The sequence below is a fragment of the Acidipropionibacterium virtanenii genome (genome assembly GCF_003325455.1).
Classification (GTDB): Bacteria; Actinomycetota; Actinomycetes; order Propionibacteriales; family Propionibacteriaceae; genus Acidipropionibacterium; species Acidipropionibacterium virtanenii.
In genome coordinates this window covers 2977317-3034987 of record NZ_CP025198.1, presented here as the reverse complement: position 1 = coordinate 3034987, position 57671 = coordinate 2977317, and the positions used below count along the sequence as shown (strand labels likewise).

General features: G+C 69.0%; 45 protein-coding genes and 1 pseudogene (2 of these 46 cut by a window edge). 20 read left to right on the top strand and 26 right to left on the bottom strand.

The window, feature by feature from the left end:
- A protein-coding gene (dnaB, locus tag JS278_RS14035; RefSeq protein ID WP_114045735.1) for a replicative DNA helicase crosses the window boundary here: on the bottom strand, positions 1-426 show its beginning. Its footprint begins 930 nt before the window's first position; only the first 426 of its 1356 coding nucleotides appear in the window; its start codon is at positions 424-426; the stop codon falls past the left edge of the window.
- 485 nt (positions 427-911) lie between these two features.
- On the opposite strand from dnaB, the gene JS278_RS16835 reads away from it, so the two are divergent.
- The 5 genes and pseudogenes from JS278_RS16835 to JS278_RS14010 all read left to right on the top strand — a co-directional run bounded on the left by JS278_RS16835 (position 912) and on the right by JS278_RS14010 (position 6770).
- Positions 912-1265 carry a metal-sensitive transcriptional regulator gene (locus tag JS278_RS16835; RefSeq protein WP_245935125.1) on the top strand — a complete coding sequence of 118 codons (354 nt, stop codon included), beginning with the start codon at positions 912-914 and terminating at the stop codon, positions 1263-1265.
- 82 nt (positions 1266-1347) lie between these two features.
- A pseudogene (locus JS278_RS14025) lies at positions 1348-1812 on the top strand (heavy-metal-associated domain-containing protein); the annotation flags it as partial.
- Between the two features lie 171 nt (positions 1813-1983).
- Complete coding sequence (locus tag JS278_RS14020) at positions 1984-4278, top strand: heavy metal translocating P-type ATPase (protein ID WP_114045733.1); 2295 nt, start codon at positions 1984-1986, stop codon at positions 4276-4278.
- A 483-nt stretch (positions 4279-4761) separates the two neighbouring features.
- On the top strand, positions 4762-5964 hold the full coding sequence (locus JS278_RS14015) for a septal ring lytic transglycosylase RlpA family protein (RefSeq protein ID WP_114045732.1): 1203 nt from the start codon (positions 4762-4764) through the stop codon (positions 5962-5964).
- Between the two features lie 341 nt (positions 5965-6305).
- Entirely contained in the window at positions 6306-6770 is a 465-nt protein-coding gene (locus tag JS278_RS14010) for a hypothetical protein (RefSeq protein ID WP_114045731.1), read from the top strand.
- Positions 6771-6789: 19 nt separating this feature from the next.
- Here the strand turns inward: JS278_RS14010 and JS278_RS14005 are convergent, their stop codons facing one another.
- The 4 genes from JS278_RS14005 to JS278_RS13990 all read right to left on the bottom strand — a co-directional run bounded on the left by JS278_RS14005 (position 6790) and on the right by JS278_RS13990 (position 14381).
- Positions 6790-7800 carry a dihydroorotate dehydrogenase-like protein gene (locus JS278_RS14005; protein ID WP_114045730.1) on the bottom strand — a complete coding sequence of 337 codons (1011 nt, stop codon included), beginning with the start codon at positions 7798-7800 and terminating at the stop codon, positions 6790-6792.
- A 78-nt stretch (positions 7801-7878) separates the two neighbouring features.
- Positions 7879-11478: a pyruvate:ferredoxin (flavodoxin) oxidoreductase gene (nifJ, locus tag JS278_RS14000; RefSeq protein ID WP_114045729.1), complete on the bottom strand. Its 3600-nt coding sequence runs from the start codon at positions 11476-11478 to the stop codon at positions 7879-7881.
- A gap of 29 nt (positions 11479-11507) precedes the next feature.
- A complete protein-coding gene (locus JS278_RS13995) occupies positions 11508-13316 on the bottom strand; it encodes an NAD(P)-binding protein (RefSeq protein WP_245935124.1) in 1809 nt (602 codons plus the stop codon).
- Between the two features lie 270 nt (positions 13317-13586).
- Positions 13587-14381, bottom strand: a complete 795-nt coding sequence (locus JS278_RS13990; protein ID WP_114045728.1) for a FadR/GntR family transcriptional regulator — start codon at positions 14379-14381, stop codon at positions 13587-13589.
- A 431-nt stretch (positions 14382-14812) separates the two neighbouring features.
- On the opposite strand from JS278_RS13990, the gene JS278_RS13985 reads away from it, so the two are divergent.
- The 5 genes from JS278_RS13985 (at position 14813) to JS278_RS13965 (ending at position 20528) form a co-directional block, all read left to right on the top strand.
- Positions 14813-16504, top strand: coding sequence for an L-lactate permease (locus JS278_RS13985; protein WP_114045727.1), 1692 nt, complete (start codon positions 14813-14815; stop codon positions 16502-16504).
- Positions 16505-16531: 27 nt separating this feature from the next.
- Positions 16532-17329 carry a (Fe-S)-binding protein gene (locus JS278_RS13980; RefSeq protein ID WP_114045726.1) on the top strand — a complete coding sequence of 266 codons (798 nt, stop codon included), beginning with the start codon at positions 16532-16534 and terminating at the stop codon, positions 17327-17329.
- Between the two features lie 4 nt (positions 17330-17333).
- Complete coding sequence (locus tag JS278_RS13975; RefSeq protein WP_114045725.1) at positions 17334-18869, top strand: LutB/LldF family L-lactate oxidation iron-sulfur protein; 1536 nt, start codon at positions 17334-17336, stop codon at positions 18867-18869.
- A complete protein-coding gene (locus JS278_RS13970; RefSeq protein WP_114045724.1) occupies positions 18869-19546 on the top strand; it encodes a LutC/YkgG family protein in 678 nt (225 codons plus the stop codon). Before JS278_RS13975 ends, JS278_RS13970 begins: the two co-directional genes overlap by 1 nt.
- 184 nt (positions 19547-19730) lie before the next feature.
- The gene (locus JS278_RS13965; RefSeq protein ID WP_114045723.1) at positions 19731-20528 is read left to right on the top strand and encodes a type IV toxin-antitoxin system AbiEi family antitoxin domain-containing protein; all 798 of its coding nucleotides are present in this window, start codon (positions 19731-19733) and stop codon (positions 20526-20528) included.
- A 419-nt stretch (positions 20529-20947) separates the two neighbouring features.
- On the opposite strand, the gene cydC is transcribed toward JS278_RS13965, so the two are convergent.
- The 4 genes from cydC to JS278_RS13945 all read right to left on the bottom strand — a co-directional run bounded on the left by cydC (position 20948) and on the right by JS278_RS13945 (position 26932).
- A complete protein-coding gene (gene cydC, locus JS278_RS13960) occupies positions 20948-22645 on the bottom strand; it encodes a thiol reductant ABC exporter subunit CydC (RefSeq protein ID WP_114045722.1) in 1698 nt (565 codons plus the stop codon).
- Positions 22642-24261 carry a thiol reductant ABC exporter subunit CydD gene (cydD, locus tag JS278_RS13955; protein WP_245935327.1) on the bottom strand — a complete coding sequence of 540 codons (1620 nt, stop codon included), beginning with the start codon at positions 24259-24261 and terminating at the stop codon, positions 22642-22644. The genes cydC and cydD overlap by 4 nt, the downstream gene beginning before the upstream one ends.
- Positions 24262-24327: 66 nt before the next feature.
- Positions 24328-25404 carry a cytochrome d ubiquinol oxidase subunit II gene (cydB, locus tag JS278_RS13950; RefSeq protein ID WP_114045720.1) on the bottom strand — a complete coding sequence of 359 codons (1077 nt, stop codon included), beginning with the start codon at positions 25402-25404 and terminating at the stop codon, positions 24328-24330.
- Between the two features lie 13 nt (positions 25405-25417).
- The gene (locus JS278_RS13945; RefSeq protein WP_114045719.1) at positions 25418-26932 is read right to left on the bottom strand and encodes a cytochrome ubiquinol oxidase subunit I; all 1515 of its coding nucleotides are present in this window, start codon (positions 26930-26932) and stop codon (positions 25418-25420) included.
- Between the two features lie 169 nt (positions 26933-27101).
- Between JS278_RS13945 and JS278_RS13940 the strand changes: the two genes are divergently transcribed.
- A complete protein-coding gene (locus JS278_RS13940) occupies positions 27102-27533 on the top strand; it encodes a BlaI/MecI/CopY family transcriptional regulator (RefSeq protein WP_114045718.1) in 432 nt (143 codons plus the stop codon).
- 35 nt (positions 27534-27568) lie between these two features.
- The gene (locus tag JS278_RS13935) at positions 27569-29143 is read left to right on the top strand and encodes a helix-turn-helix transcriptional regulator (RefSeq protein WP_147243230.1); all 1575 of its coding nucleotides are present in this window, start codon (positions 27569-27571) and stop codon (positions 29141-29143) included.
- A 173-nt stretch (positions 29144-29316) separates the two neighbouring features.
- On the opposite strand, the gene JS278_RS13930 is transcribed toward JS278_RS13935, so the two are convergent.
- From JS278_RS13930 to JS278_RS15905, 3 genes are all read right to left on the bottom strand, one after another.
- Positions 29317-29820, bottom strand: coding sequence for a flavin reductase family protein (locus JS278_RS13930; RefSeq protein ID WP_114045716.1), 504 nt, complete (start codon positions 29818-29820; stop codon positions 29317-29319).
- 398 nt (positions 29821-30218) lie between these two features.
- Positions 30219-31832, bottom strand: coding sequence for an APC family permease (locus JS278_RS13925; protein WP_245935123.1), 1614 nt, complete (start codon positions 31830-31832; stop codon positions 30219-30221).
- 83 nt (positions 31833-31915) lie between these two features.
- Entirely contained in the window at positions 31916-32131 is a 216-nt protein-coding gene (locus tag JS278_RS15905) for a hypothetical protein (protein WP_147243228.1), read from the bottom strand.
- A 118-nt stretch (positions 32132-32249) separates the two neighbouring features.
- Between JS278_RS15905 and JS278_RS13920 the strand changes: the two genes are divergently transcribed.
- From JS278_RS13920 to JS278_RS13910, 3 genes are all read left to right on the top strand, one after another.
- Positions 32250-32687, top strand: a complete 438-nt coding sequence (locus JS278_RS13920; protein WP_114045715.1) for a pilus assembly protein CpaE — start codon at positions 32250-32252, stop codon at positions 32685-32687.
- Positions 32688-32937: 250 nt separating this feature from the next.
- The gene (locus JS278_RS13915) at positions 32938-34407 is read left to right on the top strand and encodes a DHA2 family efflux MFS transporter permease subunit (protein WP_181833746.1); all 1470 of its coding nucleotides are present in this window, start codon (positions 32938-32940) and stop codon (positions 34405-34407) included.
- Positions 34408-34575: 168 nt separating this feature from the next.
- Positions 34576-35718 (top strand): iron-containing alcohol dehydrogenase, encoded by a 1143-nt coding sequence (locus JS278_RS13910; protein WP_114045713.1) that lies wholly within the window; start codon positions 34576-34578, stop codon positions 35716-35718.
- Between the two features lie 183 nt (positions 35719-35901).
- Here JS278_RS13910 and JS278_RS13905 read toward each other — a convergent pair whose 3' ends face one another.
- The 4 genes from JS278_RS13905 to JS278_RS13890 all read right to left on the bottom strand — a co-directional run bounded on the left by JS278_RS13905 (position 35902) and on the right by JS278_RS13890 (position 41096).
- The gene (locus JS278_RS13905; protein ID WP_114045712.1) at positions 35902-37734 is read right to left on the bottom strand and encodes a glycoside hydrolase family 35 protein; all 1833 of its coding nucleotides are present in this window, start codon (positions 37732-37734) and stop codon (positions 35902-35904) included.
- 108 nt (positions 37735-37842) lie between these two features.
- Positions 37843-39201: an ABC transporter substrate-binding protein gene (locus JS278_RS13900; protein ID WP_114045711.1), complete on the bottom strand. Its 1359-nt coding sequence runs from the start codon at positions 39199-39201 to the stop codon at positions 37843-37845.
- A gap of 78 nt (positions 39202-39279) precedes the next feature.
- Positions 39280-40164 carry a carbohydrate ABC transporter permease gene (locus tag JS278_RS13895; protein WP_114045710.1) on the bottom strand — a complete coding sequence of 295 codons (885 nt, stop codon included), beginning with the start codon at positions 40162-40164 and terminating at the stop codon, positions 39280-39282.
- Positions 40164-41096, bottom strand: coding sequence for a carbohydrate ABC transporter permease (locus JS278_RS13890; RefSeq protein ID WP_220149985.1), 933 nt, complete (start codon positions 41094-41096; stop codon positions 40164-40166). The genes JS278_RS13895 and JS278_RS13890 overlap by 1 nt, the downstream gene beginning before the upstream one ends.
- A 119-nt stretch (positions 41097-41215) precedes the next feature.
- Between JS278_RS13890 and JS278_RS13885 the strand changes: the two genes are divergently transcribed.
- Positions 41216-42256 (top strand): LacI family DNA-binding transcriptional regulator, encoded by a 1041-nt coding sequence (locus JS278_RS13885; protein ID WP_245935122.1) that lies wholly within the window; start codon positions 41216-41218, stop codon positions 42254-42256.
- A 90-nt stretch (positions 42257-42346) separates the two neighbouring features.
- On the opposite strand, the gene JS278_RS13880 is transcribed toward JS278_RS13885, so the two are convergent.
- The 3 genes from JS278_RS13880 to JS278_RS13870 are packed head-to-tail and all read right to left on the bottom strand — an operon-like array spanning position 42347 to position 46838.
- Positions 42347-44431: an ABC transporter ATP-binding protein gene (locus JS278_RS13880; protein WP_342767025.1), complete on the bottom strand. Its 2085-nt coding sequence runs from the start codon at positions 44429-44431 to the stop codon at positions 42347-42349.
- Entirely contained in the window at positions 44428-46164 is a 1737-nt protein-coding gene (locus JS278_RS13875; RefSeq protein WP_114045707.1) for an ABC transporter ATP-binding protein, read from the bottom strand. Before JS278_RS13875 ends, JS278_RS13880 begins: the two co-directional genes overlap by 4 nt.
- Positions 46155-46838 carry a TetR/AcrR family transcriptional regulator gene (locus tag JS278_RS13870; protein ID WP_147243227.1) on the bottom strand — a complete coding sequence of 228 codons (684 nt, stop codon included), beginning with the start codon at positions 46836-46838 and terminating at the stop codon, positions 46155-46157. Before JS278_RS13870 ends, JS278_RS13875 begins: the two co-directional genes overlap by 10 nt.
- A 116-nt stretch (positions 46839-46954) precedes the next feature.
- Here JS278_RS13870 and JS278_RS13865 point away from each other — a divergent pair, with 116 nt between their 5' ends.
- Entirely contained in the window at positions 46955-47608 is a 654-nt protein-coding gene (locus tag JS278_RS13865; protein WP_114045705.1) for an HAD family hydrolase, read from the top strand.
- 84 nt (positions 47609-47692) lie between these two features.
- Here JS278_RS13865 and JS278_RS13860 read toward each other — a convergent pair whose 3' ends face one another.
- Positions 47693-48610 (bottom strand): TetR/AcrR family transcriptional regulator, encoded by a 918-nt coding sequence (locus JS278_RS13860; RefSeq protein WP_114045704.1) that lies wholly within the window; start codon positions 48608-48610, stop codon positions 47693-47695.
- A 217-nt stretch (positions 48611-48827) separates the two neighbouring features.
- On the opposite strand from JS278_RS13860, the gene JS278_RS13855 reads away from it, so the two are divergent.
- A complete protein-coding gene (locus JS278_RS13855) occupies positions 48828-49322 on the top strand; it encodes a flavodoxin domain-containing protein (protein WP_114045703.1) in 495 nt (164 codons plus the stop codon).
- Positions 49323-49394: 72 nt separating this feature from the next.
- Here JS278_RS13855 and JS278_RS13850 read toward each other — a convergent pair whose 3' ends face one another.
- The 4 genes from JS278_RS13850 to fdrA are packed head-to-tail and all read right to left on the bottom strand — an operon-like array spanning position 49395 to position 54393.
- The gene (locus JS278_RS13850; protein WP_114045702.1) at positions 49395-50372 is read right to left on the bottom strand and encodes an amino acid kinase family protein; all 978 of its coding nucleotides are present in this window, start codon (positions 50370-50372) and stop codon (positions 49395-49397) included.
- The gene (locus JS278_RS13845; protein WP_114045701.1) at positions 50369-51262 is read right to left on the bottom strand and encodes an oxamate carbamoyltransferase subunit AllH family protein; all 894 of its coding nucleotides are present in this window, start codon (positions 51260-51262) and stop codon (positions 50369-50371) included. Before JS278_RS13845 ends, JS278_RS13850 begins: the two co-directional genes overlap by 4 nt.
- The gene (locus JS278_RS13840; RefSeq protein WP_114045700.1) at positions 51259-52593 is read right to left on the bottom strand and encodes a YlbE family protein; all 1335 of its coding nucleotides are present in this window, start codon (positions 52591-52593) and stop codon (positions 51259-51261) included. Before JS278_RS13840 ends, JS278_RS13845 begins: the two co-directional genes overlap by 4 nt.
- Before the next feature lie 39 nt (positions 52594-52632).
- Positions 52633-54393, bottom strand: a complete 1761-nt coding sequence (gene fdrA / locus JS278_RS13835; protein ID WP_114045699.1) for an acyl-CoA synthetase FdrA — start codon at positions 54391-54393, stop codon at positions 52633-52635.
- Between the two features lie 69 nt (positions 54394-54462).
- Here fdrA and JS278_RS13830 point away from each other — a divergent pair, with 69 nt between their 5' ends.
- Together JS278_RS13830 and JS278_RS13825 are read left to right on the top strand one after the other, a co-directional pair.
- Complete coding sequence (locus JS278_RS13830) at positions 54463-55200, top strand: GntR family transcriptional regulator (protein ID WP_114045698.1); 738 nt, start codon at positions 54463-54465, stop codon at positions 55198-55200.
- Positions 55200-55952, top strand: a complete 753-nt coding sequence (locus tag JS278_RS13825; protein WP_114045697.1) for a sulfite exporter TauE/SafE family protein — start codon at positions 55200-55202, stop codon at positions 55950-55952. Before JS278_RS13830 ends, JS278_RS13825 begins: the two co-directional genes overlap by 1 nt.
- A gap of 125 nt (positions 55953-56077) precedes the next feature.
- Here the strand turns inward: JS278_RS13825 and JS278_RS13820 are convergent, their stop codons facing one another.
- On the bottom strand, positions 56078-56953 hold the full coding sequence (locus JS278_RS13820; RefSeq protein WP_114046350.1) for a MurR/RpiR family transcriptional regulator: 876 nt from the start codon (positions 56951-56953) through the stop codon (positions 56078-56080).
- Positions 56954-57089: 136 nt separating this feature from the next.
- A protein-coding gene (locus JS278_RS13815) for an allantoate amidohydrolase (protein ID WP_220149983.1) crosses the window boundary here: on the bottom strand, positions 57090-57671 show its final stretch. It continues 765 nt past the right edge of the window; only the last 582 of its 1347 coding nucleotides appear in the window; the start codon falls outside the window, past its right edge; the stop codon is at positions 57090-57092.

Genomic DNA, 57671 nt, shown 5'->3' with positions numbered 1-57671 from the left:
GCCCTGGCCCTGATAGCCCATCTGGGCGATCCTGATCGACGCCTGCACCAGACGCCGCAGCACGGCCTTGTCGCGGACGATGGCGGCGTAGTAGGCGGCGTTGGCCGCCACCGAGACGCTGGAGAGCAGATCGGCCAGGTAGACGTGGCCGCCGCACTGCTCCAGCTGGCCCTGGCGCGACAGCTCGTCGGCCACGGTCACCGGGTCGGCGGGCTCGCCGCGGCCGTAGAGATCGAGGATCGCGTTGAAGACCATCTCATTGGCGGGACGGTAGAAGTCGCGCGGCTTGAGAATCTCAACGGCGTCGGCGATGGCCTCCTTGCTCATCAGCATGGCGCCCAGGACGCTCTGCTCGGCCTCGAGATCCTGCGGCGGGGTGCGGTCGATCCCGATCGGCCCCTGACCCGGCCCGGCAGGTTGTGACATCGAGCCTCCTTCGCGGGGCAAGTCTAGGGAGTCCTGCAAGATACAAGGAGTAGACGTCGGCGTGTGATTCTTGCACAGTTCGGGCTCGGGCGACAGTCGACGAAAGTCCAGATCCACACGAGTTGTCCACAACCCCTGTGGACAACGGCCGGATCGTTGTGGAGAGCTGGGGACAAGCTGGGTCAGAGCTGGGGAGAACTGCCCCGTCCCTGTTGACGACACGCCCAGAAATGTGCTTTGACAAGGTATTTCGCCGAAAGTCCAGAACCAGGTGGAAAGGATGCCCGGGCGCGGAAGGTCGTGAGGACGGCTCCCCGCCAGGGTGCGGAAAGTGGCTCTGCGGGCCGGTGATCCACACCCTCGCCGGACTTGTCCACAGGAGCGAAAGTCCCTGTGGGACAGCGTGTCGCATCCCTGGATCCTGTTGCCGGCCCGGGCTTGGCCCACCTACCCCCCAGGGGTATAGTCCCGGGTGGAGGTGGACAATGAGCGTGGACGAGACGACCTGCATCGCCTGCAACGCCGAGACCGGGTCTCCGGAGGAGGCCCAGCACGCGCAGCACGGCTATCTGGGCAACAAGGAGGCTCACCTGCGGCGTCTGCGCCGTATCGAGGGCCAGGTCCGCGGACTGGAGCGGATGGTCGATGACGAGAAGTACTGCATCGACATCCTCACCCAGATCTCGGCCGTCAGTTCGGCCCTCAAATCGGTTTCTCTGGAGCTCCTGTCCGAGCACATGAACCACTGCGTGGTCCGTGCCGCCCAGGCCGGTGGCCAGGAGGCCGAGGACAAGATCGCAGAGGCCAATCAGGCGATCGCTCGCCTCGTCCGGTCCTGAATGACCAGTCCGGTCCTGAATGACCAGTCCGCTCCTGAACGGCCGCGGTACTGAATCAACCAACACACCCGGGAGAACCCATATGAACAAGACCTACACGATCAACGGCATGACCTGTGAGCACTGCGTCAACTCGATCACCAAGGAGGTCTCGGCCGTCGACGGCGTCCAGGACGTGACCGTGTCCCTGGCCACCGGCTCGATGGACGTGTCCTCCGACGCCGAGATCGATTTCGCCAAGATCGCCGACGCCGTCGACGAGGCCGGTGACTACACCGTCGCCAGGGCCACCACCCTGGACACCGCCGGCCATCCGGGCGGCGAGTGCGGCTGCGGCGGCCACGGCCATCACCATTCTTCCGACGCCGCGGAGAAGCACGCCGCCCATTCCGAGGGCGAATCCTGCGGCTGCGGCCACCACCAGGAGGCCAAGGCCGAGTCCTGCGGCTGCGGCGGCCACGAGGGTCATCACCACTCTTCCGACGCCGCGGAGAAGCACGTCGCCCATTCCGAGGGCGAATCCTGCGGCTGCGGCCACCACCAGGCCGAGCAGCACTCCCACGTCCACGCCGCCGATGCCACTCAGGAGGCCGGACAGAAGCCGGGCCTGATCGGCAAGCTCCTCAACCACTGATCTCGGCCCTGCACAGCTGAATATCTGAACACCGCCCTCCCGGAGCCCGCCGCGGGCTCCGGGAGCGCTCCGGAAGGACTCCCGATGACTGTCACGAGCACTGACGGGCGGACCGCTGAGGCGCCCTCCTCCCGCCGGTCCATCGATCTGGACATTCAGGGCATGAGCTGCGCCTCCTGCGCCGCCCGCATCACCAAGAAGCTCAACAAGGTCGGCGGAGTCGACGCCACCGTCAACTACGCCACCGGTAAGGCCCACGCCCTGGCGCCGACCGAGATCACTCCCGACGACCTCATCACCGTCGTCGAGAACGCCGGCTACGGCGCCACCATCCCCACACCCGACTCCAGGCCCGTGGACCGGGCTGCCGAACTGCGCACCCGGCTCGTCGTCTCCGCGATTCTCTCGGTGCCGGTGATCGTGGTCTCCATGGTCCCCGCCATCCAGTTCCCCGGCTGGCAGTGGGTCGCCCTGGTGCTGGCCCTCCCGGTGGTGCTGTGGGGCGGCTTCCCCTTCCACCGTGCCGCCTGGACCAACCTCAAGCACGGCGCCACCACCATGGACACCCTCATCTCGATGGGCTCCCTGGCGGCCATGATCTGGTCGTTGTGGGCGATGATCTTCGGCCACGCCGGGATGATCGGCATGCGCCATGCCGCCAGCCTCACCCTCACCCGGGAGGCCGCGGGCTCGGCGATCTACTTCGAGGCGGCCTGCGGGGTCGTCACCTTCATCCTCGCCGGGCGCTACATCGAGGCCCGCAGCCGCCGCGAGGCCGGATCGGCGCTGGCCGCACTGGCCCAGATGGGCGCGAAGACCGTGCGCATCCTTGCTGACGACGGCACTGAGAGGGAGGCTCCCGTCGAAGCCCTGTCCGTCGGCGACCGGTTCGTCGTGCGGCCCGGGGAGAAGGTCGCCGCGGACGGCCTCGTCGTGGAGGGGGCGTCGGCCGTCGACGCCTCCGTGGTCACCGGCGAGTCCGTCCCCGTCGAGGTGACGCCGGGGACCCGCGTCGTCGGTGCTTCCGTCAACACCTCCGGACGGCTGGTGGTGGAGGCCACCGCCGTCGGCTCCGACACCCAGCTGTCCCAGATCGCCCGGCTCGTCGAACAGGCCCAGGTGGGCCGTTCGGCCACCCAGGACCTGGCGGACAGGGTCTCGGCGGTCTTCGTGCCGACCGTCATCGCGCTGGCCGTCGTCACTCTCGCGGTGTGGCTGCTGCTCGGCCAGGGCGCCACGGCCGCCTTCACCGCCGCGGTGGCGGTGCTCATCATCGCCTGCCCCTGCGCCCTGGGCCTGGCCACCCCGACCGCGCTGCTGGCCGGGACCGGACGCGGCGCCCGGATGGGCGTGCTCATCCGCGGCCCCGAGGCCCTGGAGCGCGCCCACGGCATCGACACCGTCGTGATGGACAAGACCGGCACCGTCACCACCGGGAGGATGAGCGTGGCCGGGCTGCTGGACCCCTCGGGGCAGCCGATGGACGACGAGTCGGCGGCACAGCTGCTGGCCGTCGGGGCGGCCCTGGAGACCGGCTCCGAGCACCCGATCGGTCGCGCCGTGGTGGAGGGGGCCCGCGAGACCGGGCTCGACGTCCCGGCCGTCACCGGATTCGAGGCCCTCGCCGGGGCCGGCGTGAGGGCCGAGATGGAGGGCTACGCCTGCATGGCCGGCAACCCCGCCCTGATGCGCGACGCCGGAGTCGACGTCCCGGCGGCCCTCGCCGCGGCCGTGGACGCCGCCTCATCCCAGGGGCGCACGGTCGTCATGGTCGCGGCGTCGGGGCAGCTGCTCGGCGCCCTGCTGGTCGCCGACACCGTCCGCGACACCTCTGCCGAGGCGATCTCCCGGCTGCACGCGGCAGGGGTGCGCACCGTCCTGCTCACCGGCGACAACGAGGGCGCGGCCCGCCACGTCGCCGCCCAGGTGGGCATCGACGAGGTGCATGCCGACGTCAGGCCCGCCGACAAGGTCGCGGTGATCAAGGAGCTGCAGGGGCAGACGGGAACGGGAGGACGGCCCCGCAAGGTCGCGATGATCGGCGACGGCGTCAACGACGCCGCCGCCCTGGCCGGGGCCGATCTGGGCGTCTCGATGGGGACGGGCACCGACGTCGCCATCGCCGCCAGCGACATCACCCTGACCCGGGGCGATCTGGGCCTGGCCGTCGACGCCCTCGGGTTGTCGCGGGCGACCCTGAGAACGATTCACCAGAACCTGTTCTGGGCTTTTGCCTACAACGTCGTCGCCATCCCGGTGGCGGCTCTGGGCTACCTCAACCCGATGGTCGCCGGCGCGGCGATGGCCTTCTCCTCGGTCTTCGTGGTGACCAACAGCCTGAGACTGACCCGTTTCCATCAGGAGATCCGTACCGTCTGATCGTTCCGACACCTGTCCGGACACGGCCCCACCCACCCACCCACGGCGCGTCAGACGCTTCTTCCTGACGCAGCGCCAGAGTCTGCACGCCGCGCCTGAAATACCTGGCGCGGCGTGCAGACTCTGGCGCTGCGTCGGTTCTGGGCGGTGGGAGAATCGGTTGTGGGCGGTGGGCAGTCCGGTCAGTGGGGACGCCGGGAAACCGGGGACCGGGAGGCAGGTCGGGGTTGAGGTGCCGGCCAGTTGCTGAGAGACTGAGGGGCGACCCTTCGAAGGGCCCTGAGATGCCGCTGCAGAGCGCATCGTGGGCCCTCCGTGTGGCCCTGTCAGTATCCCTGGGACAAGCGTTTCTGAACGATTCTCAGGATTTTTTTGGTTTTCTCGCGCAGATGCCGTAATCTGAGGCCGTCGCCGGCCCCCAGGGCCTCCGGCATCAAGTTCCCAGATACGTGGGCCCCGGCCCCCCGACGTCGAAGAAGTTGAATGTCTAAAGTAGTTGCCGCAGCCGTCGCAGGCGCCGTCACGCTCACCAGCGCAGGCGGCCTCACCATGGCCAAGGTCCTGGACCGCAACGATGTCACCATCACCATCGACGGCGTCACCCAGCAGACCAAGGTCAAGCCGGGCACCGTCGCCCAGGCCCTCCAGGCCCAGGGCATCACGGTGAATACCCACGATTCCGTCCAGCCCGCGCTGGGCACCCGGACCGCCGACGGCACGCGCATCGCCGTCAACTACGGTCGCAAGCTGACCGTCGATGTCGACGGCAAGAAGGTCACCCGTTGGACCACCGCCCGTTCGGTGAGCACGGCGCTGAGCCAGCTGAGTCTGGACGATCCGCTGAACGTCGTCTCGGTGAGCCGTTCGGCCGGGATCTCTCGCAAGGGACTGGACTTCGACGTCACCACCGCCAAGGACGTCAGCGTCACCGCCAAGGGCAAGAAGCATGCCGTGAAGCTCGTCGGCACCGTCGGCGACGCCCTGAAGAAGGCCGGCGTCCAGTACGACTCCGACGACCAGGTGAGCCACGGCCTCAACACCCCGCTCACCAAGGGCATGGCGATCACCTGGTCGCAGATCGACAAGAAGCAGACCACCAAGAAGATCTCGTTGGACTTCGACAAGAAGTCCGTCAAGGACGCCTCGATGGCCAAGGGCGACACGGAGATCACCACCAAGGGCGTCAACGGTGAGAACGTCGAGACCTGGCAGTTGATCTACAAGGACGGCAAGCTCGTCTCCCAGAAGAAGACGGCCACCAAGCAGACGAAGGCGCCGGTCACCCAGGTGACCAAGGTCGGCACGAAGGCCCCCTCGTCCAGCTCGTCCAGTTCCGGCTCGTCCTCCTCGTCGGGCTCCTCGTCATCGTCCTCGAGCGGTGACGGCAGCCCCCTGACCAGCGGCAACAGCTGCCAGGCCTCCACCTATGGCGAGGGCGACGGCACCGCCGGCGGCCCCACCGCGTCCGGGGAGACCTTCGACCCGTCGAAGATGACCGCGGCCCACAAGACCCTGCCGCTGGGAAGCGTCGTCAAGGTCACCAATCAGTCCAACGGAAAGACGGTCACGGTCCGGATCAATGACCGCGGTCCCTACATCGCCGGGCGCTGCCTCGACCTGTCGACCGCGGCGATGAGCGCCATCGGCGGGGACGGCGTGGCCACCGTCTACTACGCGGTCCAGTGACCCGCGCCTGATCCCGGCCAGCCGGACTGATCGGTCGATGACCTGATCAGTCGTCAATCATCAGCACGCCGCGGCCGCCCAGTTCCTGGGCGGCCGCGGCTGTTGCGTTCAGGATCGATGCGTTCCCGGGGGTTCCGAAGAGGGGCTCCAGACCTTCTGCCGGCTGTTCCAGACGGATCGGTTCGCCGGCCGGGCGGACGATCTGGGCGGAGGGCGCCCGTCCCCATGACGGGCGTCTGCGGATTGAACTGGCAGATGCACACGCTCGTACCATCCGCTGTGACCGGAGCCAGAGTATCCTGAGAGGTCCCCGGAAGACGCAACGAAGCGAGGTGAGGGGAATGACCATTGGTGAGTATTCAGGCGCACAGGATCTCGAGACACATGCCGATCAGTCGCCGCTCGGCGCGGTACTGGTCGCCAGATCCGGGCAGATCGAGGAGATCCTGGCGTGCGCCGGCGTCTCCAGGCCCCTGGGGTGGCACCAGGAGGCACTGGCCCCGGTCGTCACTGTCTATGTGCGCAAGGACTGGTGCTACTGCATCTCGGGGGCCGACGAGCAGGCCTGGCACGATGCCGAGGAGCGGATCTGCGCAGAGATCGGCTGGCCCGTGCGCCTGGTCGAGGTGACCACTTCGGGCGCCCAGGCGATGATCGGTCTCCAGGCGCTCAACGAGGCCGAACCCTGGCGCGACGGCGACCTGTCCTGGGCCCATGCCCTGGACCGCACGATGCGGGCGGGGCTCATGACCTGGGCGGATCTGGCCGCCCAGATGGAGTACCGGCTGCGCGCGACGGTCGGCTGAGAGGCTGATCGGCGGCCGGTCAGGCCCCGTAGGTGGACTTGGCCTTCTCCAGGGCGGCGACGTAGCCGTTGCGCTCGTACTCCGAGCTGGAGGCGTCGGCCGGCACGGCCAGCAGGCCGCGGGTCTGGTCGAGGGTCAGCTCCTTGCGGGCCAGCCACTCCTCCAGACCGTTGAGCAGGGCCCTGGCGTAGGAGGCGCCGTGGCGCACCAGCGAGGACGTCGTCATCACGACGTCGGCCCCGGCCAGCAGGTACTTGATGACGTCGTCGCTGGTCTCCACCCCCGACGTCGCCGCCAGGGAGGCGTGCAGGCGCCCCGACAGGCTGGCGATCCAGGTGAGCGGGATCCGGGAGTCGGACCGGTGGCTCAGCCACACCCCGGGGACCACCTCGAGCTTCTCGACGTCGATATCGGGCTGCAGGAACCGGTTGAACAGCACCAGGCCGTCGGCGCCAGCGGCGTCCAGCCGCGAGATCATGTTGCCCGGCGCCGAGAAGAACGGCGACAGCTTGACCGCCACCGGGATGCCGACGGCCTCGCGCACCGCCGTCACGATCTCGACGTGGCGCTCCTCCACCTCGGAGCCGGCCGTGCTGAGATCGCCGGGAACCATGTAGATGTTGCACTCCACGGCCGCCGCGCCGGCGTCCTGCATGCGGCGGGCGGTCTCCACCCAGCCGCCGTTGGTGGCCCCGTTGAGGGAGCCGATCACCGGGATGTCGACCGCCTTGGCGGAAGCCTCCAGATGGGCCAGGTACTCATTGGTGATGCCGCCCGCATTGCTGGTGACGGTCGGGAAGAAGGACAGCGATTCCGCGAAGGAGTCGGCGTACTCCAGCTCGATCTCGGCCTGACGGGCCTCCTCGTGGCGCACCTGCTCCTCGAACAGGGAGTACATGACGATCGCGCCGACGCCGGAATCGGCCAGGGCGCGGACGCCGTCGAGGTTCTGCTGGATGGGTCCGGCCGAGGCGACCAGCGGCGAACGCAGGCCAAGGCCGAGGTATGTGGTGCTCAGATCGACGCTCATTGATGTGCCTCTCGATAGATGTGACGAGTCGGGGCCGGGGGCCCGGGAACGGCGTCCCGGGCCCCCGGCGTGGCAGGCTCAGGCGCGCGTCGACGCGGCGGCGAACTCGGAGGTCCGAGCGTCGAAGGAGAACCTCTCGGCGCCGCGGGTGGCCATCTCCTCGTACTCCGCCCAGCGGCGCTCCACCGACCTCTGGTCCAGGTCGAGGAAGCGCTCGGCACCGTCCGGATCGGTCTTGGAGAGCATCTTGTAGCGCAGCTCGAGCTTCGCGTACTCGCGCCAGGTGACGTCGGGGCGGGGGGAGTCCAGCAGGAAGGGGTTGCGCCCCTCCTCAGCCAGCACCGGGTTGTAGCGCATCAGCGGCCAGTGCCCGCAGTGCACCGCCTTGTACTGCTGGTCCAGGCCGTTCTTGAGGTCGTAGCCGTGGGCGATGCAGTGGCTGTAGGCGATGATGAGGCTGGGGCCGGGGTAGGCCTCCGCCTCGCGGAAGGCCCGCAGGGTCTGCTGCGGGTCGGCGCCCAGGGCCACCCGGGCCACGTACACCGATCCGTAGGCGATGGCCTGCATGGCCATGTCCTTCTTCGAGGTGGGCTTGCCGGCGGTGGCGAATTTCGCCACCGCACCCATCGGCGTCGACTTGGAGGCCTGGCCGCCGGTGTTCGAGTACACCTCGGTGTCCAGCACCAGGATGTTGACGTCGCGGCCCGAGGCGAGCACGTGATCGACGCCGCCTGAACCGATGTCGTAGGCCCAGCCGTCGCCGCCGATGATCCACACCGAGCGGCGCAGCAGGTGATCGGCGACCGAGGCGAGATCGCGGACCTGCGGGGTCTGCTCCATGTCCGTCAGCATCGACTGCAGGGTGTGCACCCTCTCCTGCTGGGACTGCAGGTCGTGCTCGGTGAGCTGCGGGGCGTTCAGCAGCCCGTCGACCAGCTCGGGATCCAGCCCGTCGGACAGCTGCTTGAGGCGGGTCTCCGCCAGCCCGGACTGGACGTCGGCCGCCAGCCGCATGCCCAGGCCGAACTCGGCGTTGTCCTCGAACAGCGAGTTCGACCAGGCCGGGCCGCGGCCGTCGGCGTTCTTGCCCCACGGCGTCGTCGGCAGGTTGCCGCCGTAGATCGAGGAGCAGCCGGTGGCGTTGGCCACCTCGGCGCGGTCTCCGAAGAGCTGGCTGACCAGCTTGACGTAGGGGGTCTCGCCGCAGCCGGCGCAGGCCCCGGAGAACTCGAACAGCGGCTCCAGGAACTGGGTGCCGCGCACCGTGGCGAAATCGACGCGGGAGCGGTCGTTGACCGGAAGGGACTCGAAGAACTCGACGTTCTCGCGCTGCGTGGTCTTGTCCAGGTGCTCCTCGAGGTTGATCGCCTTGCGGTCGGGGTGGGCGGTCGGCTTGACCGGGCAGGCCTCCACGCACAGCCCGCAGCCGGTGCACTGGTCGGGCACGATCTGCAGGGTGTAGTTGGATTCGGGCAGGCCGGCCGCGTTCAGCGATGCCGTCTGGAAAGTACTCGGGGCGCCCTCCAGAGCGGACTGCGGGTAGTACTTCGAGCGGATGACGCCGTGCGGGCACACGAAGGCGCAGTTGCCGCACTGGATGCACTCGTCGGGATCCCACTCGGCGATGATGTCCGACAGCGTCCGCTGCTCGTACTTGGTGGTGCCGGCGGGGTAGGTGCCGTCATCGGGCACCTTGGAGACCGGCAGCAGGTCGCCGGCGCCCTCGATCAGCCGGGCCGTGACGTCCTTGACGAAATCGGGGGCGTCCGGGCGGACCGGCGCGGTGAGGCCGTGGGACGCGGTGACCCGGTCGGGCACCGTCACCTGCTGGAGGTGCTCCAGCGAGGCGTCGACGGCGGCGTGGTTCATCTCGACGATCTTCTGCGACTTCTTGCCGTAGGTCTTCTGGATCGAGTCCTTGATCTTGACGATCGCCTCGTCGCGGGGCAGCACACCCGAGATCGCGAAGAAGCAGGTCTGCAGGATGGTGTTGGTGCGGTTGCGCAGGCCCACCTTGCGGGCCACCGGCAGGGCGTCGATGGTCCACAGGCTGATCTTCTTGTCGATGATCTGGCGCTGGGCCGAATCGGGGATGTGATCCCAGATCTCGGAGGCGTCGTAGGGGGCGTTGAGCAGCACCGTGGTGCCCTCGTGCGCGGCCTTGAGGACGTCGATCGACTGCAGGATGTTGAAGTTGTGGACGCCGATGAAATCGGCCTGGTCCACGAAGTAGGGCGACTCGATCGGCTCGGGCCCGAATCGCAGGTGAGAGGTGGTCCGCGAACCCGACTTGCGGGAGTCGTACTCGAAGTAGCCCTGGGCGTAGGTTCCCGGCTCGGAGCCGAGGATCTTGATGGTGTTCTTGTTGGCGCCGACGGTGCCGTCCGAACCCATGCCGTAGAACAGGGCGCGCACCACCTTGGGACTCTCGATGTTGAGATGGTGCCAGGGCAGCGACAGGTGGGTGACGTCGTCGTCGATACCGACGGTGAAGCGGGGACGCGGATGGTCGAGTCCCAGCTCGTCGACGATGCCGGCCACCATGCCGGGGGTGAAGTCCTTCGAGGAGATGCCGTAGCGGCCGCCGGAGACGATCGGCATCGTCCGGCGGGTGCCGCGGGAGACGGCCTGCGAAAGTGCGCTCACCACGTCGAGGAAGAGCGGCTCGCCCTCGGAGCCGGGCTCCTTGGTGCGATCCAGCACCCCGACGGTGCGGGCCGTCTCGGGGATCGCCTTGACGATCTCGGAGGCCGGGAAGGGACGGAACAGCCGCACCAGCAGCAGGCCGACCTTGTGGCCCTCCTTGTTGAGGTGCTCGATGGTGTGCTGGACGGTCTTGGCGCCCGAGCCCATCGCCACGATGACCTGATCGGCCTCGGGATCGCCGTAGTACTCGACGAGGTTGTAACGGCGTCCGGTCAGCTCGGCGAACTGGTCGAGCAGTCCGGAGACGATGCCGGGCACCTTCTCGTAGTACTGGTTGGCGGCCTCACGGGCCTGGAAGTGGATGTCGGGGTTCTGCGCGGTGCCGCGGATGAACGGGTGGGCCGGCGACAGGGCGCGGTCGCGGTGGGCGTGCACCAGATCGTCGGTGATGAACTCGCGGATGTCGTCGTCCGACAGGGTCTCCAGCACGTTGAGCTCGTGAGAGGTGCGGAACCCCTCGAAGAAGTGCATGAAGGGGACCCGCGAGTGCATCGTGGCGGCCTGGCTGATGAGCGCCATGTCGTGGCACTCCTGGACGGTGGCCGAGCACAGCATCGCGAAGCCGGTCTGGCGGCAGGCCATCACGTCCTGGTGATCGCCGAAGATCGACAGACCCTGGGCGGCCAGCGAGCGGGCCGCCACATGGAAGACCGTGCTGGTGAGCTCACCGGCGATCTTGTACATATTCGGAATCATCAGGAGCAGGCCCTGGGAGGCCGTGAAGGTGGTGGTCAGCGCGCCGCCCTGGAGGGCTCCGTGGAGGGCGCCGGCCGCACCTCCCTCGGACTGCATCTCCATGACGGTGGGGATGTCTCCCCAGATGTTGGTCCGCTTCGCGGCGGACCACTCGTCGGCGGTCTCGGCCATCGGCGAGGAGGGGGTGATGGGGTAGATCGAGCAGAGCTCGTTGCAGCGGTATGCGACTGACGCGGCGGCGGTGTTGCCGTCGGCGATGATCCGGGTGCGTTCCATTTCTGGTTCTTCTCTCTTCGCTCTCGGGCTCAGTTCTGGGGGATGGTGTTGCCGGAGGCGGCCGACTGCTCCGCGGCCGCTCGTGCCGCGCCGTCGTAGTGCGCAGGACTGGGCTCGGGGCGGACCGCCCATCCCGGGGTGGGATTGCCGGCACCGGGGATCGACTCGATCGGGGTGCCCTCGGGCACCATCTGGATCGCGTGGACGGGGCACTGGTCGAAGCAGGTGGCGCAGCCGGTGCACTTGTTGTAGTCGTACTCGTAGCGGTGGCCGGGGCCGAGCTTGATGATGGCGTCCTCGGGGCAGGAGCCGAAGCACCCGTCGCACTCGAAGCAGTTGCCGCAGGACAGGCAGCGGCCGGCCTCGAAGTGCGCCTGGGTCTCGTCCAGGCCGCCGACCACCTCGTCGAAGTTGACGCGCTGGGTCGGATCGAGTTCGGGCTGGTGGCGGCGCATGTGATCGCCGAAGTACCAGAGGTTCAGGTCGTTGAATCCCACGACGGTGTCCTTGGGGGCCGGGTAGGACTCGTCGCGGCGCAGCCACCGGTCGATCTGGCGGGCGGCCCGCTTGCCGTGGCCGGTGCCCACCGTCACGGTGCGCTCGGAGGGGACGGTGTCGCCTCCGGCGAAGACGCCGGGGATATCGGTCATCAGGGTGGAGGGGTTGACGTCGACGACGTCGTTCTTGAACCGCATGCCGGGCAGCTTGTGGAGGAAGCCGGTGTCGGCCTCCTGCCCCAGGGCCAGGATGACGGTGTCGGCCTCGAGCTTCTCGAAACGGCCGGTGCCGTGCGGCTTGCCGTCCTCGTCGAGCTCCATCACCTCGACGGTGAGGTCGTCGCCGACGTCGGTGATGGTGCGCAGCCAGTTCATCTGGACGCCCTCGCGCTCGGCCTCCTCGCGCTCCTCGGAGTGGGCCGGCATCTGGTCGGCGGTGCGCCGGTAGACGACGATGGACTCCTCGGCGCCCAGCCGCTTGGCCACGCGGGCGGCGTCCATGGCGGTGTTGCCGCCGCCGTAGACGGCGACCCGGCGTCCGATGATCGGCTTCTCGCCGGAGCCGACCTGATGCAGGAAGCTCACGGCGTCGACCATCCGGGAGGCGTCCTGGTTGGGGATGTCGACGCGCTTGGACAGGTGGGCGCCGATGGCCACGAAGACGGCGTCGAAGCGTCCGGCGGCCTTCTCCTCGGCCAGGTCGGTGACGTTGTGGTTGAGGACGGTCTTGACGCCGATGTCGGCGAGCCGGCCGATCTCGGCGTCCAGCACCTCGCGGGGCAGCCGGTACTCCGGGATGCCGTAGCGCATCATGCCGCCGGCCGCGTCGCCGCCGTCATGGATCTCGACGTCGTGGCCCATCATGGCCAGGTGGTAGGCGGCCGACAGTCCGGCGGGGCCGGCGCCGATCACCAGGACGCGGTGGCCCGAGCGCGCCTCCGGCTTCTTGAAGGTCCAGCCCTTCTCGATGGCGACATCGCCCAGGTAGCGCTCCACGGAATGGATGGAGACGGCGCCGTCCAGGTCCGCGCGGTTGCAGGCCACCTCGCAGGGGTGGTAGCAGACGCGGCCGTGGATGGCGGGGAAGGGATTGTCGGCGGTGAGCTGGCGCCAGGCCCGCTCCTCGTCGTGGGCCTTGATGAGGCGCAACCACTCCTGGATGTTCTCCCCGGCGGGGCATCCGGCGTTGCACGGGGGAAGCATGTCCAGGTAGACGGGACGCCGAGATCTCACCGGGGCGACGCGCCCGGTGGTGGTCGCCAGATCCGGCCTGTGCGTGAGGTCCTGACGATCCGGTGCGGCGGCCGGACCTCCAGGGGTGATCGAAGTTTCCGTGGTCATGCCTGACTTCTCCCTCGTAGCGGCTGTGCCGACTGCTCTGTGGATCAATGCTGAGTCGTGGGTCGGGGCGCTGTGCGCCCGCGATTTTCAACTACACCAGATAGTAGACCCGGCCTGAGCGGACGTTCACACGGGGGTCCCATCAATGCAAATATGGGCATCAGGCCTTGCGAAAATGGGGTTGGAGGGCTGGCCGGGGAGGGGCCGGAAACCGGGGGATGACGCTTAGCCGGATGGGACGTCGGTGGGGAGCCGGGATTGGGCGGGACGTCAGTCCATGCCGTACAGGAGTTTCTGATAGGCGACCCGGATGTGCTCCTCACTCACCTGGGCGGCCCTGTCCGCGTCCCCGTCGGAGATGGCCTCCAACATCTGCCCGTGCTGGGTGACGAGCATCTCGCGCAACGCGGGCCAGCTCGTCAGGGTGTGCTCCGCCACGCTGATCGGGGTCTCCACGGACTTGCGGATCGCCACCGTGAGGTCGCTCATCAGGATGTTGTCGCCCGCTTCGGCCAGAGCCACGTGGAAGGCCGTGTCCAGCTCGTTGAACAGGTCGGGGTTCTCCACGGAGCGCATCTGTTCGAGCAGCTTCGCGGCCTCGGCCAGTGGCCTGGGCTCACGACGTCTGGCAGCCGCTGCGCACGCCGCACGCTCCAGGGCGACCCGGGTCTCGGTGAGGTCGGCGAAGGAGACGACATCCAGGGCCAGCTGGAGGCGCAGGATCCGCCCGATCGCGTTGCTGGGCCGCGCCTGGACGCGGGTGCCGTTGCCCCGCCCGGTTCCCGACACGAGGATCCCCTGGGCCTGGAGCACCCGGATCGCCTCCCGGACCGCACCGCGGCTCACCCCCAGCCGGGTGGCCAGATCGCGTTCGGCGGGAAGCCGGGTGCCGTTGGCGTAGACGCCGGTGAGGATCTGGGAGTCGATGAAGCTCAACGCCACATCGAATCCACGGTAGGTGCGGACGTCCTCGCCCGCGGCCTCGGGTTCGGCGCCGATACCCTCCTCGATGTCAGTGGCGCGGTTGAGGACATCGTCATCTCGTCCGTCTCCGCGTGCTGTCATCACTGTCCGCCTCCGCTCGTGCCGGAGCGGCCGACCCGGGGTGCTGGGGGGGCGCGGCCGCGACCGGCGATCGTACCGCCCATTGTGGCCCTTCGGCGGGGTCCGGTGCTGGACGGCGCACAGCTTACGCATCAGAACCGGGTCCCCACCCGGCTGAGCGAGCGCTTCCCGGGCCGGATTTCAACACTGTCGAATTAAGCACCCTGATCCGCACGTAAATGGCGCCCTCCGGGAGATTCAGAGGCGGGCGATGATCATCGATGAACGAAGGCTCATCTCGCCCGAACTGCCATGCACGAAGTTCTTGACGCTGCGCGCGGCTACGACGTACTGTAGTGGTTTGGTAGGACCAATGCTCACACGCCGGGGGCTTCGGGACCCGCCATACGCACCCATGACCCCTACTCGTACGGCGGAACAACGGAGTTTCGATGGTTCTTCTCGAGGCCTTCAGGCCTGATACCAACCCCCTGGGGCGCCAGTGGCTGTCCGCCCTGGTCGCCTTCCTGCCCGTGCTGGCCATGCTCATCACGCTGGGCGCGCTCAAGTGGAAGGCCCACTGGGCCGGCATCTTCTCCTGGGCGGTGGCCCTGGTCGTTGCGATCACGGCCTTCAAGATGCCGTTCGGCATGGCATTCTCCAGCAGCGTCCAGGGTTTCCTCTACGGCATCCTTCCGATTGTCGCGATCCTCGTCGCCGCGATCTGGATGTACCAGCTGACGGTGGTCTCCGGACGTTTCGACGACCTGCGCAAGACCTTCTTCCTCATCAGCGACGACCCGCGCGTGCTGGGCATCCTCATCGCCTTCTGCTTCGGCGGCCTGCTGGAGGCCCTCGCCGGCTTCGGCGCCCCCGTGGCGATCGCCGCCGCCATGCTCATCGGCATCGGCTTCGGCAAGCTGCGCGGCGCCGTCACCGCCCTGGTCGCCAACACCGTCCCGGTCGCCTTCGGCGCGGTCGGGCTGCCGGTGCTCCAGGCCGCCAAGACCTCCGGTCTGGACGTCCTCGACGTCGCCCCGGTCTCCGCCCGGATCTGCGCGCTGCTCTGCCTGGTGGTGCCCTTCCTGATGCTGGCCATCATGGACGGCAAGAAGGGCGTGGTGCAGGTGTGGCCCTTCGGCCTGTTCTGCGGCATCGTCTTCGGCGCCACCAAGTGGGTCGTCGCCTCGACCGCCCTGTACAACCTCACCGAGATCTTCGCCGCCATCATCACCGTGGCCCTGGCGATGCTCTTCCTGAAGTTCTGGAAGCCCCAGGGCGGTCACGAGGCCGCCACCCGGATCGGCATTCCGATGGACTCCTCCATCGAGACCGAGGCCGTCGAGGCCGAGCACGTCGACACCTCCGACCTCACCGGCAAGAAGATCATGATGGCCCTGGTGCCCTACATCCTGGTGATCGTCGTCTTCGCCGTCGCAGCCGTCCCGGCCGTCAAGGGGGTGCTCGCCAAGGCGGACTTCGCCATGAAGTGGCCGCTGCTGTCGGGCAACCTGCTCAACGCCGCCGGAGAGGCCGCCGGCCACCAGACCTACACCTGGCAACTGACGTCGCAGCCGTGGTTCCTGCTGGCCATCGTGGCCATCCTGGTGGGTCTCATCTACCGGATGTCGTTCGGTGCGATCTTCAAGGAGCTGTGGGCCAACATCGTCAAGATGAAGTTCTCGGCCCTGACCATCGGCATGGTGGTCGCCCTGGCCTACGTGATGGGCGACTCGGGCCAGACCCTGGCCCTGGGCCTGTTCATCGCCGGCGCCGGTGCGGTCTACCCCTTCCTGGCCCCGTCGCTGGGCTGGATCGGCACCTACGTCACCGGCTCCGACACCTCGGCCAACATCCTCTTCTCGAACCTGCAGTCGACCGTCGGTCAGCAGATCGGCCAGGGCAGCTACCTGGGCGTCGACGGCATGCGCCACCTGCTGGTCGGTACCGGTGCCGCCGGCGGCGTCGTCGGCAAGATGATCTCCCCCCAGTCGCTGACCGTGGCCGCCACCGCCATCGGCCTGATGGGTGGGGAGTCGATCATCCTGCGCAAGGTGTTCAAGTACTCGATCCTGCTGATCGTGCTGATGTGCATCCTGGCCGGACTCATGTCCACGCCCGTGCTGGCGTGGATCCTGCCCTGATCGTCCCGACAACCGGAGGTAACTCTCATGACAACAACCACTGCCCCCCACAGCGGTGCGGCCGCCGCGCCGGGACGACCCGGCGCCGGGATGACGGTCGGGCTGTTCATCACCTGCATCAATGACGTCATGTTCCCCCAGACGGGACAGGCCGTCGTCAAGATCCTCGAGCGCCTCGGCTGCTCGGTGGAATTCCCCAAGGCTCAGACCTGCTGCGGCCAGATGACCACCAACTCGGGCTATTTCGACGAGTCGATCCCCGCCGTCAAGCAGTACGTCAAGGCCTTCTCCGGCTATGACTACGTGGTGGCGCCGTCGGGATCGTGCACCGGCGCGGTCCGCGAGCAGCATCCGATGCTGGCCCGCCACACCGGGGACAAGGGCCTGATCCGCGAGGTCGACGAGGTGAGCTCGAAGATCTTCGATCTGCCCGAGTTCCTCGTCGACGTGCTGGGGGTCGACGACGTCGGCGGCTACTTCCCGCACCGCGTCACCTACCATCCGTCCTGCCACGGTCTCCGTTTCATCAAGCTCGGCGACAAGCCCTACCGGCTGCTGAGCCACGTCAAGGGCATGACGATGGTGCCGCTGCCGGCCGACGAGCAGTGCTGCGGATTCGGCGGCACCTTCTGCGTCAAGAACCCCGACATGAGCGCCGCGATGGCCAATGACAAGGCCCGCCACGTCCGTGAGACGGAGGCCGAGTACGTGGTCGCCGGCGACAACTCCTGTCTGCTGAACATCGGCGGGGTGCTGTCCCGCCAGAACTCGGGCGTCAAGGCCATCCACCTGGCCGAGATCCTGGCCAACACCGAGGAGGACTGACGACATGGGTACCGAACTGCGTCGTATCACCGAGGGCAATCATGGCGTCGCCCGTCTGACCCCCGCTCCGGACAACGGCGGCACCTTCCTGGGAATGCCGAAGTTCCAGAAGGCGGTCAAGACCGAGCTGGAGCTGAGTGTCCAGCGCAAGAACATGCGCAACGCCACCACCACGATCCGCAACAAGCGGGCCCTGCGCGTCTCCGAGTCCCCGGACTGGGAGGAGCTGCGCGACGCCGCCACCGCGATCAAGAACCGGGTCTCGCGGCACCTGGACTACTACCTCGAGGAGGCCGAGAAGAACCTGGAGGCCCACGGCGTCCACGTCCACTGGGCCCGTGACGGCGAGGAGGCCAACCGGATCGTCGCCGAGATCGCCAAGGCCAAGGGCGTCGACGAGGTGGTGAAGATCAAGTCGATCACCACCCAGGAGACCGACCTCAACGAGTACCTGGAGGAGCAGGGGATCGCGGCCTGGGAGACCGACCTGGCGGAGCTGATCGTCCAGCTCGGCCACGACCGTCCCTCCCACATCGTGGTGCCGGCCATCCACCGCAACCGTGCCGAGGTGCGCGAGATCTTCCTGCGGGAGATGAAGAACTACGGGCGCCCCGCCCCCGAGGACGTCTCGGAGAACCCGCCGGAGCTGGCCGGCGCGGCGCGGCTGCACCTGCGTGAGAAGTTCCTGCGCGCCAAGATGGCGGTCTCCGGCGGCAACTTCGTGTGCGCCGACACCGGCTCCCTGGTGATCGTGGAGTCCGAGGGCAACGGCCGGATGTGCCTCACCCTGCCCGACACCCTGGTGTCGATGGTGGGCATCGAGAAGGTGCTGCCGAGCTTCGACGACCTGGAGGTCTTCCTCAAGCTGCTGCCCCGCTCGGCCACCGGCGAGCGGATGAACCCGTACAACTCCGTGTGGAGCGGCGTCACCGAGGGCGACGGCCCCCAGGAGCAGCACGTCATCTTCATGGACAACGGCCGCACCGACGTGCTGGCCGACAAGGTGGGACGCGAGGTGCTGCGATGCATCCGCTGCGCCTCCTGCATCAACACCTGCCCGGTCTACGAGAGGGCCGGCGGTCACGCCTACGGCTCGGTCTACCCGGGCCCGATCGGCATCAGCCTCACCCCGCAGCTGCGCGGGGTCGACGATCCGGTGGATCGCGGCATGCCCTACGCCTGCTCGCTGTGCGGGGCCTGCAATGATGTGTGCCCGGTGAAGATCCCCTTCACCGACATCATCCTGCACCTGCGCAACCGGGTGGCCGACGCCGAGAAGGCCGACCGCTTCGGCCACGACGCCGAGGGCACCGTGGAACGCAACCTCATGAAGACGGCCGGCTGGATCTTCGGAAGCGCCAAGCGCTTCGAGGGCGTCCAGATGGCCACCCGCGGTGCCGGCAAGGCGCTGCGCGGCAAGCCGCTGGGGCCGATCCCGGTGCCGGTGGCCGAGCGCTGGTTGAAGTATCGCGACGTCGAGGCGCCGCCCACCGAGACCTTCCGCAGCTGGTGGAAGAAGAACCGACAGGAGGGCAAGTGATGAGCACCGCCCAGGAGGCCGCGGCCCGCACCGAGATTCTGGCCAGGATCCGCCGGGCGACCGCCGACATCACCGACAAGAACCCCGAGACCGATGTCCCGATCGACTGGGAGTACGGCACCGGCATCGAGATGGACGACGTCGTCGGCACCTTCGTGCAGAAGGTCATCGACTACTCCGCCACCGTGGTGCGGGTGAAGGCCGTCGACGTGCCGCAGGCAGTCATCGACGGGCTGCGGGCCACCGGAGCGCGAATGAGCGCGGCGGTTCCCCCCGGCCTGGACTCCGACTGGATCTACGCCATCCGGGCCGCCGGCCTGGATGCCCGGGTGGATGATCCGCAGCTGAGCAAGGAGACCCTCAACGAGACCGAGGCCGTCGTGACGGCCTCGGCCGCCGGGGTCGCCGACACCGGCACGATCGTGCTCACCCACATCGCCGACCAGGGACGCCGGGCGTTGACCCTGGTGCCCGACCGCCATGTGTGCGTGGTCCGGGCCTCCCAAGTGGTCTCCGACGTGCCCGAGGCGATGCAGATCGTCAAGCCCGCCGTCCTGGAGGGCCACCCGCTCACCTGGATCTCCGGCGGGTCGGCGACCAGCGACATCGAGCTGTCGCGGGTCGACGGGGTGCACGGACCCCGCACGCTCTACGTGATCGTGGTCGACGACGCCTGATCGCTGTGGGATCTGGCGGTCGTGAGGCCGCCTGACAGGTGAGGACGCGCCTCGGGCGCCGTTCCGGTTCGGCCGGGGCGGCGCCCGAGGTGTGTCCGGACGCTGAGCTTGTTCTCTCGGACCGTTCGGGTTGTTCCCTCAGACCCTTCCCCCGTGGCGCCCGGACCCTTGAGAATGCTGTGTCATGGATCGAGTTTCTCGTCGTCTCGTATTCATCGCCTCTGTCCAGGGCGGAGTCATCACCCGCGAACAGGCGATGGAGTACGGCATGACGTCTGCACAGGTGCGGGCGATGGTTGAGACAGGTCGGTGGCGTCGGCTGGCGCGGGGCGTCTACGCCACCGATCTGCCCGTCTGGGAGCAGCTGGCATGGGCGGGCCTGCTCCAGGCGGGGGAGGGCGCGTGCCTGGGCGGATCGGCAGCCGGATATCTGTACGGGATCAACGGCCAACCCCCGCAGATCGACATCTGGGTCCCACCGGGGCGATCGGTGCCGCGGCGTCGCGACACTCCAGTGCCCAAGCCGGTGGCGAAGGCTGGGAGGTCGGCTTCCGAGACCGGGGGTGATCCTGAGCTGGAACGCCTGGTGCATGAGATGTGGAATCCGTGGCGGTTCCACCAGGGTGTTCGGACTGTCGTCGGGAACCCGCCGCGCTCCTGCGTGGAGGAGACCGTGCTGGATCTCTGTGAGGGCAAGCTGCACAGTCACTTCCGGGAGGAGGACCCCGTGATCTGGTTCCAGCGTTCCTACCCGCCGATGCTCCGCGGCTGGATGAGGGCGGTCATCCGTCCGGTCCTCGACTCGGGACTCACAACGGTGGACAAGCTTCGGAACACTCTCGATGCGAGGCCGCAGATGGAGGGCGGCGTTCTGATCAGGTGGGAACTGGGTCAGATGGAGCAGGGGCTGGCCATCGGTGCGAAGAGGAAAGCGGTGCGGCGCAGGGATCCTCGGGGCAAGGCGCACCCGATCACGGACTGAGCCGATGATGGCGGCAGGTGCACTCTGGCTTCTCCGCCCTCAAGAGCATGTGGCCCGATTTCACTCATGGGACACTGCGCTCGGCGGAGTGTGTGCGGAGTCGCTTGGGAGGACTCTGCAATTGTGGTGGAGAGGGGTGGACCGAGAGCTGCCCTGATTCCCGTGCAGACCGGCCTTGGACCACGCGGGTGTCCAGCGATGACGACCCCATCCTGATCCCGCCTGCGGACCGGCTGGCACGCGGGCATCCTCACTAATTCGCATGTGTCTGGATGGTGTCGGGCGCACGACCGTTTCGCCACAATTGCAGAGTCTTCCCAAGCGTTTCTGGGCATGCCCGCTGGGGAGAACCATCCCTGGACAGCTAACGCACAGAAACTGGATTCGAGCCATGGAAAATGGCGGGTGCCGGCTTCTGATCACCCGAGGCGGAGCACCTGGTCGCAGCGGCCCATCACGGTCCGGTCGTGCGTGATGACCAGCATGGCGGCGCCCGGTGAGTCCGGTGAGTCCGGCGAGTTCTCGAGCGCGTCCGGCGCCGTGACGGCCCACAGATCGTCCATCAGCGCCGTGGCGGTCTCGGAGTCCAGGTGCTCGGTGGGCTCGTCGAGGATGAGGAGCGGGGACGTGAGTGGGGCCGTGGAGGTGGAGGGAATGGCGCCGCCGGAGGACGGAGTATGGGCGACGAGCACCCGTGCCAGGGCCAGACGCTGCGCCTCCCCACCGGACAGCGTCGCGCCGTCCTCGCCGACCACCCGGTCGGTGGGAATCTCCAGCCCCGCCCGCCGCAGCGCGTCGGCGACCTCACCGTCGGTGGCGTCGCGGGCGCCGATCCGCACATTCTCGGCGACGGTGGTGGCGAAGACGTGGGCGTCCTGGGCGAGGTAGCGCACCCGCCCGGTGGTCTCCACAGAGCCTCCCATCGGGGGGATGAGACCCATCACGGTGGCGGCCAGGGTGGTCTTGCCGATCCCCGACGGGCCGACCACCGCGACCCTCTCCCCGGGCCCGATGTCAAGATCCAGACCGTCGAGCACCCGGGGCCCACCGGGCCAGCCGATCGCCAGATCGCGCGCCCGCAGCGAGGGCTGAGAACCCGCGACCTGTGCCTTGGTGGAGTCCCCTGAGCCCACCGGCTCCTCCTGGAGCACCTCATCGACCCGGCGCAGCGCCGCCGAGGCCCGGGTGAAGGTCTGAGCGGCCGCATTGAAGCTGGAGAAGACCTCGTGCAGGGCCAGCGGAGTGAGCACCAGGACCGCCAGGATCCGTCCGCCCATACGCCCGTCGGCGACCGCCTGTCCTCCGATCAGCAGGGCGCCGATCACCGCGACGCCGGCCGCCACCACCTGGCCGCCGGTGGCCAGGCCGCGCACCCGGGCCGACCTGCGTTCGGCCGCCCGCAACCGCGCATCGACGTCCAGCACGGATGCCAGGGCCTTCTCCTCGGCTCCCAGGGCCACCAGATCGGGAGCCGCGTGAGCCAGCTCCCGGGTGCGGTCGGCCAGCATGCCCCGCAGTGGGACCATCGACGCATCGGCGGTCCGGGACAACCGCTGGGTGAGCCAGGGCATCACGACCCCGGCCAGGATCGCCGAGACGAGCAGCACGGCGGCCGAACCCACCGAGAACCGACCCAGCAGCACCGTCGTCCCGATGATGACCAGAGAGGCGGCGCAGGCGGGCACCACCACCCTCACCACCAGGTCGAGGATCGCCTCGACGTCTGCGGTCACGCGCACCAGCAGGTCCCCGTGACGACGTCCCAGCAGGGTGGTGCGGGAGATGCGGTCGTAGACCCGCATCCGCAGGCCGCCCTGCATGCGCAGCGCCAGGTCGTGGCCGATGAGCCGTTCGGCGTAGCGGAAGACGCCCCGCGAGATGCCGAAGAACCGCACGCCCACCGCGGCCGCCTCCAGGTACAGCACCGGCGGCAGCTCTGCGGCCCGCGACAGCAGCCAGCCGGACACCCCCATCAGCCCGACCGAGGCACCGGATGCGCAGGCCGCCAGGAGCACCGAGAGCACCAGAAGGCGGCGGCCGTGCTCCACGCCGTGCTCGGAGTCGTCGAGGAGGGTGCGCAGCAGGCGGGCGGCGGGGCGCCAGGGGGACGTGTTCACGGGCGCGCCTTCTGTCCGCCCAGGGTGACGACGACGTCGGCCCCCTCCAGCACCGCGGACCGGTGGCTCACTGCCAGCACCGACGTCCCCAGGGCCCGCACCGTCTCCAGCACTGTCGCCTCGGCGGCGTCGTCCAGCCCGGCGGTGGGCTCGTCGAGGACGAGCATCCCGGCCCCGCCCAGTTCGACCCGCAGCAGTGCGCGGGCCATCGCGACCCGGCGTCGTTCCCCGGCCGAGAGGCCCTCGGCGTCGTCGTCGACCCGCTTGTCGAGTGCCAGCGAGTGGGCACCACAGCGGTCCAGTGCGTGACGCAGCTGCTCGTCGGTGGCATCGGCGGCACCCAGCCGCAGGTTGTCGGCCAGGGTGCCTCGGATCATCGCCGGGTCCTGGGAGACGTGGGCCAGATGCCGGCGCCAGACCCGCCAGGTGTCCGGCGACGCGCCGACCAGGTCGACGTCCCCCACCCGGATGCGCCCCGAGTCGGGGGTCAGGAAGCCCAGCAGGCAGTCCAGCGCCGTCGTCTTCCCGCCACCGGAATGGCCCGCCAGCGCCACGAGCGAGCCGGGGTCGATGCGCAGGTCCAGGCCGTCCAGGGCGGGGGCCGCGGTGTCGGGATAGGTGAGGGTCAGGCCTTCGAGGACGACGGGAACGTCGCGGGGGGAGGGCACGTCGATGCCCCCGGGGGAGGAGCCCGTGGTGGGGGAGCAAGCCGGGGCAGACGCGCTCCCGGCCCGGTCGATCACCGCGAAGGCCGCCTCGGCCGCCGCCATGCCGTCGGCGGAGTCGTGAAAGCGCGCCCCCACCTCGCGCACCGGAAGGTACACCTCGGGGGCGAGGATGAGGATGAACAGTGAGGTCTGCAGGTTCATCCCGCCGGCGGCCACCCGGAAACCGACGGTCACCGCCACGAGCGCCACCGACAGGGTGGCCAGCAGCTCCAGGACGAAGGAGGACAGGAAGCTGATCCGCAGGGTCCGCATCGTCTCGGTGCGGTTGGCCCCCTCGGTGCGGCGCAGCCCCTCCAGCTGGGCCCGGGCCCGCCCGAAGACCTGCAGGGTGGGCAGCCCGCTCATCAGGTCCGCGAAGTGGTCGGACAGCCGGGTCGCGACGTGGAACCGCCTGCGCACCGCCGTCTCGGTGCGCCACCCGATGAGCGCCATGAACAGCGGGATCAGCGGGATGGTGACGGCGATGATCACCACGCTCACCACATCCCGGGTGGCGATCGCCACCGCCAGCACCACCGGCACGATGACGGCCAGCACCAGCTGCGGCAGGTACTTCGCGTAGAACCCGTCCAGGGCGTCCAGGCCCGTGGTGATCAGGGTGATGAGGGTCCCCGACGTCGTCGAGGAGTCGGTGGGTCGGGCCAGCCGGGCGCGCAGCAGGTCGCCGCGCAGCTGCGACTTCACCGCCGCCGACGCCCGGTGGGAGAACCATTCGGTGGCCCACGACGTCAATCCCCTGCCGCAGAACACCAGACCCAGCAGCGCGGCCCATCGGCCCACTCCATCCATCGAGTGGGTGGCGAAGACCGAGGAGACCGACCGGGACAGCAGCCACGCCTGGCCGAGTACCAGGACTGCCGTGACCGCCCCGGTGGCGCACAGCGCCACCAGGAAGGGCACGGTGGCCCGGGCCCTGCGGAGCAGCCTCGGATCCAGCGGCGGGGCCACCAGGGATCAGGCCGACGCCGGGGCGATGTCCGAGGGGATGGCTTCCTTCGAGATGCGCTTGCGGAAGACCCAGTAGCTCCAGATCTGGTAGGCCAGCACGAGGGGCAGGAAGATCGAGGTGCTGATGGTCATGATCTTCAGCGTGTAGGGGGTCGACGAGGCGATCCACATGTCGAAGTCGACGCCGACCGGCCGGAAGCCGATATTGCCCCACATCTTGATGAACATGGCCGCCATCATCGCCGTGATCGCGGCCCCGTTGAGCACGAAGGCCAGGCCGTCGCGACCGCGTCCCGACAGGAGCGCGCCGACCACCACGAGCAGCACCGCCAGGATCCCGATCACCCAGGTGAGGGTGTGCTGGAGGGAGCCGGCGGGGGCGTACATCAGATTGAACATGAGCGCCCAGGCGGCCATCACGACGGCCGCCGCCCAGCCCAGTGTCGACGCCGTGCGGCCGGCCCGCTGGTGCATGTGACCGGTGGTCTTCAGCGCCACGAATCCGGCGCCATGGGCGCAGAAGAGCACCACGAAGAGGATCCCGCCGACCAGCGCGAAGGGGGTGAACAGGCCCCAGAAGGAGGTCGTCACCAGCGGTGCGTCGCCGTTGAGGGTCGGGCTGGGCCCCAGGGCGATGCCGCGGACGAAGTTCGCGAATCCGACGCCCAGCACCAGGGTCGGCAGGAAGGAGCCGATGGTGGCCATCGCGTCGAAGGTGGTGCGCCACTGGGAGGACGGGTGCTTGCTGCGGTACTCGAAGGAGACGCCGCGAAGGATGAGCCCGAACAGCACCAGCAGCAGGGGCAGGTACAGGCCGGAGAACATCGTCGCGTACCAGCCGGGGAATGCGGCGAACATGGCGCCGCCGGCGGTGATCAGCCACACCTCGTTGCCGTCCCAGACGGGACCGATGGTGTTGACCATGACGCGGCGGTCGCGGTCGTCCTTGCCCATGAAGGGCAGCAGCATGGCCACCCCGAAGTCGAATCCCTCCAGGAAGAAGAATCCGATCCACAGCACCGAGATGAGGATGAACCACAGCGGGGTGAGCGGGGAATGGGCGATCTCAAGAACGGGAAACATGTCGTCGCACCCCTCAGTAGGCGTAGGACAAGGGTGCGTCCTCGTCCTGGTCGCTGTCGGCCTGGGCCACGTCGGGCAGGCCCTTCTTCATGTACTTCCAGAACAGACCGACCTCCACGACCGCCAGTACGCCGTACAGGACGGTGTAGAGGATGGTCGAGAAGAGCACGGTGCCCGCCGAGACCCCCGGCGAGACCGCCGAGAGGGTGGGCAGGACGCCGGCAACGATCCACGGCTGGCGGCCCATCTCGGTGAAGATCCAGCCGAAGGAGTTCGCGAACAACGGCATCAGCGGGATGAGCACCAGCACGACGCTGAGCCATCGCCGATGCCCGGGGTTGCGGTCCTTCGCCAGCCAGACGAGCATCACCAGTCCCGCGAGGATCGCGATCATGCCCAGGGTGATCATGATCCGGAAGGTCCAGTAGGACACCGGGATGTTCGGCTCCAGCTTGACGCCGTCCTTGGCGACGTGGGACCTCAGCACCTGCTGGTAGGAGGACTGCAGCTCGGTCTGGGTGCCGTCCTTGCGCCGGTAGGTGTACTGGTTGAGGTTGACGTTCTTGAGGTCGTCGATGCCCTTGATCGTCGATCCCCACTTGCCGTTGCCGAGGTAGCCGAGCATGCCGGGCACCTTGATGGCGAAGACCTCCTCGGAGCCGTCCAGGGTCCCGATGGTGAGGATGGAGAAGTCGGAGGTCTCCTGGTAGGCCCCCTCGGCTGCGGCCATCTTCATCGGCTGGGCGTCGGTCATCACCTTGCCCTGGTAGTCGCCGGACACCACGATGCCCAGGCCGGCGATGATGAGCACCCAGGCCCCGAACTTGGTGGCCCAGCGCCAGGTGCGCGCCTCCTCGACCTCGACGGCGTCACTGAGCTGCGAGGTCCGCCGGCCGCGGGCCACCCTCGACAGGTGCCAGAACGCGATCGCGGCCACCAGCGCCCCGGCGACCATGTAGGAGGCCGCCAACTGGTGGAAGATGGTGGCCTTGAACACCGGGTTGGTGAACAGGGCGCCGAAATCGGTGAGCTCGGCGCGGCGCGTCACCGGGTTGTACTTCGCGCCGACCGGGTTCTGCATCCACGAGTTGGCGGCCAGGATGAAGACCGCGGAGACCATGGTGCCGATCGCGGTGAGGTACATGCAGGCCAGGTGGGCCAGCTTCGGCAGCTTGTCCCAGCCGAAGATCCACAGGCCGATGAAGGTGGACTCCATGAAGAAGGCCAGCAGGGCCTCCAGAGCCAGCGGAGCGCCGAAGATGTCGCCGACGAAGCGGGAGTACTCCGACCAGTTCATGCCGAACTGGAACTCCTGGACGATGCCTGTGACCACGCCCAGGGCGAAGTTGATGAGGAAGAGATTCCCGAAGAACTTCGTGAGCTTCAGGTACCCGTCGTTGCTGGTCTTGTACCAGATCGTCTGCAGCACGGCGACCAGCATCGACAGGGCGATGGTGATCGGCACGAAGAGGAAGTGGTAGACCGTCGTGATCCCGAACTGCCATCGGGCGATCAACTGGGCATCCATATGGCGAAACCTACTATTGCCACCGGTAGGAGTCCACGCGACCACGGGTCCACGCGACGCCGTGCCCGGGACGGTGTCGGCCGGCGGCGTCGCAGCCGCACCGGGACGCCCTCCGACATTCGTACTACGTGACGTCGTAACAACGGCCGCAGGTGGCTACACTGGCTCCATGGCCGTACTCGGGGATCTCGAACACCGCATCATGGAGGTGCTGTGGAGCAGGGAGGACCCGATGTCCGTCCGAGACGTCCACGAGGTTCTTCTGACCGACGGCAAGATCGCCTACACCACTGTGATGACGGTTCTCGACCGGCTCGCCAAGAAGAGCGTCGTGGCCCGTCACCAGGAGTCCCGGGCGTGGATCTACCGGCCTGCCCGCTCCAAGGCCGACTTCATGGCCGGGGAGCTCGGACAGGTCCTCGACGAGGCCGGCGCCGACCGCTGCGAGGTCCTCGCCGCCCTGGTGCCCACCCTCGACCCGTCCGAACTCGGAGCCCTGGCCTCGGCCCTGGATCGGGCGGCGTCCGTGCTGGGAGACCGGCCCGCCCGCGAGGGGAGCGGAGCCCGGCGGATCGACGAGATGCAGGAGGTCGCCGAGTAGTCGGTCCGGCCGGTGGAAGACGGGGGTACGACGACGTGGTTGGTGCGGGACGCGACGGCGAGTCGACGGGTGGACAGGCCCGCCCGGGGGACGATGAGTTGCGGCGCGTCGTCGACCTGACGATGCGAGTCTGGTACGCCCTGACCCCCGAACAGGCCAGGAGCACCTACGCCACGCTGCTGCGAGCCCCGACCGACGTCATCGCCTCCGATCCCTATCTCCTCAACGCCTACCTGCTCAGCGGGCACCTGGCCGAGCATCCGGCGACCGAACCGGATCAGCACGCCCTGGTGGAGATGAGCGCCCAGATGACCGGGCTCATGGGCGAGACCCTGAAACGTGCCGGGACGGCCGATGAGATCGTCATGATGGGCAGTGCCCTGCTGATCGGATGCCGCGTCCAGGGCGATCTCGACGCCTCCGAGCGGGCCGGGGACGCCATCCAGCAGCGCCTGGACGAACTCGCCAGGCAGGGCAGGATGGTGAGCCCCCGCTCGTCGAGCAGACCCGGGATGCTCACCATGCAGCGCGGGCTCACCGCCACCCTGCAGGGGGATTTCGGACGGGCGATGCGTCTCTGCTCGAGCGCCTACGGTCAGATGGGCGAACCCCCGTACCGTCATTTCGCCGGGGCCAACGCGGCCGCCAATGCCGCGATGCTCAGTGTTCTGGAGGGCCACGTCGAGCTGGCCCGGATGTGGCTGGGCCGCCTCGAGGCGTTCTCCGACCGGTCCAGCTGGTACAGCTATCTCACCTACCTGGGCGAGTACGTCGCCAGGGCGATGCTGGCCACCGATCGCCTCGACCGCCCGACGGCCGAGGCGGCCCTGGAGATGGCCGGCCCCCAGAGCGCCCAGGCGGAACTGTGGCCGTTCATCGCCGTGGCCCGGAACACCGCCGAACTGGCCTTCGGGGATCCCGTCCTCGCCCACGAGCAGCTGCGCGCCGCTGCATTCGCGCACAATCACAGGCTCAGCGACAGCACCTACTGCGGGCACATCCTGCTGCGCGCCTACCTCAACACCCTGGTGGCCCAGGGAGAGTGCGCGACAGCGGTCCGGCTCGCCGAGAAGGCCGGAGACCCGCCCCGAACCCTGGTGCCGGTGGCCCGGGCCTGTCTGCGCACAGGGCGGTACGAGGACGCCTCCAGGTTGGCCGTCCAGGGCATCCGCAGCGATGACCAGGCGGTGCGCGACATCCGGGAGCTGCGGCTCATCCGCTCGGTGGCGCTGCTGAGAGCGGGACGGTCCGAGGAGGCCGCGCAGGTCTTCGCGGTCTTCCACCGCACCGATGACGAGTTCACCGCCGCGATGCGCGCCAGGATCGGGCCGCAGGATCTCGCCGACCTGACCTCTCTGATCGACGGCGTCGATCCCGCCTCGCCGGGCCCGGTCCGCGACGGACCCGATGCGGTGGCGGCGAGCCTCACGACCGCTGAGATGCATGTGCTCAATCTGCTGGCCGACGGCCGGACGATCGCGCAGGTGGCCGAGGCGTCATTCACCTCGCCCAACACGGTCAAGACCCATGTGAGCGCCATCTACCGCAAGCTCGGCGTCACGAAGCGCGCCGACGCCCTGTGGAAGGCCGAGCAACTGGGGTTGCTCTGAGTTGTCACTGGAGGGGACGACCCCTTCCACGCTTTGCTGTGTGTTGGCTTTGCGTCTCCAACTTCACGTTGGCCCCCTTGCCAGAGGGCCAAAGCAGGAAGTGGAGACGCAAAGCCAACACACAGCGAGATCCAGGTCCCGGGAGGACGGGGATGGGTGTCCGCCGGAACGAGTCACAGCGCGCGGTAGCGGCCCCGGATGTGGTGCAGCGGGGCGGGGTCGTCGGCGATCCCGACATGCCGCAGCGCCCCGGTGACCTGCAGGAGCCAGCCCAGGGGGCGGGTCTCCTCGATCTCGATCCCTGCCCAGGTGCGGTCGGTCAGCCGGGGCCCCCACTGCGAGTCCACCCAGTCGCCGCGGCGGAACGGGCCGCCCAGCGACGGCAGCGCCCCGGAGAAGGTGTCGGAGATCTCCTCGTCGGGGCCGTTGAGCAGGGTGATCGCCGCCCTCCCGGTCTCGGCTATCACCTCGACCAGCTCGGAGTCGACGTTGACCAGCCCGGTGATGCGCCAGGGGTCGCCGGGCACCGCCATCATCGAGGAGACGGTCAGCCCGGCGGCGTCGTCGTCGAGTTCCCCGGCCGCCCAGACCGTGACCCGCGCTCCCAGCCGGCCGCGCAGCTGCCGGGCGGGCTCGTTGACCGGGTCGGCGAAGGGGTTGGTCGAGTGGATGCTCATGACCTCAGCCTGTCACCCGGGTCGCAATCGGGGCCTGTCTGGCAGGCTGGAGGCATGAGCACCGGCTCACCGTGCTGACCACCGATCCGGATGACGTCGACCACATCGAGCTGGTGGGCGGCGAGGGCGGCTTCCCCCCTGGAGGACTGCGGCGGCGTCCACGGCCTGGGTGAGGCGGTGGCGCTGGTGGAGGCGATCGGGCGCGGCGAGAAGCTCACCGAGGACGAGGGGATGTTCGTCGAGGCGTTGTTCGGACAGGAGCCCGGGGAGCGGGAGCGCAGGAGTCTGCTGGAGTTCGACGCGGACGCCGTGCGCCGCGGCCTGGCGCAGATCCCGCTCGACCCGTCGGCATACGCTGGTACCCAGGCTTCGTGGGCCAGGGCCGCTCGACGCCCTGCTCAGAGCCTGGCCGGCTCCTCGGTGTCGTCGATCTGCTCGACGTCATCCCCGGTCGCGCTGTCGGCGACACCGCTGGCAACCGCGGCGTCCGCCTCGACCGGGTTCGGCCTCGACGAGTATCCGAAGGCTCGGCGCAGCCTGGCGCCGCGCAGGTAGCCGACCAGCGACAGGATGACGATGAAGGCGATGGTGCCCAGGGTGAGGGCCTCGAAGGCGGCGTAGGGGACGCCGGATGCCTCGGACAGGTCATGGGGCAGCCCGAGCAGGGCCTCCAGGGTGCCGGGGAAGACAGTCACCCAGGAGCCGAAGGCGATGAGCGCGGTGGTGACGGCGCACATCCCCACGAACACCCAGTTCGGGCCCGGCACCCGGAAGGGACGCTCGGCCTCCGGGAAATGGACCCGCAGCTTGGCGGCCGCCGGGATGATGAGCAGGTAGCTGAACAGGTAGGTGGTGATCGCCACGCCGAGCACCACGTTGAACAGCGAGGCGCTGGAGCCGGTGAGCTGCATCGCGGCCAGCATGAAGGCCGTCGAGACGGCGCCCGACAGCAGGTTGACCCGCACCGGGGTGCCCAGGGTGGGGTGGAACTTTCCGAAGAAGCCGCCGAAGAAGGAGCCGTCGGCCGCCGCCATCGCCTGCATCCTGTCGGACATGATCATCCAGGCCGCGCCCTGGCCGATGTTGGCGCACATGAACAGCGCCACGGCCAGCACCATCATGGCCTCCGACGCCGGCCCGTAAACCGAGAAGACCGTCGAGACGGCGTTGAGCAGCCCGGAGACGCCGTCGATCTGGCTGCGGGGCACCACCAGCAGGATGGTGAACACCGGGATGAGGTAGAAGACGCCGGCCATCGCCGAGGAGCGCAGCACCGAGGCGGAGACGTCGTGCTGGGCGTTCTTCATCTCGCCCGAGGCGCTGGAGGAGCCCTCGAAGCCGAGGAAGGCGAAGATCAGCAGCGGGGTGAGGGTGATGAATCCGCTCATGGTGGGGGAGAAGCTGCCCAGGGTGAGGGTCTGGACGCCGTTCTCGGCGGCGTAGACCCCGGCGGTGATGATGAACAGCACGAGGAAGGTGATCTTGAAGAAGGCCCCGGCGGTGGGGATCCATTTGGCCTTCTTGAGCGACAGGATCGCGGCCAGCACCGTCAACCAGATGAAGATGAGCTTGAAGATGTAGTCGATCGCCGAGCCGGAGGCGAAGTGGGCGATATGATTGCGGGCCGCCTCGGCGTTGAGGAAGGCCATCGACCCGCCCACCCATACCGGCTGGGTGATCCAGGTGAAGGCCGAGGCCACCGCGGCGGCCGGGCGGCCGAAGGCCTTGCGGGTCCACAGGTAGACCCCGCCCTCGCCGACGAAGGCCGATCCGGTCTCGGCGAAGATCAGGGCGTAGGGCACCAGGAAGACGATGATGAGGAAGACCAGCCAGGTGAAGGTCTGGGGGCCTTCAGCCGAGACCGAGCCGAGCATCTCGAGCCCGACCACCGCCGAGACGATGAGGAAGACGATGTCGAACCGGCTGAGGGTTCGTTGCAGGACCTTCGCCTGATCCTGTGCCATCTCGGTGTCTGTGTGTGCAGTGACCTCGCGGGTCCTGACCTCGGCCATGGGTCTCATTTCCTGGTGGTCTCGACAGCCTCGGCTGGGGGCCGGCCGGGGCGGGGCCCCGTGAGGAGGCCCGACGAATCAGTCTAGACGTCGGCTCGGGGGCGGCCCGAACCGGGCTCGCGCTCCTGGCCCACGCCGATCTCGCCGATCCGCGGTTCATCGACTTCGGAGCCGCCCAGCATCTGACCACCGCCTTCACGGTCGGCGGACTCGCGGATGGGGATGGCGATGGGTCTGTTCGGCGGGGGCGTCGCGCTGGTGGTGCTGATTCTCGCGGTGCTGGGGATGACCGGCGTCATCGGTTGACGTCTCACTTCTGGAAGCCGCTGACCGTCGGCCGCTGGTCCCGGCCCCACCGGGGTGCTCAAATGGGGCACGACGTCGCGCAATGACGTCCCCGAGGCGGAGGAGTCGACGATGATCAGCCTGGACCTGGCACGCAGAGTGGCCGATGTCGCCCCGCAGTGGGTGCCCGCCCCCGGGGACCGTTTCGTGATCCCTCGCGAGGGCCTGCTCGACGACGTCTTCATGGTCGCCGAGATGGTGGTGGAGATCGGCCGGGTGGGCGGCCACGGGCTGGTGCGGTTCAACGGCACCACCGAGTGGGCGCTGGATTCCATCGCCCAGGAGGAGATCGTGTGGATCCCCCGCGAGGATCAGCTGAGGAGCTTCCTCGGTGACGCCTTCCAGTCGCTGACGAGGGTGCGCGACCGCTGGGTGGTGACCCTGGAGGAGACGACGCCGACGGCCGTGGGACGGGAGTCCCGGCATTCCGGACCGGACCCCGAGACCGCCTACGCCGGGGCCGTGCTGTGGCTGCTGGGCGGGCCGGGGTTCGGTGCAGCACGCGCCTGATCCCGACGGGGAGCACTTGCTCCCGACACGCCGTCCTTCAGCCCTGCCGGACGCCGTCACGGCGTGTTGGGAGTGATTCCGCCACCGGTGAGGGGTGTCAGGGTGTTCGCTGACGGCGGACTTACGAAGGACGGGACGAAGAGGTTACAGTCACTGACTGCGCCCGCACGCCGACGTTGGACGCACGTCGGGCGCAGCCCGTCGTGCCCTTTGAGCGCAGGTCGACGTGCCCCGAAAGGAAACACCCTCAGTGTCCGTCGACACACGCACACAGTCCTCCACCGCACAGTCCTCCACCGCCGGCACCTCCTCCCAGAAGGTCTCGGGCACGCTCGTCGGCTCGATCGTCGCCACGGCGATCCTGTCCTTCCTGGGCCTGCTGCTGGAGACCGTCGTCAATATCCTCTTCCCGGCTCTCATGAGCGATTTCGGCATCACCATGAGCGCCGTCTCCTGGATGACCACCGGTTACCTGCTCGTCGTCTCGGTCATCATGCCGCTGTCGGGCTATCTGCAGCGCCGGTTCACCGCCCGGTCGCTGTTCATCGTCGCGGCCCTCGCCGTGATGGCCGGTGCCCTGGTGGCCGCCATGGCGCCCACGTACCCGGTGCTGCTCATCGGGCGGCTCCTCCAGGGGGTCGGCACCGGCATCGCCACGCCGCTCATGTTCTCCATCATCATGATGCAGGCCCCCCGCGCCAAGGTCGGCATGCTGATGGGGGTCGGCGGCCTCATCCTGGGCATCGCCCCGGCGCTGGGCCCCACCCTCGGCGGGGCGATCGGCACCCTGGCCGGCTGGCGTCTGATCTTCTGGCTCAACATCCCGCTGCTGGTCATCGCCCTGATCGTGGGCGCCCGCTCCATCCAGCAGGCCACCCCCACCCGCAAGGAGAACCTGGCGATCGGTCAGCTCGTTCTTCTCGCCGTCGGCCTGGTCGGTCTGGTGCTGGGCATCGAGCGGATCGGCGCCCTCGTCAGTTCGGGATCGGCGGGAACCGCGGCCCTGGCCGTCGCGATCGCGACGCCGGTCGTGGGACTGGCCTGCCTGGCGCTCTTCGTGCGCGCCGCCCACCGCTCCGAGCACCCGTTGATCCATCTCAGTGTGCTGCGCGACGGCACCTACGCCTGGAGCCTCGTCGCCTTCGCCTGCCTGCAGTTCATCACCCTGGGGCTGGGCTACCTGCTGCCCACCTACGCGCAGATGTCGATGGGCCGCACCTCCCTGGTCGCCGGTCTCGCGGTGCTGCCGGCAGCTGTCGTCGGGGCGGCCTTCGCACCCTTGGGCGGGGTGATCCTCGACCACGTCGGGGCCCGGGTGCCGATCATGACCGGAGCCGTCGTCGCGCTGGTCGCCACCGTGCTGCTCGCCGTCCTCGGGGTGAGGGTCAACCTCTTCCTGCTGGCGGCCATGTACCTGCTCTTCATGCTCGGCTTCGGGCTGGCCTTCGCCAACACCCAGACCCACGGCATGGCCCACGTGCCCCAGCACCTCACTCCTGACGCCACCGCCATGATGAACACCTGCCAGCAGTTCGCCGGAGCCCTGTCGATGACGGTGCTGTCGACCATCGTGGCGGTGCGTCAGAGCAGTCTGACCGCCGGGACCGCCGCCTTCCAGGACGGCACCCGGAGCGGCTCGGCCGGCGGTCTGGCCGTCCTCGTGGCGGTGGCCCTCGTCGTCCTGGTCGCCGAGAATATGGGGCTGAGGAAGCGGAGGTGAGTGGGGTCGGCCCGTCCCGTGGCTGAGTTCTGCCACCCGGCGGCCGCGATGTGGAATATCCCCTCGGCGTCCCCCAGGTGGCCGGACTCATCGGTATCCGGGGTCGAGGCTCGACTGCCGGGCAGGCATGATGGGCATGACCGACAGGGCTGTGTGAGAGGAAGACCGATGGAGTTCAACTTCGCGACCGCTGGGCGGATCGTCTTCGGAGCCGGACGATTCAAGGAGCTTCCCGGCCTGGTCGCCGGATTCGGGCCGCGCGTGATGCTGGTGACCGGCAGCCACGCCGCCCGGTTGCCCGGGCTCGAGGTGCTCGGCGAGGAGCGGGTGCGCGTGCTCAGCCACGGCGAGCCGACCATCCCGCAGGTGACCGACGCCGTGGCCTCTGCCCGCGAGTTCGCCCCCGATGTCATCGTCGCGGTGGGCGGGGGATCGGCCATCGACACCGCCAAATCGGTCGGGATCCTGGCCCGCAACGAGGGATCGGTCCTCGACCACATCGAGGTCGTCGGCCGCGGCGTCCCCCTCGAACCCCGGTCCATCCCCGTGGTGGCCTGCCCGACCACCTCCGGAGCCGGCGCCGAGGTGACGGCCAATTCGCCGATCATCTCTCCCGAGCACGGCATCAAGGCCAGCCTGCGCTCGCCGGCCATGCTCCCTGACATCGCCCTGGTCGATCCGGAGCTGACCGTCGACTGCCCGCCGTCGGTGACCGCCGCCTCCGGATTCGACGCCCTCACCCAGTGCCTGGAGCCCTATGTCTCGGTCAAGGCCAATGTGCTCACCGACCAGCTGGCCGCCGAGGGCATGCGCCGGGCCGCCTCCGGGCTGCGCCGAGCCTGGTCCGACGGCTCCGACGTCGAGGCCCGCACCGACATGAGCCTGTGCTCGCTGTTCGGCGGCCTGAGCCTCGCCAACGCCAAGCTGGGTGCCGCCCACGGCCTGGCCGCCCCGCTGGGAGGGATGACCGGGGCCGCCCACGGCGACATCTGCGCGGCCGTGCTGGCTGCCGCCACACGGGTCAATGTGGAATCGATGATCCGCCGCGACTTCGACAACCCGGCGCTGCGCAAGTACGACCGGGCCGCGCGGATTCTGACGGGCACCCATGCCGCGAAGGCCGCTGACGGCGTCGAATGGATCGCCGACATCGTCGCCGACCTCCAGGTGCCCGGGCTGGAGACCCTCGGCCTGGACCGCTCGCAGATCGACGAGGCCGCCGACGCCGCGATGCGGGCCTCCTCGATGAAGGGCAACCCCATCGAACTCACCCACGACGAGGTGGCCGAGATCATCAACGCCTCGATGTGACCAGGCGCAGCGACCCCCGCACCACTCTCACCACTTTCACCGCTCCGGCCATGCTGTGTGCTCGCTTTGCGTCTCCAACTCTGCGTTGGCCCTCCCGCTAGAGGATGAAAGCAGAGTTGGAGACGCAAAGCTGGGACACAGGATATGGGGTCCGGGCGGCATGCGACCGGCCGGGCCCGGATGTCAGGTGGTGACCGGCGGATTCAGAATCGGCTGATCCAGGACCGGTGCCGAGAGGGTGGCGATCCGCGCACCAGGGCGCGGGTGCAGGTCCATGACGACGACGTCGTTGGCCCCGGCCCGCACCATCGGCGCCGGGACGTACAGCGTGCGCTGGGGCCCGCGCTCCCAGAACCGTCCCAGGCAGACGCCGTTGAACCAGGCGACGCCCTTGCCCCATCCGGCGGTGTCGAGGAAAAGATCGGCGGGCCCGTCGACGTTCAGCCGTCCCCGCCTCAGGACCGGGCGCTCCGGAGGCGCCCCGCGACCGGCGTCGGATCCGTCGAGCAGGCCGCCCGGATCATCGGGCACCGTCAGATACTGCCAGTCGGTGATCTCCAGCTGCCCGCCCGGCTGCCCGAGGCCGGACCTCCCGAGGCCATGCTCCCCGAGGCCCTGCTTCCCGGAGCGCACCATCGCGGGCCCGATCAGGCCCTTGGGCTCCCCGAGGCGCGGCCCGTAGTCCACCCGGCCCTGGTCCTCCACCAGCAGCGTCAGGTCGTAGGAGCCGTCCGGAATCTGCACCGAGCGGGACTTCTCCGCCCGGTCCAGCACCCCGAGCAGGTGGTCTCCGGCGAACACCAGGGCGCGGTCGCGGACCTCCGCGAGGGACAGTTCGGCGGCGTCATCCAGTTCGATCCGGGCCCGGTAGAGGGCGAATCCCCTGAACTGGCCCATCTCGTCCATGGTGGGCAGGTGATCGAGGACGCTCCAGGTTCCAGAGGCCTCGACGGCGTCGAGCAGATCGATCTCCCGGGGCAACGGCGCTGAGGTCACCGGGGCGGGGTCGGCGGGCTCGGGCTCCTCGTCGGGCAGTTCGGTGTACTTCCCGATGACCTCCCGGAAGGCCCAGTACTTGGCGGTCGGGCGACCGGCCTCGTCGAGCGGGGCGTCGTAATCGTAGCTGGTGGTGATGGGCTCGTAGGTGCCCTTGTCGTTGGCTCCGTTGGTGAGCCCGAAGTTGGTGCCCCCGCAGAGCATGTAGAGGTTCACCGAGGCGCCCGCGCCGAGCAGCGCGTCCAGGTCGGCGGCCGCCGCTCCGGCCTCGGTGGTGTGGTGCGGCGTGCCCCAGTCGTCGAACCAGCCGTTCCAGTACTCCATGCACATCAGCGGTCCGCTGGGCTGGTGACGTCGCAGGGTCGCCAGCCGCTCCGGTGACCGGGATCCGAAGGAGCCGGTGTGCAGCAGCCCGGGCAGTGACCCCGCGGCGAGCATGTCGTCCTCGGGCTGGTCGACCGTCGTCAGCGGCACCGTGATCCCGGCGGACCGGGTGACGCCCACCAGCTTGCGCAGATACTCGGGATCGCTCCCGTAGGCGCCGTACTCGTTCTCGATCTGGACCAGGATCACCGGCCCGCCGCGGTCGATCTGAAGGGGCGCGATGATCTCGTAGACCCGTCTCAGGTAGGCCTCGACGGCCGCCATGAAGACGGGCTCGTCGCGACGCACCCCGGCGGCCTTCTCGCCGAACAGCCAGGCGGGCAGCCCGCCGTCGTCCCACTCGGCGCAGATGTACGGCGCCGGCCTCACGATGGCGTGCATCCCCTCGTCGGCCACGGCCTTCAGGAAGGCCGCCAGGTCCAGCCCGTCCTGCCAGGACCACTGCCCCTCCACCGGCTCGTGGGCGTTCCAGGCCACATAGGTCTCGATCGTGTTGAGCCCGAGCAGCCGCGCCTTGTGGATCCGGTCTGCCCACTGGTCCGGGTGGATCCGGAAGTAGTGGATCGCGCCGGAGAGGATGCGGTGCGGATGGCCGTCGAGCAGGAAGTCGTGCTCGCCGAGGGTGAAGGTGGTCATCGATGTCCTTGAGAGAGGGTGGGCAGGCCCATTCCGCCCGACACGCCGCGTCCGGGCACCGGAGGTGCCGGATCACGGCGTGTCGGGAGTGATCGGGGCAGGCGGCCGTCAGGAGGTCTTGACGGTGAAGCCCTGCTTGTTGCCGTACTCGACCAGGGCCTTCTGCCAGTTCGCCAGGCCGGTGTCCAGGCTCGTGTTCTTGGCGTAGGACTGGCCGACGGTGTCGGCGTAGACGCTGTTGCCGTACACCTGGTAGGGCAGGTACTGCCATCCGGAGACGACGTTCTTCGCACCCGCCGCGAGCACCTCGTTGATCTTCTGACCGCCGAAGTACGCCGGGGCGTCGTTCAGGAAGGCCGAGCTCGCCAGATCCTTGGTGGTCGACGGGAATCCGCCGCTCTTCATGAAGATGTCGATGCTCGCCTGCTCATGGTTGAGCCAGCGCAGGAAGCCGGCTGCCAGGGCGGTGTTCTGGCTCTGGGCCATCACGGCCTGGGCCGATCCGCCGTTCTCCGAGTTGACCGCGGTGCCGTCGTAGGTCGGCATCGGGGCGACCCGCCACTTGCCCTTGCCGGCGGCCACCGAGGCGATGAAGTTGCCGGGCATCCAGGCGCCGGTGAGCAGGGTGGCCAGAGTGCCGTTGCCCAGCCCCTGGAACCACTCGTCGGACCATCCGGTGATGGGGGAGAGGAGCTTGCCCTCGACGAGCTTGTTCCACACCGCGGTCCACTTCTTGGTGCCCTCGTCGGCCAGGTTGATGGTGACGTCGGTGCCACTGGCCTTGAAGGGCTTGCCCCCGGCCTGCCAGATCATCGAGGTGGTGAAGCCGGCGTCCCCGGAGTCGGAGGTGATGAACGCCTTCGGATCGGCGGCGTGCAGCTTCTTGGCGACCTCGACGTACTCGTCCCAGGTCTTCGGCACGGTCAGCTTGTGCTTGTCGAAGACCTCCTTGTTGTAGAACATCGCCATCGGGCCCGAGTCCTGGGGCAGGCCGATGAGCTTGTTGTTCTGGTTGACCGATCCCCACGGGCCGGTCGAGTAGTCGGACTTGAACGAGTCGAAGCCGACCTGGTTGAGGTCGTAGAGGGCGCCGGGCAGCGCGAACTGGGAGAGCGCGTAGTACTCGATCTGGCAGACGTCGGGCACACCGGACTTGGCCGTGATGGCGTTCTGCAGCTTCGTGTAGGTGGTGGCGGCGGTGCCCGGGTTGACGAGCTTGACCGTGACGTTGGGGTACTTCTTCATGAAGGCGGCCACCTGGTCCTTGCCCGACGGCGTCCAGGACCAGTAGGTGAGGGTGCCGCCCTTCTTGAGGGCCGCGTCCACGGCGTCGGCATTTCCGGTGGCCTTGGCCGAGGAGCCGGTCGAGCTGGAGCCGGAGCCTCCACAGGCGGCCAGACCGGCGCCCACGGCGACGGCTCCCAGGCCGGCGAGGAAGCCGCGGCGGGTGGTGACGTATCTGCTCATGTCTGATTCCTTCTTCGGATCGAGGTGGTGTTCTTGAACGGGTGGTGGCGACCGGACGGAGTGGGGTTCAGGGGGTCATCACCCCTTGACGCTTCCCGCACTCAGGCCGGACTGCCAGTAGCGCTGAAGGAGCAGGAAGATGATGACGATCGGGAGGATCGTGATGAGGGCGCCGGCGATCACCAGGTTGTAGATCGGCTGCGCCGCGGCACCGGTGGCCTGCGCGGTCCACTGGCTCAGGCCCACCGTCAGCGGGTACCACTTCGGGTCGTTGATCATGATCAGCGGCAGGAAGTAGTTGTTCCAGGTGGCGACGATGGCGAACAGCGCCACGGTGACGATGCCGGGCCCCAGCAGCTTGAGGCTGATGGTGAAGAAGGTGCGGAACTCGCCGGCGCCGTCGAGGCGCGCCGCCTCGAGCATCTCGATGGGCACCGCGTCGGTGGCGAAGGTCCAGACCAGGTAGAGGCCGAAGGGGCTGATGAGGGAGGGCAGGATGACCGCCCACGGGGTGTTGGTGAGCCCGAGCTTGCTGAACATCAGGAAGGTGGGCACCGCCACGGCCGCACCCGGCACGGCGACCGCGCCCAGCACGACGGCGAAGACGCCGCGGCGCCCGGGGAAGTTGTACTTGGCCAGCCCGTAGCCGCCCAGGGTGGCCAGGATGGTCGCGCCGCCGGCGCCGACCACCACGTAGAGCAGGGTGTTGAACAGCCAGTGCAGGAAGATCCCGTTGTCGTAGGTGAAGGTGCCGACGATATTGCTCCACAGCGAGAAGTCGCCGCTGAACCACAGCCCGAAGGAGCTGAACAGGGAGCCCTGGGTCTTGGTCGCGTTGATGATCAGCCACAGCAGCGGCATGAGCGAGTAGACGGTGAAGATCACCATCGCGACGGTCAGGACGACCGAGCGGCGCTGACGGGGATCGCGGGCCAGGTGGCGGGTGGGTTGCGAGGCGCTCATCACATGGTCTCCTTCCGGGAGCCGCGCAGCTGCACGACGTAGGCGATGACCGCGGTGATGACGCCCATCACGATGGCGACGGTGGCGGCGTAGTTGATCTGCTGGCCGGCGAAGGACAGGTTGTAGGCGTAGAGGTTCGGCGTGAAGTTCGTCGTGATGGCGTTGGGCGCCAGCGGCTGCAGCAGGTTCGGTTCGTTGAACAGCTGGAAGCTGCCGATGATCGAGAAGATGATCGAGATCACGATCGAGCCCCGCAGCGCCGGGAGCTTGATGTGGCGGACGATCGACATCGCCCCGGCGCCGTCCACCTCGGCGGCCTCGTAGAGCTCCTGGGGGATCACCTTCAGGGAGGAGTAGAAGATGAGCATGTTGTAGCCCATGAACTCCCAGGTGACGATGTTGCCGATCGACAGCAGGATCCAGCTGGAGACCAGCGGCGCGATGTGAGTGCCGAGCAGGTCGTTGATCGACGCCGTGAGACCGAACTTGTCGCCGTACATGAAGCCCCAGATGAGGGTCGCGACGACGCCGGGCACCGCGTAGGGCAGGAAGAGCAGGATCCGGTAGGAGCCCGGCCCCCTGAGCCGTCCGGAGTCGATGCCGAGCGCGGCGATCAGGGAGAGCACCGTCATGATGGGCACCTGGACGAGCAGGAAGATCGCCACCCGGCGCAGCGCCGACCAGAACTTCTCGTCGGTGAAGACCGCCTTGTAGTTGTCCAGGCCGACGAAGGACGTCCCCCCGATGAGCTTCTGCTGGAAGAGGCTCAGGTACACCGAGTAGGCCAGCGGAGCGACCAGGAAGGCCGCGAAGACCAGCAGGAAGGGGGTGATGAAGAGCCATCCCGTCCAGCGTTTGCGGTCCTTGCGGAGCGCCTGTTCCGCGCTGCTCCCGGATTCGGGTGGAGCTGCGGCTACCGTCATTGAAGCCATGCGTCCCTCACTGATCTTCGTTGATGTTGACGTCGCCATGAACTGTAGACACAACCCTGTGTTGACGTCAACACCTTCCTCCTGTGAGAATCGGACAACCGCACATCAGGAGGTTTCACGTGGCTGCGAGGATGCAGGGGAAGGGTGCTCGGCGGGTCTCCCAGGCCGACGTGGCAGGACGTGCCGGGGTCTCGGGCCAGACCGTCTCCCGGGTCGCCAACGGGATGGACAATGTGGAGCCCGCCACCCGGGAGAGGGTCCTGGACGCCATGCGCGAGCTCGGCTACCGGCCCAACAAGGCCGCCCGGGCGCTGCGCTCGGGGCACTTCGGGACGATCGGGGTGACGGCCTTCAACCTGAGGACCCACGGCAACGTCCGCACCCTCTCGGCCATCGTCGACGCCGCCGGGGAGCAGGGCTACTCGGTGACCCTCGTCCCGGTGGCCAGGCCCACCCGGTCGGCCATCCTGCACGCCTTCGACGAGCTGCTGGACCAGGCCGTCGACGGCGTCATCCCGATGATCGAGATCCCGCTGTCCGACTCCACCGATCTCACCATCCCGCCCGGGCTGCCGGTCGTGGTGGTCTCCTCGGGGGCCGCCACCGGGGCCTTCCCCTTCGTCGACAACGACCAGAAGGGCGGCAGCCGGGCCCTGATGGATCACCTGATCGGCCTGGGGCACCGCGAGATCCGCTTCCTCGGCGGCCCCGTCGACTCGTACCCGGGCCGTCAGCGCGAGGAGGTGTGGCGGGAGAGCCTCGCCGGTGCCGGGCTGGAGATGCCGCCCGTGATGCGCGGGGACTGGACTCCCGAGGACGGATACATCGCCGGGCGGGAGGTGTCCCGGGAGTCCGGCGTCACCGCCGTCGTGGTCGCCAACGACCAGATGGCCCTGGGCGTGCTGCGGGCCCTGCACGAGGCCGGCCTGCGGGTGCCCGAGGATGTCAGCGTGGTGGGATTCGACGACATCGGGGAGGCCGCGTCGTTCTGGCCCCCGCTCACCACGGTCCACCAGAACTTCGAGGACGTCGGCCGGCGTGCCGTGGCGATGCTGCTCGACGAGATCCGCGGCAAGGGCACCGGCGACGCCGCCGGACCCGTCGTCATTCCCACCTCGCTGGTCGTGCGGGGCTCCACGGGGCCCGCGCGACCGTCCTGAGGAGACGAGAATCCCGCTCAACGGCCTGTTTCGTCCCGATCGGGACGAAACAGGCCGTTGAGCGGGGAATCCGTTGTCGCAGACTCCCGATCAGTGGACCGGCTGCTCCTCCTCCTCGACCGCGGAGTTGAACTGGGACTCGTAGAGGTCGTAGTAGGCGCCCTCGGCGGCCATCAGCTCGGAATGGGAGCCCTGCTCCACGATCGCTCCGTGCTCCATCACCAGGATGAGATCGGCATCGCGGATGGTCGAGAGCCGGTGGGCGATGACGAAGCTGGTGCGGCCCTGACGAAGGTTGTTCATGGCCTTCTGCACCAGCACCTCGGTGCGGGTGTCCACCGAGCTGGTGGCCTCGTCGAGGATCAGCAGTTCGGGGGCCGCCAGGAAGGCCCGGGCGATCGTGATGAGCTGCTTCTCGCCCACCGACACGTTGGATCCCTCCTCGTCGATGACGGTGTCGTAGCCCTCGGGCAGGGAGTGCACGAAGCGATCCACGTACGCCGCCCTGGCGGCCTTGACGATGTCCTCCTCGGAGGCGTCGGGCCGGCCGTAGGCGATGTTCTCGCGGATCGTGCCGCCGAACAGCCAGGTGTCCTGGAGCACCATGCCGATCCTGGCGCGCAGCTCGGCCCGGGGCACCGAGCGGATGTCGGTGCCGTCCAGGGTGATCCGCCCGCCGTCGATCTCGTAGAACCGCATCAGCAGGTTCACCAGGGTGGTCTTGCCGGCCCCGGTGGGCCCGACGATCGCCACGGTCTGCCCGGGCTGGGCGGTCAGCGACAGGTCGGTGATGAGCGGGACGTCGGGGGAGTAGGAGAAGCTGACGTTCTCGAAGGCCACCCGGCCCTGGGTCGTCGCCAGCTCGCCGTGCTCGTCGGCACTCATCTCCGACGCGTCGAAGACCTCGAAGACCCGCTCGGCCGAGGCCACACCGGACTGGAGGAGGTTCGCCATCGAGGCGATCTGGGTGATCGGCTGGGTGAACATCCGGGAGTACTGGATGAAGGCCTGCACATCGCCCAGCGGCATCTGCCCGCTGGTGACCCTCAGGCAGCCGACCAGCACCACGATGACGTAGTTGATGTTGCCGATGAGGAACATCACCGGCTGGATGATGCCCGAGATGAACTGGGCCTTGAAGGAGGCCTGGTAGAGCTCCTGGTTGCGGTCGTGGAAGATGGCTCCGACCGCGTCCTGGCGACCGAAGGTCTTCACCAGGGCGTGGCCGGTGTAGGCCTCCTCCACCACCGCGTTGAGCTCTCCGGTCGACTTCCACACGTGTGCGAACTGCACCTGGGAGCGCTTGCCGATGAGGGCGGCGACCACCCCGGAGACCGGGATGACGACGATGCTGATGACGGCCAGCAGAGGCGAGACCCAGAACATCATGATGAGCACGCCGATCACCATGAGGACGGCGTTGAGCAGCTGCTGGAGGGTCTGCTGCAGAGTCTGGGCGACGTTGTCGATGTCGTTGGACATCCGGCTCATCAGCTCGCCGCGGGGCTGCTTGTCGAAGTAGGCCAGCGGCAGTGTGTCGAGCTTGGCCGAGAGCTTGCGGCGCAGCCGGAAGATGGCCTGCTGGACGGCGGTGTTGAGCAGGAATCCCTGCAGGAACATCAACAGCGCCGAGACGACGTAGACGCCCAGGGCCAGCAGTACCACCAGGCCCAGCTTGTGGAAGTCGATGCCGTGGCCGATGACGATGTCGTCGTACTGGCGCAGCACGTCGACGAATTTGCCGAGCTGGCCGGCCTGGCCGGACTTCTCGGCCATCGAGATGAACTGGTCGGCGGTCATCCCCCGGGCCTGCGGGATGCGGTTGCCGAGCTGCTTGCCGATGACCCCGCCGAAGATGACGTCGGTCGCCCGGCCCAGGATCTTGGGACCGATGACGTTGAGAGTCACCGAGATGGCGGCGATCACGATGATGATCCCGATGACCGCCTTGTTCAGCGCCAGCTCCTTGAGCAGGCGCTTCAGCGAAGGGCCGAAGTTCACCGCCTTCTCGGCGATCTGGCCGCCGCCTCCCGGGCCGTGACCGTGTCCACCGCCGCTGCGGGCGGCCTGGCGGGCGATCTTCTGCTGCTCCTCCTTGGAGAGGGTCCCGGGCTTCTGCGAGGCCTCGGCCTGCGGGTCCTTGCCGGGGGTCGGGGTCTGCGACGTGGCGCTCATGCTGCGGCCTCCTCGGCGGAGAGCTGGGAGTTGACGATCTCGACGTAGGTCGGGCAGGTCTCCAGGAGTTCCTCGTGGGTTCCCCTGCCGACCAGTCGGCCGTCGTCGATGACCAGGATCTGGTCGGCGTTGCGGATGGTCGAGACCCGCTGGGCGACGACCAGGATCGCGGACTCGGTCACCGACTCGGCCAGGGCGGCGCGCAGCCGCGCGTCGGTGGTGACGTCCAGGGCGGAGAAGGAGTCGTCGAAGAGATAGACGTCGGCCTTCTTCACCAGCGCCCTGGCGATGGACAGGCGCTGCCGCTGACCGCCGGAGACGTTGGTGCCTCCCTGGACGATCGGGGCGTCGAGTCCCTCGGGCATCTCGGAGACGAAGTCGTCGGCCTGGGCGATCCGCAGCGCCTCCCACAGGTCCTCGTCGGTGGCCTCGGGATCGCCGTCGCGCAGGTTGGAGGCGACGGTCCCGGTGAACAGGTAGGGCTTCTGCGGCACCAGCCCGACGGCTCTCTCCAGCAGGTGCGGGTCCAGGGCGCGGACGTCGACCCCGTCGACGAGCACCGATCCGCCGGTGACGTCGAATAGCCTCGGGATGAGGTTGACCAGGGTGGTCTTGCCCGCCCCGGTGGAGCCGATGATCGCGGTGGTGGTGCCCTTGGCCATCGTGAAGTCGATCTCCGAGAGCACCGGTTCGTCGGCGCCGGGATAGCTGAACTCGACGTCGTGGAAGGCCACGGTTCCGGGCTCGGTGGTCTCGGCGACCGGATGGCTGGGCGGGGTCACCGAGGTCTCGGTGTCCAGGACCTCCAGGATGCGGGTGGCGCAGACCGTGGCCCGCGGCCAGAAGATGATCATCATCACGGCCATCATCACGCTCATCAGGATCTGGATGAGGTAGGTGGTGAAGGAGGTCAGCGCGCCGACCTGGATCTCGCCCGAGTCGATCCGCGAGGAGGCGAACCAGAACACCCCGATCTGAGAGATGTTCATGATGAACATCACGAGCGGGAACATGGCGGCCATGTAGCGGCCCACCGACACCTGGATGTCGCGCAGATTGCCGTTGGTGGTGTTGAAGCGCTGGGCCTCGTAGGGCTCGCGGACGAAGGCGCGCACCACCCGGACGCCGGTGATCTGCTCACGGGTGACCCGGTTGAGGTCGTCGATGCGGGACTGCTGGCTGCGGAAGAGCGGTCCGAGCCGGGTCATCAGGATGCCGATGACACCGCCCAGCAGCACCACGGCCACGACGATGATCCAGGACAGTCCGACGTCGGCGCGCAGGGCCATCACGACGCCGACGATCATCGTGATCGGGGCTCCGATGATGAGGCCCAGCACGAAGAAGACGAGCATCTGCACCTGCTGGACGTCGTTGGTGGTCCGGGTGATGAGGGAGGGCGCGCCGAACTTGTTGACCTCGCGGGAGGAGTACTCGATGGTGCGGTTGAACACGGTGTCGCGGATGTCGCGGCCCAGGCCCATGGCCGTCATCGCGGCCAGGTACATGGCCGCGACCTGACAGATCGCCTGGCCGGCCGCCACGGCCAGCATGATGGCCGAGTGGGACTTCACGAAACCGGTGTTCAGGGCGACCACGCCCTTGTTGATGATGTCGGCGTTGATGGTCGGCAGGGTGAGCGAGGCCACCTGGGCGCCGATCTGGAGCAGCAGGATGACGAGGACCTGCCAGCGGTACGGCCGGATGTACCGGCCGACGAGTTTCACGAGCAAGGGGACTCCTGGGAAAGGACTGATGAGGAAGGGGTCTGCGAGGGGTACGGATCGGGCCCGGGGGGCGCTTCCGGTGCGACGGCGATGCCGTTGAGGAGGATGTCTGTGAGCTCGGTGGCGGAGAAACGATGGCCTGCGATCGGTGCCAGGCCGCGATCGACCAGCACCACCGACATGAGAAGGATGCACGCCTGGTCGACGGGGAGGCGCAGCCGGTCAGTGTAGCGGTTCAGGAGGCCGGTCAGCGAACCGGTCACTGCGGCGTGCCAGGCGAGGATCCCGTGATGGGGATCGTCGGGAGGGCCGTGGTGGGGTCGGTGGGGTACCGGTGGCCGGTGACGCGGGTGGAGGGATGTCATCACCGCGCTGATCGATTCGAAATGGCCCTGCATGAGGCTCAGGGCGTGCTGGACGGCCTGCGGGAGGTCGAGATCCCCCGGTGTGGCGTCGATCTCCCGGCACAGCGGCCCGGGGTCGAAGACGTCGTCGACGACGGCCCCGATGAGGTCGTCCTTCGTGTCGAAGTGGCGGAAGACGGTGCCCTCGGCGATGCCGGCCGCCTCGGCCACCTCCCGGGTGGTGAAGGTGATGCCGCGCCTGACGAGCAGCGCGTGGGCCGCCTCCACGATGGAGGCGCGGCGCTGCCCCGGGGGCATGGGGTGGGCTCGTGTCACGTCGATGCAGCATATGTGAGTGAGTGGTCACTCACAAGTGGTGGCAGAACTCATCGCCGGTCCTGGCCTGGGCGGTATCGGGGGATACGGCACGGGGGATGGGGGAGGATGGGGTCATGAGCGAGGAACTGGGAGCACTGGCCGGGCGCGTCTTCGAGGCGGTGCTGTTCGATTCCGACGGGACCCTCATCGACTCCACGCCGGTGGTGGAGCGGGCCTGGGCGCGGTGGACCGAGGAGTTCGGCGTCGATGACACCGACATCCACCACGGGGTGCCGGTGATCGAGATCGTCAGCCGGCTCATCGAGCCCGCCCGGCGCTCCCGGGCGCTGGCCAGGATCCGCGAACTGGAGCTGGGCGACGTCGACGGCGTGGTGCCGCTGCCCGGCGCGGTGGACGCGCTCACCGCCCTGGATGCCGCCACCTCGGCCATCGCCACATCCTGCGACCGCGACCTCATGGAGGTCCGCCTGGCCGCCTCCCGCATCCCGGCTCCTCCGGTGGTGGTGACCCGCAGCGACGTCGAGCACGGCAAACCGCACCCGGATCCCTGGCTGCTCGCCGCCTCGGGACTGGGCGTCGACCCGGCCCGCTGCCTGGTGGTGGAGGACTCCCAGGCCGGCCTGGACGCCGCACGCGCCGCGGGCTGCGCGACCCTGGCGCTGCGCACCACCTGCACGGGCGAACTCGATGCCGACGCCGTGGTCGAGGATCTGTCGCGCGTCCGGTTCGCGAAGGGGCCCGAAGGGGTGCGCATCACCCCGCGCTGACCGTCCGAGGCTCTGTCGAGTTGATGCTGATTGACGGACATCACCTCGACACTGCCTCGACGGGCCGGCCCGCGGGCTGACGTCTCAGTCCGCGGTGAGGATCCTCCGGGCGATGGCGGGGAGGTCTGCGAGCTGATCGTGCAGGCCGGACAGACGGCCGGCGTCCCAGCGGATGCCCGGATCGGGCTGCACGGCGTCCATGAAGACGCCGACCGCACCCAGGGCCGCCGCGCTCCACGGCGAGACGACCTGTGAACCCAGGACGCGTCGCGGAGTCAGTGCGACGATGGGGGTCGGGTCGGAGTAGCCGCGGATGAGCATGCCGGTGGCCATCGCCCCGACGCTCAGCGACAGCTGCTCCCAGGTCGTGGCGTCCGGCTCGTCGAGCCGGTAGCCGATGATCCCGCAGAGGGTTTCGAAGGCCCGGGCACGGGTCGCGGTGAAACGCTGCTCGGTGGCGGTCAGGGCCTCGGCCACCCGGGTGCGCAGCTCGGCGTCAGGGAGCCCGATGTGGCCGGCCCGAAGCACCATGTAGGTGCGCCACCGGGGGGAGCCGAGCATTGTGACCAGATCGGTCTGCATGAGCACCCGCAGCGCCTCGACCAGGGCGGTGCGGCGCCCCTCGGGCGTGGTGACGTCGATCGCGGCGATGTCGTCGGTCAGGGCGGCGACGAGGGCGTCGATGTCGCTGGACAGCTCGGTGGCCCGGGCGATCTCCAGCAGGAGGCTCGCGGCGAACTGGTCCTTGGTGGGCCAGCGCCGGTAGGAGGAGGTCCGGGAGACTCCGGCGTCGCGGATGAGATCCTCCATCGACAGGTGCTCCAGGCTCAGTGACAGGCCGTTCTCGGCGACGAAGCGGGCGCCGGCGTCGAGCATCCTCCGCTCGGTCTGCGCGTCGGAGAGCCGCCCGCGTCTGCCGGTGCCGGTGTGGATCGGCTTGTGGATCGGCTTGCGCAGTGGGTCATGCGCGGGCTCCTTCGCGCCCGTCCTCTTGTCTGCCATGCGGCAAGGCTAGTACGCTGATGGTACTTGGTACTCCGAATACCAAATACCAAAGACCGAATGTCAAGTACCGAATGTCAAGTACCGAATGTCGAAGACCGAGGCGGACGGATACCGAAGTGGTTGAAGACCGGGCCTGGACGGGCCGCACGTCCAGGCGGGCATGCGTCCGGGGGCACATCTCGGGGCGCACGAGGACCTCAGGAGGAGAAGTCCGATGAATGTTCTGATGATCGTGGAATCGTGTTTCGGCAACACCGCCGAGGTGGCCGGGGCCATCGCCGCCGCACTGCGCGCCGGTGGGGCGCAGGTCCGTCTCGTCCAGGCCGACGCGGCGCCCGCCCCCGCGGGGGAGGATCTGGTGATGATCGGCGCCCCCACCCACAACATGGGCCTGCCGAATCCCGCCAGCCGCTCGCAGGCCGAGGCCAAGGGCGCCCGGGCGCCGCTCCCGGGGGTCGGGGAGTGGATCGATGCCCGGCCGAGGAGTCTGGATGCGGCGCGCGTCGTCGTCTTCTCGACGGTGACCGGAGGGTTCATGTCCGGGTCGGCGTCCAAGCAGATGGCCAAGAGACTGCGGCGCCACGGCGTCCAGGAGGCCGAGCGCGAGGACTTCAGGGTGCTCGGCACGACCGGCCCGCTGGCCGACGGGGAGCTGGAGCGGGCCGGCAGATGGGCCGAGACGATGCTCGCCGCGGTGGGAGCGGACTGATTTCGGTTGAAGAGCTGTCGAGTTGATGCCAAATGACCAGCATCAACTCGACACAGCTGCGGGGAATGCCGGTCAGCGGGTGATCGACGTCCCCGCGGTCCCGGCGATGAGCTTCTCCAGCTCCGAGAGCCGGCCGATCACGGCGCGTCCGCCGTGCTTGGCGACGAAATCGCAGCCGGCCCGCACTTTCGGTCCCATCGACCCCTCGGCCAGATCCATGGCCTCCAGCTCGGCCACCGTGGCCGACCGGATCGGCCTGGCGCGCGGCGTCCCCCAGTCCGCCATCACGGCGTCGGCATCGGTGGCCAGCACGAGCACATCGGCCTTGAGCTCGGCGGCGAACAGCGCGGAGCTGGTGTCCTTGTCCAGCACCGCCTCGACGCCGACGTAGTAGCCCTTGTGGTCGCGGGCGATCGGGATCCCGCCTCCACCGGTGCAGATGACGATGTGCCCGGCAGCCAGCAGCTGCTTGGTGGAGTCGACCTGGATGATCCTGCGGGGCCGGGGGCTGGGCACCACCCGGCGCGGGTGGCCGCCGTCGTCGGCGAAGGCCCAGCCGTGCTCGGCCGCCAGCGCCTCGGCCTGCTCACGGGTGTACACCGGCCCGACAAACTTGGTGGGGTGCGCGAAGGCCGGATCGTCCAGGGAGACCTCGGCCAGGGTGAGCACGGTGGTCACCAGCCGCCGGGCGCCGCCGCTGCGGATGACCTCCCCCTCCCGGTGCGCCTGCGCCCGCTGCTGCTTGGTGAGAGCGCGGGAGCGCCGGGTCATCTCGTTGCGCAGCTCGGTCTCGATGAGGTAGCCGATCATTCCCTGGGTCTCTGCGCCCAGCACGTCCAGAGGGAGGGGGGCGCTCCCGCCTGGATCGCGCTGGAGGGCGAGCATGCCCACCTGGGGGCCGTTTCCGTGGGTGATCACCAGCTCATCGGTCGCGGCGACGTCCAGGAGCGTGCCGCACACCTGACGGATCTGGGCGCGCTGGTCGGCGACCGTGTTGGGGCGTCCCCGTGGGGCGATCGCATTGCCCCCGACGCCGATGACGACTCTCATGACACGTCCCCCTCTTCGGAGATGACTGTTCGGTCGGAGACTGCTGCTTCGTGGCAGACGACCGCTTCGGCCAGGGCGTTGACCCCGGCCATCAGATCCGCCCCGGAGGTGTGCCCGTGGCGGGCCAGCCGGTCGACGGCCCCGGTCTCGGGGCGCTGCGCGGCCGGGAGACCCGCCCCGGGGCCGGTGAGAGCGGCCAGAAGGTCCAGCACGGGGGGCGCGAGATCCCCGGCCAGGGCCAGTCGCAGGGTGGTGAGCGAGACCTCCGTGGTACGGCCGTGGGCCCATCCCGACCGGAGCCGCCCGGCCAGCCGGCGTCTGGCCCGTGCGCCCACGCCGGCGCTCATCGAGGCGGCGATCAGACCGACCAGGGCGTCATCGCCCGACGGCGTGAGCCCGATGCCCAGGCCGCACAGCTCGTCGAGGGCGTCGACGTCGCGGTCGGCCGCCAGGGCCCGTGCGGCCCGCTCCAGGCGGGGCCGGCCGTAGACGTCTCCCTCGCCGGAGTCGAACCAGGACGCCGGCACCTCGAAGGGGCGCGGGGCTCTCGAGGGGCTCAACCGGGTGGCCACGACGTCGTCGGCCGAGACCCGCAGCACCACCGGGGTGCCGATGCGCGTCCCCTGCAGACGACGCAGCTCCGGCCCGCAGATCCGGGCCTGGCAGACCGACTCGACCGATTCGGCGCAGAGGTTCACCAGCAGTGGTCCTGCGGCGTCGCGGGCCCTCAGGTTCACGGAGTGGGCGTGGACGCCGCAGAGCGTCCCGGTCATCTCGCGTCGATCTGCGGACCGGGCGCCGGCGAGCAGGGCCACCGGGGCCGAGACCTGCAGCGCCGAGACCTGCAGTGCCCGGACCTGCAGCGTCCGGCCGTCGGGGGTCGTCGTCATGACACGTCGACCCCGTAGACCTCGGCCAGGGCCTCCAGCGCGGACGTGAAACAGCCCATCGGCGCACGCACGGTGCCGGCCCCGATCTGGCCGACGCCGGGGTGCTTCGAGGCGATGCCGGAGTTGATGATCGGGGTGATGCCGGTCTGGACCACCAGGCGGATGTCGATGCCGGTCGGAGCCCCCTGGAAGTTCCAGGTCGGGATGGGCATGTTCGGGTTGTGGGCGGTGACCACCTCGGCCATCTCCTCGGTGGTGGCCAGCGCCTCGGCGAATCCGCCGGCCCCCAGGAAGGGGGTGACGCCGGGCGCGGCGACGATGCTCATCCCGCCCAGCCCGAAGGTCTCCATGATCGCCGAGTCGCCCATGTCGGGGGCCGCCTGGGACTGGTCGTAGCCGGTGAAGAAGAGGCCCGAGGGGGTGTTGACCGGGGCGGTGAACCAGCGGTCGCCCAGGCCCGAGACGCGGATGCCGAACTCGTGGCCGTTGCGGCACATCGCGGTGACCACTGATCCGGCCCGCACCTGTCGGGCGGGATCTGCGCAGGCCTTGGCGGCGGCCATCGCCACATTGAGGAAGAACTGGTCGGTGCGGGCCAGGAAGTCGCTCACCTCGGCGACGGTGGCGGCGGGCAGTCCGGTGCGGACCAGCAGTGGGGCCATGTCACGCGCGAAGAGCGCCGAGGCGGCGATATTGCGCTGGTGCATCTCATCGCCCATGGTGAGCGCCCGGGCCATCACCGGGGTCAGCGGGTAACCGGCTCTCCCGCTCCCGTCACTCCCGCTCCCGGCCAGTGCGAGGGCGCGCGAGAGGGCCGGGCCCAGGACGTCGCGCATCCAGGCCAGCCGCTCGATCACCTCGGCGTCGTAGCCGCCGAAGCGCAGCACCTTTCCGATGCCCTCGTTGAGGGTGGAGTAGGAGACATTGCCGTAGGTGGTGTTGACCACCTTCATGAGTGCCATGTGGGCGCTCGTGATGCCGCCCATCGGGCCCACCGCGCCGACGTCGTGACAGGGGATCAGCCGCACCTGCTCGGCGAGGACCCGGCGGGCGGTCTCCTCGTCATCGGCCCAGCCCTCGAACAGGACGGCGCCGATGCACGCCCCTTGGATGGTCTCGGGCATCTGCTCGACGTCGATCGGAGGCCCGGCGTGCAGCAGCACCTTCTCGTCGGTGGCGAGCTCGGGGACCAGCGTGTGCGCCTGCGCGACGTCGACCAGGACGGGCTGGCCGGCGGTCATGACGTCGACGACGGCCTTGTTGGCGTCGGTGATCGAGTCGAAGTCGTCGATGGTGCGGGAGATGTCGGTGAGTTGCTCGGGGGGATTCATCGCTGCCTTTCTGTGGTGGCGGGATCAGTGCTGGCGGGATCAGTGGGCGAGGAGACGTTCGACGATGCGGGCCAAGCGCGGGTCGCCGCCGGCCGGGGGAGCCCAGGACCACTGGACCACGGAGACGTCCAGGCCCGCCAGGTCCTCGGCGAATCCGGCCAGCCCGACATTGACGACCTTCGGGCCGGCCAGCAGGCCGGCGATCCGCGGCGGGACGGGCGAGGGGGTGGGGATCCGGCGCCGGTCCCGGGCGCGGCGGATGAGCGCGGCGGCGTGCCGGGCGGCCGCGGCATTGCTGCCGAGCACCCTGACCCCGGCGTCGGTCAGGGTCGCGATCTGCGCGTCGAGGCCCTGCTCGTCGCGGGCGGTGCCGCACACCGAGGCGACGACGCGGACATCGCGCCCCTGCGCGGCGGCGTGTTCCAGACCCTCGCGGATCGGCCCGGCGATCGCCCCGGCCGGGTCGGGGGCCGAGCCGTGGCCGATGACGACGTCGAGCAGCAGCACCGCGGTGGCCGGATCGGCCAGGGCCCGCACGATCTCCTCGGCGCGCAGCGCGGGATCGATCATCGGATGGGGACGGCCCCGGGTGAAGACGTCGTCGCCCAGATCGATGATCCGGTGGCCCCCGGCATCGAGCACCACGCCGGGGCCGGTGCTGTTGAGCGCGACGTCCAGGCCGAGCTCGTGGCGGACGATGACGCCGGCCTCGTCGGCCAGGGTGCCGCCGGTGAACAGGCCCACCAGGGCGACGTCACCGGGGCCATCAGGATCACCAGGGCCATCAGGATCACCAGGGCCATCAGGCTTCGGCGGGGTGAAGGAGGCCACTCCGGCCAGTTCGACGGCCCGGGCGGCGGCGTCGGCCAGGGTCGGGGCGGCGGTGATGTTGCCACGGCGCCCGGAGTCGCGGCCGGAGCCGCCGGGGCCGGCCGGGGATCCGCCGTCGACGACGTTCGTCACCACCGGCTTCGACAGCTCCTGCGCCACCTGCTCGATGCGTGCGCGAATCTCGGGCGCCGGAGGCTTGCTCACCAGGACGATGACGTCGGTGGCCGGATCGGCGTCCAGGGCCCGCAGCGCCGCCACGGCCGCCCGTCCGCCCACCGGCGCCGACAGGTCGCGTCCGCCCAGGCCGATGGCATGGCTGATGCCGGCGCCCAGCCGGTCCACCTGGGTCATCACCTCCTGGGTGCCGGTGCCCGAGGCGCCGATCACGCCGATCGATCCGGGCGCGCACAGGTTGCCGAAGGCCAGCGGGACGCCGGCGAAGGCCGCGGTGCCGCAGTCGGGGCCCATCAGCAGCAGGCCGAGCTCCTCGGCGCGGGACTTCAGTGCGACCTCGTCGTCGAGGGTGACGTTGTCGCTGAAGAGCATGACGTTCAGCCCGGCCTCCAGGAGACGGCGCGCCTCGGCGGCGGCGTGGACGCCCGGCACCGAGACCAGCGCGAGGTTGGCGTCGGGCAGCAGGGTGCGGGCCCGGGCCAGGCTGTGGACCTGCGGGGTACCGGTGCCGGAGACCGCCGAGCCCTGCTCGGCGAGCAGTTCGTCGGCCCGTGCCGCGGCGTCGGTACAGCTCTGCGGGTCGACGGCGTCGATGCCGATCACCAGGTCGGCGGGGGTGGCGGTGGCCAGCTCGGAGGAGTTGAAGCCGGTGTCGGCGAGGATCGCCCGGTTGGCCGGGGTGCCCATCATCGCCGACGCCTTGGTGACGCCGGGCAGCTCGGAGACGGCGCGGCTGAGCACCATCAGGGCGACCGAGTCCTGGTAGTGGTTCCGCTGGACGATGGTGGTGAGCATGAGACCTCCGGCCTTCGGTACTTGAGACAACGGTATACCAAAGGCCGGAGGTTCGGGTAGGGTTCGGGCATGGACAGTCTTCGTGACAGGGTCGTCGCGCAACTTCGCGAGATGATCCTCAGCAATGAGCTCCCGCCGGGGACGAGGCTGCGCGAGCGCACCCTCTCGGAACGGCTGGGGGTCTCGCGGGTGCCGGTGCGCGAGGCGCTGATGGCTCTGGAGTCCGATCTGCTGGTCGCCCCGGCCCGCCGCTCCGACGGCTCTCCCGCCGCCGGGCTGCAGGTCACCCGGTTCGACCGGCGCGACGTCGCCGAGCTCTTCGATGCCCGCGAGGCCCTGGAGCCGCTGGTCGCGAGACTGGCCGCCGAACATCGTAGCGATGAACAGCTGGCGGGGCTGCGCGAGCACCTGGACCGGGCCCGGCGGGCCGCCTCGAGCGGGGACGACCGGGCGGGGGCGCTGGCCAACGCCGGATTCCACGATCTTCTGGTGGAGGCCTCCGGATCCGTCCTGCTGGTGGGTCTCATGGCGCCTCTGCAGACCAGGATCGAGAGACTCTTCCGGCGCACCATCGTCGGGCGGGCCCCCGAGCTGGCCGACGACCATGCCCGGATGGTCGACGCCCTGGTGGATCATGACGTCGCCACGGCAGGACTTCTGGCCCATCTCCATGTCACCTCGACCCGCGAGTCGAGCCTCGAACTCTTCGACGACTGGTATACCAATGAGGTGTCATCGGGTGGTGGCAGTGTCAGTGGCGCGGCAAGTGCCAGTGCCGAGGCGTCGAGGAATGAGGAGTCCCGCTGATGGATGCTCTCCAGATCGTGGCGATGATCCTGGCCGGTGCCGGAGCGGGGCTGATCAACACCGTCGTCGGCTCCGGGTCGCTCATCAGCTACCCGGTGATGGTGATGTTCGGCCTGCCGCCGGTGAGCGCCAATATCGCCAACACCGTCGGCCTGGTGCCCGGTTCCATCGCCGGCTCGTGGGGGTACCGGCGGGAGCTGTCGGCGCTGCGTCCCCTGCTGCTGCGGCTGGGGGTGGTGGCGGTGGTCGGGGCGCTCATCGGTGCCTTCCTGCTCACCCGGCTGCCCTCGTCGGTGTTCTCGGTGGTGGTGCCGTTCCTCATTCTGTTCGCCGCCCTGCTGGTGGCCTTCCAGCCGCGCATCGCCGCCGCCATGAAACCGGTGGAGGGCACCCGGTGGCGCCCGCTGCTGATCGTCGTGCTGCTCGCCAGCATCTACGGCGGCTACTTCTCGGCCGCCCAGGGAATCATCCTGCTGGGGGTGCTCGGGCTGTGTCTGAAGGCCGGCCTGCAGGAGCAGAACGGGCTGAAGAACCTGCTCCAGACCCTGGTCAACCTCGTCGCGGCGGTGTTCTTCATCGTCTCCGGCGGTATCGCATGGAACTACGCGGGATGCATCGCGGTGGGCTCGGTGGTGGGCGCCCTGGCGGGAGCGTGGGTGGCCAGGCGCCTCCCGGCGAAGTACTTCCGGGCCTTCATCGTCGTCTTCGGCGTGGCCATGGCGATCTACATGGGCTGGCGGGCCTTCTCCTGAACGCCCTCACCCACCCATCCCGATGTCACGTTCTGGGGCGGATGCGAGCGCGGTCGCGGGCCCGAATTGTTCGGGAGGCAGCGAGCCCTGGCGAGCGCGGAGGGGTCGCCCCCTCCGTTGACAACTCAGTCCTCGATCTCGCCCAGGGCGTCGTAGCCGTCGGTGATGAGCCCGACCCGCCGCGACCCCTGGGGGCCGGTCATCGCGCTGGCCTCGTTGGCGATCATCGCCACCAGGCTCATCGCCGATGCGTAGGAGCTGAAGGGTCCTGAAGAGCCCAGCGAGCAGGGCAGGAAGTGGTTCACCGTCCCGGCGTGACGCAGGGCGGAGTTGTCGGCGATGAGTACGACGTCGGCGTGCAGCTCGCAGCAGAACCTCAGCAGCGCCTCGAACCCGGAGGTGCGGCGTCGCAGACCCACCAGGACGACGGTGTCTCCGGGACCCATCCCGACCAGGTCCTCGGCCAGGGTCTGGCCCGGCACTGGCAGCAGCCGGGTGCGGGGCCTCAACTGCACCAGCTGCTCGCGCAGGTGCAGCGCCACCGGGTAGGAGTTGCGCTCCCCGATGATCACCAGATCGGTGGCCCCCATCATGCTGGTCACCGCCGCCTGGAGCCGCCCGTCGGCCAGCCGGCCCAGGTGTGCGATGTTGCGGGACTCCTGGGCCAGATGCGCATCGATGCCCCGTGACGGGCCGAGCGGGACGCCGCGGGCCTGCCTGGCCTCGGCCCGCAGTTCGGCGAATCCCTGGTATCCCAGCCGCCGGTAGAGCCGCGACAGGGTGGGGCGGGAGACACCCGACAGCCGGGACAGGTCGGCCGAGGAGTAGGTGGCCAGATCGTCCAGATGCTCCAGGATGGTGGTGGCGGCCCGCCGCTCCTGGCCGGTGAGCCCGGACTGGGCCTCGCGGATGCGCTCCTCGACGGGATTGGCGGAGGACTCGTCGTCCCCGATCCGCTCCTCCTGGCTCAACTCGCCGCTGCGCCCGGGCTCACCAGTCATCGTCGTCTCCATCGTCGGTGGTGTCGCCATCCTGCCCCGCCGCCGGTCCGGCGAGGCGAGATTTCACGCCCGAGACGTGCGTCAACGTCGATGGCGGTGCTGTTTGACCGCTTCTGGAGAGAGAAATCTCGCCTCCTCAGGCCTCGTACCTCTCGGCCAGCGCCAGGATCGCCGCCTCATAGGCGTTCAGCGCCACCGCGACATCGGACTCCAGCACCGACTCGTCGGGGGCGTGGCTGATCCCGTCGTGACAGCGGATGAACATCATCGCGATGTCGCACATGTCGGCGACGGCCATGGCGTCGTGGCCGGCCCGCGACCAGATCCGCATCGGCTCGGCGCCGGCTCCGGTGGCGGTCCGGATACCGGAGGCGACGGCGTCCATCAGGGGCGGAGCGCAGGAGACCGACCGCGCCTCGTGGAACTGCTCGACGCCCAGGTCCAGCCCGCGCCGGGTGCAGATCTCCTTCATCGTCGCGGCGATCTCCTCCCACGCGGCGTCGCGCTTCTCATCGGTCTCGGCCCGCAGATCGAGGCTGAACACGGCCCGTCCGGGCACGACGTTGACCCCGCCGGGCTCCACGTGGAGCCTTCCGACGGTGGCGATGACGTCGCGCTCCCTGCCGATCCGCTCGATCGCCACCACGGCCTCGGAGGCCCCGACCAGGGCGTCGCGGCGTCGCGGATAGGGGGTTCCGCCGGCATGGCGGGCCTCCCC

Excerpts from the sequence above, each read along its gene's own strand:
- JS278_RS13825 (WP_114045697.1), top strand. The coding sequence starts at position 55,200 with ATGGATGCTCTCCAGATCGTGGCGATGATCCTGGCCGGTGCCGGAGCG.
- JS278_RS13930 (WP_114045716.1), bottom strand. The coding sequence starts at position 29,820 with ATGAGCATCCACTCGACCAACCCCTTCGCCGACCCGGTCAACGAGCCC.
- JS278_RS13900 (WP_114045711.1), bottom strand. The coding sequence starts at position 39,201 with ATGAGCAGATACGTCACCACCCGCCGCGGCTTCCTCGCCGGCCTGGGA.
- JS278_RS13845 (WP_114045701.1), bottom strand. The coding sequence starts at position 51,262 with ATGACGACGACCCCCGACGGCCGGACGCTGCAGGTCCGGGCACTGCAG.
- JS278_RS13940 (WP_114045718.1), top strand. The coding sequence starts at position 27,102 with ATGGCCGTACTCGGGGATCTCGAACACCGCATCATGGAGGTGCTGTGG.
- JS278_RS13840 (WP_114045700.1), bottom strand. The coding sequence starts at position 52,593 with ATGAATCCCCCCGAGCAACTCACCGACATCTCCCGCACCATCGACGAC.
- JS278_RS13850 (WP_114045702.1), bottom strand. The coding sequence starts at position 50,372 with ATGAGAGTCGTCATCGGCGTCGGGGGCAATGCGATCGCCCCACGGGGA.
- JS278_RS13820 (WP_114046350.1), bottom strand. The coding sequence starts at position 56,953 with ATGACTGGTGAGCCCGGGCGCAGCGGCGAGTTGAGCCAGGAGGAGCGG.
- JS278_RS13965 (WP_114045723.1), top strand. The coding sequence starts at position 19,731 with ATGGATCGAGTTTCTCGTCGTCTCGTATTCATCGCCTCTGTCCAGGGC.
- JS278_RS13855 (WP_114045703.1), top strand. The coding sequence starts at position 48,828 with ATGAATGTTCTGATGATCGTGGAATCGTGTTTCGGCAACACCGCCGAG.
- JS278_RS16835 (WP_245935125.1), top strand. The coding sequence starts at position 912 with ATGAGCGTGGACGAGACGACCTGCATCGCCTGCAACGCCGAGACCGGG.
- JS278_RS14005 (WP_114045730.1), bottom strand. The coding sequence starts at position 7,800 with ATGAGCGTCGATCTGAGCACCACATACCTCGGCCTTGGCCTGCGTTCG.
- JS278_RS13890 (WP_220149985.1), bottom strand. The coding sequence starts at position 41,096 with ATGGCTTCAATGACGGTAGCCGCAGCTCCACCCGAATCCGGGAGCAGC.
- JS278_RS13920 (WP_114045715.1), top strand. The coding sequence starts at position 32,250 with ATGATCAGCCTGGACCTGGCACGCAGAGTGGCCGATGTCGCCCCGCAG.
- JS278_RS14015 (WP_114045732.1), top strand. The coding sequence starts at position 4,762 with ATGTCTAAAGTAGTTGCCGCAGCCGTCGCAGGCGCCGTCACGCTCACC.
- JS278_RS15905 (WP_147243228.1), bottom strand. The coding sequence starts at position 32,131 with ATGACGCCGGTCATCCCCAGCACCGCGAGAATCAGCACCACCAGCGCG.
- fdrA (WP_114045699.1), bottom strand. The coding sequence starts at position 54,393 with ATGCTCACCACCATCGTCCAGCGGAACCACTACCAGGACTCGGTCGCC.
- JS278_RS13980 (WP_114045726.1), top strand. The coding sequence starts at position 16,532 with ATGACAACAACCACTGCCCCCCACAGCGGTGCGGCCGCCGCGCCGGGA.
- JS278_RS13905 (WP_114045712.1), bottom strand. The coding sequence starts at position 37,734 with ATGACCACCTTCACCCTCGGCGAGCACGACTTCCTGCTCGACGGCCAT.
- JS278_RS14010 (WP_114045731.1), top strand. The coding sequence starts at position 6,306 with ATGACCATTGGTGAGTATTCAGGCGCACAGGATCTCGAGACACATGCC.
- JS278_RS13985 (WP_114045727.1), top strand. The coding sequence starts at position 14,813 with ATGGTTCTTCTCGAGGCCTTCAGGCCTGATACCAACCCCCTGGGGCGC.
- JS278_RS13995 (WP_245935124.1), bottom strand. The coding sequence starts at position 13,316 with ATGACCACGGAAACTTCGATCACCCCTGGAGGTCCGGCCGCCGCACCG.
- JS278_RS13895 (WP_114045710.1), bottom strand. The coding sequence starts at position 40,164 with ATGAGCGCCTCGCAACCCACCCGCCACCTGGCCCGCGATCCCCGTCAG.
- JS278_RS13880 (WP_342767025.1), bottom strand. The coding sequence starts at position 44,431 with ATGAGCGCCACGTCGCAGACCCCGACCCCCGGCAAGGACCCGCAGGCC.
- JS278_RS13990 (WP_114045728.1), bottom strand. The coding sequence starts at position 14,381 with ATGACAGCACGCGGAGACGGACGAGATGACGATGTCCTCAACCGCGCC.
- cydB (WP_114045720.1), bottom strand. The coding sequence starts at position 25,404 with ATGTTTCCCGTTCTTGAGATCGCCCATTCCCCGCTCACCCCGCTGTGG.
- nifJ (WP_114045729.1), bottom strand. The coding sequence starts at position 11,478 with ATGGAACGCACCCGGATCATCGCCGACGGCAACACCGCCGCCGCGTCA.
- JS278_RS13830 (WP_114045698.1), top strand. The coding sequence starts at position 54,463 with ATGGACAGTCTTCGTGACAGGGTCGTCGCGCAACTTCGCGAGATGATC.
- JS278_RS14020 (WP_114045733.1), top strand. The coding sequence starts at position 1,984 with ATGACTGTCACGAGCACTGACGGGCGGACCGCTGAGGCGCCCTCCTCC.
- JS278_RS13860 (WP_114045704.1), bottom strand. The coding sequence starts at position 48,610 with ATGGCAGACAAGAGGACGGGCGCGAAGGAGCCCGCGCATGACCCACTG.
- JS278_RS13945 (WP_114045719.1), bottom strand. The coding sequence starts at position 26,932 with ATGGATGCCCAGTTGATCGCCCGATGGCAGTTCGGGATCACGACGGTC.
- JS278_RS13925 (WP_245935123.1), bottom strand. The coding sequence starts at position 31,832 with ATGGCCGAGGTCAGGACCCGCGAGGTCACTGCACACACAGACACCGAG.
- JS278_RS13865 (WP_114045705.1), top strand. The coding sequence starts at position 46,955 with ATGAGCGAGGAACTGGGAGCACTGGCCGGGCGCGTCTTCGAGGCGGTG.
- JS278_RS13970 (WP_114045724.1), top strand. The coding sequence starts at position 18,869 with ATGAGCACCGCCCAGGAGGCCGCGGCCCGCACCGAGATTCTGGCCAGG.
- JS278_RS13910 (WP_114045713.1), top strand. The coding sequence starts at position 34,576 with ATGGAGTTCAACTTCGCGACCGCTGGGCGGATCGTCTTCGGAGCCGGA.
- JS278_RS13975 (WP_114045725.1), top strand. The coding sequence starts at position 17,334 with ATGGGTACCGAACTGCGTCGTATCACCGAGGGCAATCATGGCGTCGCC.